The organism is Sphingomonas sp. Leaf38 (assembly GCF_001421825.1).
Lineage (GTDB): Bacteria > Pseudomonadota > Alphaproteobacteria > Sphingomonadales > Sphingomonadaceae > Sphingomonas.
Genome location: NZ_LMLD01000009.1, coordinates 1 through 53,946 on the forward strand (window position 1 = coordinate 1; position 53,946 = coordinate 53,946).

General features: G+C 65.1%; 53 protein-coding genes and 1 pseudogene. 20 read left to right on the plus strand and 34 right to left on the minus strand.

Translation table 11 applies throughout. The features are described from left to right. The coding region (locus tag ASE88_RS19330; protein WP_235527730.1) for a hypothetical protein at positions 1–199 on the plus strand (199 nt) is incomplete at its 5' end. A gap of 124 nt (positions 200–323) precedes the next feature. Here ASE88_RS19330 and ASE88_RS02415 read toward each other — a convergent pair. The 8 genes from ASE88_RS02415 to ASE88_RS02450 form a co-directional block, all read right to left on the minus strand. Next, positions 324–1,211, minus strand: coding sequence for a ComEC/Rec2 family competence protein (locus tag ASE88_RS02415; RefSeq protein ID WP_156356873.1), 888 nt, complete (start codon positions 1,209–1,211; stop codon positions 324–326). Between the two features lie 34 nt (positions 1,212–1,245). Next, a complete protein-coding gene (locus ASE88_RS02420; protein WP_056475023.1) occupies positions 1,246–1,860 on the minus strand; it encodes a hypothetical protein in 615 nt (204 codons plus the stop codon). Next, positions 1,860–4,133 (minus strand): ThiF family adenylyltransferase, encoded by a 2,274-nt coding sequence (locus tag ASE88_RS02425; protein WP_056475026.1) that lies wholly within the window; start codon positions 4,131–4,133, stop codon positions 1,860–1,862. Before ASE88_RS02425 ends, ASE88_RS02420 begins: the two co-directional genes overlap by 1 nt. Next, positions 4,126–5,259, minus strand: a complete 1,134-nt coding sequence (locus ASE88_RS19335) for a hypothetical protein (RefSeq protein ID WP_056475029.1) — start codon at positions 5,257–5,259, stop codon at positions 4,126–4,128. The genes ASE88_RS02425 and ASE88_RS19335 overlap by 8 nt, the downstream gene beginning before the upstream one ends. Positions 5,260–5,375: 116 nt before the next feature. Further along, positions 5,376–5,789, minus strand: a complete 414-nt coding sequence (locus ASE88_RS02435) for a hypothetical protein (protein WP_056475033.1) — start codon at positions 5,787–5,789, stop codon at positions 5,376–5,378. 46 nt (positions 5,790–5,835) lie between these two features. Beyond that, on the minus strand, positions 5,836–7,227 hold the full coding sequence (locus ASE88_RS02440; protein ID WP_056475036.1) for a UvrD-helicase domain-containing protein: 1,392 nt from the start codon (positions 7,225–7,227) through the stop codon (positions 5,836–5,838). Between the two features lie 4 nt (positions 7,228–7,231). Further along, positions 7,232–8,932, minus strand: a complete 1,701-nt coding sequence (locus ASE88_RS02445) for an ATP-dependent nuclease (protein WP_082466109.1) — start codon at positions 8,930–8,932, stop codon at positions 7,232–7,234. Beyond that, complete coding sequence (locus tag ASE88_RS02450) at positions 8,911–9,198, minus strand: hypothetical protein (RefSeq protein ID WP_156356875.1); 288 nt, start codon at positions 9,196–9,198, stop codon at positions 8,911–8,913. The genes ASE88_RS02445 and ASE88_RS02450 overlap by 22 nt, the downstream gene beginning before the upstream one ends. 24 nt (positions 9,199–9,222) lie before the next feature. On the opposite strand from ASE88_RS02450, the gene ASE88_RS02455 reads away from it, so the two are divergent. Genes ASE88_RS02455 through ASE88_RS02465 form a run of 3 tightly spaced genes read left to right on the plus strand, consistent with a single transcriptional unit; the run spans position 9,223 to position 10,258 of the window. Continuing rightward, the gene (locus ASE88_RS02455) at positions 9,223–9,624 is read left to right on the plus strand and encodes a DUF4113 domain-containing protein (protein ID WP_056475047.1); all 402 of its coding nucleotides are present in this window, start codon (positions 9,223–9,225) and stop codon (positions 9,622–9,624) included. Positions 9,625–9,665: 41 nt separating this feature from the next. Next, positions 9,666–10,004, plus strand: a complete 339-nt coding sequence (locus ASE88_RS18665; RefSeq protein ID WP_156356876.1) for a hypothetical protein — start codon at positions 9,666–9,668, stop codon at positions 10,002–10,004. Between the two features lie 44 nt (positions 10,005–10,048). Further along, entirely contained in the window at positions 10,049–10,258 is a 210-nt protein-coding gene (locus ASE88_RS02465; RefSeq protein WP_056475053.1) for a hypothetical protein, read from the plus strand. A gap of 257 nt (positions 10,259–10,515) precedes the next feature. Here ASE88_RS02465 and ASE88_RS02470 read toward each other — a convergent pair whose 3' ends face one another. From ASE88_RS02470 to ASE88_RS02495, 6 genes are read right to left on the minus strand one after another with little or no spacing between them, the layout of a single operon-like run. After that, positions 10,516–11,433, minus strand: a complete 918-nt coding sequence (locus ASE88_RS02470; RefSeq protein ID WP_056475057.1) for a cation diffusion facilitator family transporter — start codon at positions 11,431–11,433, stop codon at positions 10,516–10,518. Beyond that, a complete protein-coding gene (locus ASE88_RS02475) occupies positions 11,423–14,644 on the minus strand; it encodes an efflux RND transporter permease subunit (RefSeq protein ID WP_056475062.1) in 3,222 nt (1,073 codons plus the stop codon). Before ASE88_RS02475 ends, ASE88_RS02470 begins: the two co-directional genes overlap by 11 nt. Positions 14,645–14,647: 3 nt before the next feature. Then, positions 14,648–15,796 carry an efflux RND transporter periplasmic adaptor subunit gene (locus tag ASE88_RS02480; protein ID WP_056475065.1) on the minus strand — a complete coding sequence of 383 codons (1,149 nt, stop codon included), beginning with the start codon at positions 15,794–15,796 and terminating at the stop codon, positions 14,648–14,650. Next, positions 15,793–17,055 (minus strand): TolC family protein, encoded by a 1,263-nt coding sequence (locus ASE88_RS02485; RefSeq protein WP_056475069.1) that lies wholly within the window; start codon positions 17,053–17,055, stop codon positions 15,793–15,795. The genes ASE88_RS02480 and ASE88_RS02485 overlap by 4 nt, the downstream gene beginning before the upstream one ends. 57 nt (positions 17,056–17,112) lie before the next feature. Continuing rightward, positions 17,113–17,442 (minus strand): hypothetical protein, encoded by a 330-nt coding sequence (locus tag ASE88_RS02490; protein ID WP_156356877.1) that lies wholly within the window; start codon positions 17,440–17,442, stop codon positions 17,113–17,115. Between the two features lie 11 nt (positions 17,443–17,453). Continuing rightward, the gene (locus tag ASE88_RS02495; RefSeq protein ID WP_056475074.1) at positions 17,454–18,098 is read right to left on the minus strand and encodes a cation transporter; all 645 of its coding nucleotides are present in this window, start codon (positions 18,096–18,098) and stop codon (positions 17,454–17,456) included. Between the two features lie 68 nt (positions 18,099–18,166). On the opposite strand from ASE88_RS02495, the gene ASE88_RS02500 reads away from it, so the two are divergent. Then, a complete protein-coding gene (locus ASE88_RS02500) occupies positions 18,167–18,571 on the plus strand; it encodes a MerR family transcriptional regulator (RefSeq protein WP_056475076.1) in 405 nt (134 codons plus the stop codon). Continuing rightward, positions 18,571–19,398, plus strand: coding sequence for a DUF5677 domain-containing protein (locus ASE88_RS02505; RefSeq protein ID WP_156356878.1), 828 nt, complete (start codon positions 18,571–18,573; stop codon positions 19,396–19,398). The genes ASE88_RS02500 and ASE88_RS02505 overlap by 1 nt, the downstream gene beginning before the upstream one ends. A gap of 13 nt (positions 19,399–19,411) precedes the next feature. On the opposite strand, the gene arsH is transcribed toward ASE88_RS02505, so the two are convergent. The 4 genes and pseudogenes from arsH to ASE88_RS02525 all read right to left on the minus strand — a co-directional run bounded on the left by arsH (position 19,412) and on the right by ASE88_RS02525 (position 21,679). After that, the gene (arsH, locus tag ASE88_RS02510) at positions 19,412–20,152 is read right to left on the minus strand and encodes an arsenical resistance protein ArsH (protein ID WP_056475085.1); all 741 of its coding nucleotides are present in this window, start codon (positions 20,150–20,152) and stop codon (positions 19,412–19,414) included. Between the two features lie 29 nt (positions 20,153–20,181). Next, positions 20,182–20,505 (minus strand): YnfA family protein, encoded by a 324-nt coding sequence (locus ASE88_RS02515; RefSeq protein WP_056475088.1) that lies wholly within the window; start codon positions 20,503–20,505, stop codon positions 20,182–20,184. After that, a pseudogene (locus ASE88_RS02520) lies at positions 20,502–21,101 on the minus strand (ArsB/NhaD family transporter); the annotation flags it as partial. The gene ASE88_RS02515 and the pseudogene ASE88_RS02520, both read right to left, overlap by 4 nt. After that, complete coding sequence (locus tag ASE88_RS02525) at positions 21,083–21,679, minus strand: hypothetical protein (protein WP_056475091.1); 597 nt, start codon at positions 21,677–21,679, stop codon at positions 21,083–21,085. The pseudogene ASE88_RS02520 and the gene ASE88_RS02525, both read right to left, overlap by 19 nt. 564 nt (positions 21,680–22,243) lie before the next feature. On the opposite strand from ASE88_RS02525, the gene ASE88_RS02530 reads away from it, so the two are divergent. The 4 genes from ASE88_RS02530 (at position 22,244) to ASE88_RS02545 (ending at position 24,121) form a co-directional block, all read left to right on the plus strand. Then, on the plus strand, positions 22,244–22,447 hold the full coding sequence (locus tag ASE88_RS02530) for a hypothetical protein (RefSeq protein WP_056475094.1): 204 nt from the start codon (positions 22,244–22,246) through the stop codon (positions 22,445–22,447). A 182-nt stretch (positions 22,448–22,629) separates the two neighbouring features. Then, a complete protein-coding gene (locus tag ASE88_RS02535; RefSeq protein WP_156356879.1) occupies positions 22,630–22,977 on the plus strand; it encodes a hypothetical protein in 348 nt (115 codons plus the stop codon). An 87-nt stretch (positions 22,978–23,064) separates the two neighbouring features. After that, positions 23,065–23,325, plus strand: coding sequence for a hypothetical protein (locus ASE88_RS02540; protein WP_156356880.1), 261 nt, complete (start codon positions 23,065–23,067; stop codon positions 23,323–23,325). A 52-nt stretch (positions 23,326–23,377) separates the two neighbouring features. Further along, the gene (locus ASE88_RS02545; protein ID WP_056475105.1) at positions 23,378–24,121 is read left to right on the plus strand and encodes a dienelactone hydrolase family protein; all 744 of its coding nucleotides are present in this window, start codon (positions 23,378–23,380) and stop codon (positions 24,119–24,121) included. Between the two features lie 347 nt (positions 24,122–24,468). On the opposite strand, the gene ASE88_RS02550 is transcribed toward ASE88_RS02545, so the two are convergent. The 10 genes from ASE88_RS02550 to ASE88_RS02595 all read right to left on the minus strand — a co-directional run bounded on the left by ASE88_RS02550 (position 24,469) and on the right by ASE88_RS02595 (position 37,426). Next, entirely contained in the window at positions 24,469–25,497 is a 1,029-nt protein-coding gene (locus ASE88_RS02550; protein ID WP_056475108.1) for a c-type cytochrome, read from the minus strand. Further along, positions 25,494–26,114: a cytochrome c oxidase assembly protein gene (locus tag ASE88_RS02555; protein ID WP_056475113.1), complete on the minus strand. Its 621-nt coding sequence runs from the start codon at positions 26,112–26,114 to the stop codon at positions 25,494–25,496. Before ASE88_RS02555 ends, ASE88_RS02550 begins: the two co-directional genes overlap by 4 nt. Next, on the minus strand, positions 26,111–26,530 hold the full coding sequence (locus tag ASE88_RS02560; RefSeq protein ID WP_055875641.1) for a hypothetical protein: 420 nt from the start codon (positions 26,528–26,530) through the stop codon (positions 26,111–26,113). The genes ASE88_RS02555 and ASE88_RS02560 overlap by 4 nt, the downstream gene beginning before the upstream one ends. Further along, complete coding sequence (gene ctaD, locus ASE88_RS02565; RefSeq protein ID WP_056475116.1) at positions 26,527–29,073, minus strand: cytochrome c oxidase subunit I; 2,547 nt, start codon at positions 29,071–29,073, stop codon at positions 26,527–26,529. The genes ASE88_RS02560 and ctaD overlap by 4 nt, the downstream gene beginning before the upstream one ends. Further along, positions 29,070–29,990: a cytochrome c oxidase subunit II gene (locus ASE88_RS02570; RefSeq protein ID WP_321163392.1), complete on the minus strand. Its 921-nt coding sequence runs from the start codon at positions 29,988–29,990 to the stop codon at positions 29,070–29,072. The genes ctaD and ASE88_RS02570 overlap by 4 nt, the downstream gene beginning before the upstream one ends. A gap of 1,454 nt (positions 29,991–31,444) precedes the next feature. After that, positions 31,445–31,726 (minus strand): hypothetical protein, encoded by a 282-nt coding sequence (locus ASE88_RS02575; protein ID WP_156356881.1) that lies wholly within the window; start codon positions 31,724–31,726, stop codon positions 31,445–31,447. A gap of 583 nt (positions 31,727–32,309) precedes the next feature. Continuing rightward, positions 32,310–33,611, minus strand: a complete 1,302-nt coding sequence (locus tag ASE88_RS02580; RefSeq protein WP_235527840.1) for an MFS transporter — start codon at positions 33,609–33,611, stop codon at positions 32,310–32,312. A gap of 33 nt (positions 33,612–33,644) precedes the next feature. After that, positions 33,645–34,439, minus strand: a complete 795-nt coding sequence (locus ASE88_RS02585; RefSeq protein WP_056475129.1) for a 2-keto-4-pentenoate hydratase — start codon at positions 34,437–34,439, stop codon at positions 33,645–33,647. 72 nt (positions 34,440–34,511) lie between these two features. Beyond that, on the minus strand, positions 34,512–35,951 hold the full coding sequence (locus ASE88_RS02590; RefSeq protein WP_056475133.1) for a mannitol dehydrogenase family protein: 1,440 nt from the start codon (positions 35,949–35,951) through the stop codon (positions 34,512–34,514). Beyond that, positions 35,948–37,426: a UxaA family hydrolase gene (locus tag ASE88_RS02595; protein WP_056475135.1), complete on the minus strand. Its 1,479-nt coding sequence runs from the start codon at positions 37,424–37,426 to the stop codon at positions 35,948–35,950. The genes ASE88_RS02590 and ASE88_RS02595 overlap by 4 nt, the downstream gene beginning before the upstream one ends. A gap of 95 nt (positions 37,427–37,521) precedes the next feature. Here ASE88_RS02595 and ASE88_RS02600 point away from each other — a divergent pair, with 95 nt between their 5' ends. The 5 genes from ASE88_RS02600 to ASE88_RS02620 all read left to right on the plus strand — a co-directional run bounded on the left by ASE88_RS02600 (position 37,522) and on the right by ASE88_RS02620 (position 42,977). After that, entirely contained in the window at positions 37,522–38,559 is a 1,038-nt protein-coding gene (locus ASE88_RS02600) for a LacI family DNA-binding transcriptional regulator (protein WP_056476262.1), read from the plus strand. Between the two features lie 90 nt (positions 38,560–38,649). Then, positions 38,650–40,092, plus strand: coding sequence for a glucuronate isomerase (gene uxaC, locus ASE88_RS02605; protein WP_056475138.1), 1,443 nt, complete (start codon positions 38,650–38,652; stop codon positions 40,090–40,092). A 12-nt stretch (positions 40,093–40,104) separates the two neighbouring features. Next, the gene (gene kduI, locus ASE88_RS02610; protein ID WP_056475141.1) at positions 40,105–40,947 is read left to right on the plus strand and encodes a 5-dehydro-4-deoxy-D-glucuronate isomerase; all 843 of its coding nucleotides are present in this window, start codon (positions 40,105–40,107) and stop codon (positions 40,945–40,947) included. A gap of 122 nt (positions 40,948–41,069) precedes the next feature. Then, positions 41,070–41,825, plus strand: coding sequence for a 2-dehydro-3-deoxy-D-gluconate 5-dehydrogenase KduD (gene kduD / locus ASE88_RS02615; protein WP_056475143.1), 756 nt, complete (start codon positions 41,070–41,072; stop codon positions 41,823–41,825). Between the two features lie 144 nt (positions 41,826–41,969). Further along, on the plus strand, positions 41,970–42,977 hold the full coding sequence (locus ASE88_RS02620) for a sugar kinase (RefSeq protein ID WP_056475147.1): 1,008 nt from the start codon (positions 41,970–41,972) through the stop codon (positions 42,975–42,977). A gap of 681 nt (positions 42,978–43,658) precedes the next feature. Here the strand turns inward: ASE88_RS02620 and ASE88_RS18670 are convergent. Beyond that, positions 43,659–44,198 (minus strand): hypothetical protein, encoded by a 540-nt coding sequence (locus ASE88_RS18670; protein WP_156348198.1) that lies wholly within the window; start codon positions 44,196–44,198, stop codon positions 43,659–43,661. Between the two features lie 60 nt (positions 44,199–44,258). Continuing rightward, the gene (locus ASE88_RS02625) at positions 44,259–44,714 is read right to left on the minus strand and encodes a hypothetical protein (RefSeq protein ID WP_156356882.1); all 456 of its coding nucleotides are present in this window, start codon (positions 44,712–44,714) and stop codon (positions 44,259–44,261) included. Positions 44,715–44,938: 224 nt separating this feature from the next. On the opposite strand from ASE88_RS02625, the gene ASE88_RS02630 reads away from it, so the two are divergent. The 5 genes from ASE88_RS02630 (at position 44,939) to ASE88_RS02650 (ending at position 49,966) form a co-directional block, all read left to right on the plus strand. Further along, a complete protein-coding gene (locus ASE88_RS02630; RefSeq protein WP_056475151.1) occupies positions 44,939–46,177 on the plus strand; it encodes a S1C family serine protease in 1,239 nt (412 codons plus the stop codon). A 65-nt stretch (positions 46,178–46,242) separates the two neighbouring features. Beyond that, complete coding sequence (locus ASE88_RS02635; protein ID WP_055875680.1) at positions 46,243–46,920, plus strand: response regulator transcription factor; 678 nt, start codon at positions 46,243–46,245, stop codon at positions 46,918–46,920. Positions 46,921–46,946: 26 nt separating this feature from the next. Beyond that, entirely contained in the window at positions 46,947–48,269 is a 1,323-nt protein-coding gene (locus ASE88_RS02640; RefSeq protein WP_162233383.1) for a sensor histidine kinase, read from the plus strand. Between the two features lie 114 nt (positions 48,270–48,383). Then, entirely contained in the window at positions 48,384–49,115 is a 732-nt protein-coding gene (locus ASE88_RS02645) for a bacteriorhodopsin (RefSeq protein ID WP_200910130.1), read from the plus strand. After that, positions 49,112–49,966: a Brp/Blh family beta-carotene 15,15'-dioxygenase gene (locus ASE88_RS02650; RefSeq protein WP_055875690.1), complete on the plus strand. Its 855-nt coding sequence runs from the start codon at positions 49,112–49,114 to the stop codon at positions 49,964–49,966. The genes ASE88_RS02645 and ASE88_RS02650 overlap by 4 nt, the downstream gene beginning before the upstream one ends. Here ASE88_RS02650 and ASE88_RS02655 read toward each other — a convergent pair. The 4 genes from ASE88_RS02655 to ASE88_RS02670 form a co-directional block, all read right to left on the minus strand. Then, the gene (locus ASE88_RS02655) at positions 49,942–51,186 is read right to left on the minus strand and encodes a DUF2254 domain-containing protein (protein ID WP_056475160.1); all 1,245 of its coding nucleotides are present in this window, start codon (positions 51,184–51,186) and stop codon (positions 49,942–49,944) included. The genes ASE88_RS02650 and ASE88_RS02655 overlap by 25 nt on opposite strands. Before the next feature lie 31 nt (positions 51,187–51,217). Further along, positions 51,218–52,231, minus strand: coding sequence for an AI-2E family transporter (locus tag ASE88_RS02660; RefSeq protein ID WP_056475164.1), 1,014 nt, complete (start codon positions 52,229–52,231; stop codon positions 51,218–51,220). Then, entirely contained in the window at positions 52,228–53,163 is a 936-nt protein-coding gene (locus ASE88_RS02665; protein WP_056475167.1) for a YihY/virulence factor BrkB family protein, read from the minus strand. The genes ASE88_RS02660 and ASE88_RS02665 overlap by 4 nt, the downstream gene beginning before the upstream one ends. 422 nt (positions 53,164–53,585) lie before the next feature. Continuing rightward, complete coding sequence (locus tag ASE88_RS02670; protein ID WP_055875701.1) at positions 53,586–53,936, minus strand: response regulator; 351 nt, start codon at positions 53,934–53,936, stop codon at positions 53,586–53,588. Between the last annotated feature and the right edge of the window lie 10 nt (positions 53,937–53,946).

Consider the following 53,946-nt stretch of genomic DNA (forward strand, 5'->3'; position numbering starts at 1 on the left):
CCCGGTAGCTCGTCAGGCTCATAACCTGAAGGTCACAGGTTCAAATCCTGTCCCCGCAACCATTCCAAAAAGCCTGCAAGTCGAACGACTTAGCGGGCTTTTTCGTGTTCGCCTATCGAGCAAGTGGTCAAGCTGTGCTTCTGTAAAAAATGCGGGTTCATTGCATCGCAAGATCAATGGGTTAGCCTCCTGTCTGTAAAATACACGGCTGTCTTTGCGGGTCAGTGCCGGTGCCCGTTCTACCTCGGCCGCCTGTGTCCCACCCCCTGGCGCATTGTATCGCCTCAAAGGGTCGTCAAGGACGGACCAATATCGCTTCCATGTTACCATGTAGGCGATCCAGCGAGCATACCGGACAAAGCTGGCAGCTGATTCATCCGATCGCCCAGTACAAAGTACCTGCCGTCGGTGGTGACATCGATCGTGATGGTTCCGTCACGGCGTGTGGTCATGACCTTGCGGAGTGGACGGATGCCGAACAGCCCTGCGGGCTTGGTGTAGTCGGGGATGCCGGTCGTGCGGCTGGCGTACCAGTCACCTGTTTCCTGGGTGCCATGTTGCTTCCGCCCGTCAGAGAAGATGACGAGATCAGGCCGGCAGATGTCGAAGACCTCGGTGCAGCATCCGTTTTCACGCCCGTGGTGTGACGCGACGTAGACATTCACGTTCGCCCGCTTAGCGCGGAAGTGTGGGTTTTTCAGAAGCTGGCGCCAGCCGGCCCGTTCGAGGTCGCCACCGAACAGGATGGTGAAGGGGCCGAGGTGGACGAACGCGACCAGGCTGAGATTGTTGGTATCCATGAAGTCGGCGCCGTAGCGGTTCCAGAACACATGCCACCTGACACCGCCAAGATCATGTGACCACTCGCCCAGGAAGCCGGGACCGAAATGAGCAAGGATGCTCGTCGCCGTCGAGACGCCGTCCCTCATTCCACACTCCGCCTTCATAGCCCGGAGCGCATTGGCGTCGACGGTGGGGTTGCTGACGACGGCTCCGATTCCGCAGTTCTGCCATAGATGCGGCAGATCCTCGCAGTGATCCTCGTCGAGGTTCATCAGCATCAGCGTGTCGATGCGCTGACCGTGATATGTAACCGACGGATACCACGGGCGATCGCTACATAGCCCGCAGTCGAGCATCAGGCGATGTCCTGCTGGGCCGGTGGTGACCGAGCATCCGCCGTGGTCGACGTCATGAATCTCGATCTTCATCGATCGCATCCGCTGAAAGGCACGGTGCGATCGGTCATGCCGTTGCAACTTTGCGGGCAATGACGTTGCCGACCAGCCGAACTGCCGCATGACGCGCGGATGTGGCCACGATCAGGTATGCAACGAACAGCCCGGCCGAGAGCAGGAGGGTATGCCTAGGTGTGCCGTGTGTCCAGATCAGCAGCGCGGGGGTGATCAGCGCCAGGAGCGCGAGCAACACGGCGCAGTCGCGCAGGATCAGGAAGCGGCGGTGGTTGTCCGCGATCGCGGGATCGCTCTCAATTGCTTTCAGCCAGCGATACCAGAGGGCGTTCTGCTGGGTGGCGTTCATCGGCGCCGTTGGGATCAGGACTGCCAGATCGGTCGGATCGATCCGCGCGTCGGCCGGCGCAATTTCGGAGAAAGCACGGCAGCCAGGAAGACGATCCCGAAGCCGCCAGAAGACAAGCGCCTCCTTAATCGGGCGCGGGAAGACCTCCTGCAGAACCAGCATGGCGATGCCGGCGATTCCTGCCATGCCTGCATGTTCCAGCACCGTCTGGATCTGGGTGATCCTGTCGAGGCCCAGCAGCCCCGCAGCCGCGGCATAGGCCGCCACGATCGGGACGAGATATTTGGCGCTGATGCCGGACTTCAGGGAGTCTGCCATCAGGGAAGCCTCAGATGAGCCTGAATGTCTTGATCGGCGACAATGACCATGAGCGTCGGGCGCAGCTCCGGCGCATCGTTCTCCGCATGCTCCATCATGGCGCGATAGTCGCGACCGGACATGTCGGCCGAGCCGTCGGGGTGGCTATGCCATGTGCCGCATAGATACGTCCGACCGCGCGTGAGGCGCGTCAGCCGTCGTTCCGTCAAGGTGCCACCGGCCTCGCCCAGCTCAAGTCGGGTTTCGGTCGCCGCCGATCCCGGTGGCAGGGAAGAGGCATAGACGATGGTGATGACGCACCGGTTCGGATCCCATGCGCCATAGAGATACCCGCCGGTTTCCGCAGGTAGCGCGGCGGACCGCTCCCCGGTTATGCTGGCGATGGCCGCCGGCGAAATGCGGATCTGCCAGTCCTCGGCTGTCGCAGGGCGCAAGATCGTGAAGGGAGCCATCGGTATCCAGCGCGAGCCGGTTGGCCGCCGCCGCTGATCGAGCGGATTGAGCAGGATGCCGGCTTCGGTGCGGTCGCCCAGGATCGCGGTACAGGCGACCGACGCATGCTGTTCGACCGCATGCTTGGGCAGGTGCACGGTCATCGACGTGCAGCCGAAGCCGTAAAGCAGGGGATCCGGGCCAAGGGGATGACGATTCTCGAAGTTGAGCCATGCCGCCACGGCCGGTTCATTGGGCGCCATAGCTATCGTCGCCAGCATCATGTCCGACATCGTGGGCCCACCCGGCGGCGACACGAAAGTCATGCCGAGCTGCCCTTCATGGAACATCTCGCTGCGGATGATGGTCGCGTCCGTCGCGGTGCGAAGCTCGTCCATCCGAAGGCGCACGCGCTCGTCGGCCGTCGCGTCGATCACGAGCCGCCCGTCGATCCTCGCCTGAAGATCGACGATATCGATCGTGGTAATATCATCCCGGATCGCCTCCGCCTTGCCTTCGCCGTGCCAGATCGCGCCGGTCAGTCGCTTCGCATGCTCCGCCTTATTGGCGTAGATGTCGGCGCTCTGGGCCGAATGGCGTGCGAGGTTGTGCGGGTGGATGCGATCCTTATCCCACACCACGACATCGTCCATGCCGGATCGCATCAGGCTATCGTGGATCGAACTGCCGAGCGCGCCATGTCCAAGCAGCGCGACAGGCGGTAGGATGTCGACGCCTGCCACCCAGCGCATGAGCTTCGGACATGGTGGATAGTCGCCTACGATCGTCTCGATGCGCGTATCCGCGTCGAGGATCGTCTTGTCGAAGTCCTGGGATATGAGAAAGGCGCGCAACTCGAGACTGCGCGCCTTGGGATCGTCAGAATAGCCGAAGAAGGCGTCCATGATCGGTGCCGGTCGCCAGACGCCGATGACGACCACCATGGCCTTCCCGCCATGCGGAGGGCGGTGACAGCGGAAGTCGACACTCCTGTTCAGCAGACCGCCGACCGCGGTGTCGAAGGCGTGGTTGACGCCGATCGTCTTCATTCCCTCGAGCAGTTCGGCACCGGTTCGCCAGTCCTCGAACATGGGGTCGCGTTCCACCACGGACGGATCGCGCCACACGAATACCCAAGGGATCGCATGCCGTTCGTGATCGGTCTTGTTGTGATGTCCGATTGCCGGAAGCACGTCTTCTAGCGACAGAAACTGGGGAAAGACCGAGACCTGCTTGTGCTGGTCATCGTCGTAGCTGATCGCGACCCCCATTGCGCTACCGGCATCAGGGTTGGCGTAGGCGTGTTCCTGGAAGACGCGGGGGTTCATCTCGCCCATCCGCAGCTTCTGGCCGACGCCGAAAGGAACAGGCTCCCATCCGTCCATCATGAGCGTGCCGGTCTTCGCGTCACGCAGGAAGTCGCGCAGTCGGGTCATGACCGCCTCGATCCCGGCGCGTTCGTAGATCGGCTGGATACCGCCCAGCGCAAGACAGGGTGCAGCTTTGCTCCCCGGCGAACCCGAGCAAAGATGGCCGATACTGCGCGGAAAGCCTTCCCGGTCGCACAGCACGTTGTACGGCGCAGTACGTCCGAAAGCGCGGCCATCCCGGTAGACGAAATGGATGCGTTCGACGTCACGCACGTCCGCAGCGGGCGCCTCCACCGTCGGTTCGGTCGCGATCTCGAAGCTCAGGATTTCAGTATCGTCGACAGAGCGCAGGGCGATCGATGACGCGATCACGCCGGGGGACCTCGCGATGCAGGCGACTTCGAGTAGCTGCCCGAGGTCGAAATCTTTCACAACCTCGGCGTTGTTCGGTTCGTCATAACCGTCAACCATAGGAGCCGCCTCCGCCGACAGCCGCTCCGCCGCCGCCCAGACCGACCGCCGCCGAGACTTTGGCCGGAGCGAGGGTCGGCCCACCCATGGTGAGGTTGAAGACGATGTGAGCAGGAAGGTCCGACGCGCCGTTCCCGCCCGTACAGCGGAAGCGCCCTTCCACCGACCCGTTGATCTCTCCGCCGTTTGCAAGAATGCGAAGGTAGCGGCGCTTAGCGTGCCATGATGGTGGGGTGTCGCCGCCCCTGACCACGCGGCGACTGCTCGACACCACGTATCCGTTGCCGCGCTGCTCGCCGAGCGCCTTCAGCGCCTCGGTGGACTCGACGAATTCACCATCCGTGCAACCGCCGAACGGAACTCGGCCGATGGAGCGGCGCGAACAATGATGCGGCGCGAGCAGGATTTGCCACGCCAGATGGTGGGGATTCTTCCGGTGGATGTCCTTCTCGAGCCGTTCGAGAACTTCGACCGAGGTGTCGCCGCAGGTGAGGATCAGATTGTCGCCGCCATAGCGACGAACGGTCCACTGGATGACGAGGCTGGTCGGATTGGATGAGGTCGGCGTGCAGCCCTCGGGCGCCTTTGGGATGTCCCATTCCGCAGGAGTAGGGGCCAGCAGACGCCATTCGAAATCGGTCGCGATGGATCCGGTGGTGACCTTGCTGGTGTCCATCACCTTGAGCCGGTTGCCGTCGCGATAGCCGGCATCGGTGCTCTGAAGCACATATCGCCGCTTGATCTCCTCGGTCAAAGGCTTCGACTGGTCCGTGGTGTAGTGCGGGTTCAGGCCGTAGGGGCTGCACCAGATCTCATCGACGATGATCTTGGGATCGGAATCATCGGGATCGCTGTCCCAAGTCTCGGGCGACCCGCAATGGAAGATTTCAGAGAAGCCGCCGACATGATCCTTGTCGGGATGGGTGGATACGAACACGTCGAGGTGGTCGTTGCCACAGGCCTGACGGATATCTGACGCAAAGTCAGGGGCCTCGTCGTCTTCGTCGTCCTGAGCCCTGGCCGCGCGATAGTGGATGTCGATCATCACGACCTTGTCGTGCGCTTCGATCAGGATGCTGTCGCCACACCCCGACGCGAAGGTCGTAAGCCTGTAGTCGCCGCGCATGACGATAACTCCCTTTTGCTCCCGGGAACGAGGTGGGAACAAAGAAAGGCAGATTCAAGATATGGTAGGTGATTATTTAATCGTCCCCACATTTTGTTGTTCGCGTCTGTTTATCGTTACGCGGGCGAGGCTGGTTCGAGGCGCTCGAGCACGAACGTCCCCTCGCCCTGATCGAGTTCGACGACACACATCTTGAGGGTTGGATGCGGAAAGCATCGTGCGATCGACCGCGGGGATGCGTCTTTGTCTCGCGCCTGCGCCATGATGACGTGAACAACACCGCCGGCATGGTCGCGGGCATAGGCAAGATTGTCGATCAGTTCGACAAAACCCGGCCGCGATTTCCATTCGCCGGGGCGATCGGTCTTCCAGCTGCGATAGACGCGGCCCTTATCCTCGAAGCGGTCCTGCCACAGCGTGACCGACACGTCGGCGCCATCCTCGCTGCGTCCGGACCAGCTCCAGCGCGTGTTTCGCGGCGTGGTTCCGAAGAAGGAGAAGCACTCGGTGTGCGTATATTCTTTGGGCATTTCTCACCTCTTTCATCACAACGCGTTGGCCGCTTGCGCCACGGATTCAGACCAAACCGATCACTGGGTTCTTCGAGATTACCGTCACGGACCTCGATGCCCGGCTGAGCGCGACGTAGGCGTTGCAGGCGTTCATGGATCCAGCGTCGAGAATTATCACGCGCTCGGCCTCGAGCCCCTTGAGCAGCAGCGTGCTGCCGATGCCCAAGGCGGGAATATGCCGACCCTTGCTTCGCTTGGCCTCTCGCACCTCCAGCACCGATGCCTTCAGATCGCCGTCCTCGGCGGTGCGTCGCATCCCGTCCATCATTACGTTGAGAAGGTCCGGCCGATACACGAACCACCCCGGCGTCTTGTGCCAGCATTCAAGCATGCGGGCCAGGTTGCCGAACGTGGCGCCATGGCGGGCCATCAGGAAGATGCGCTCGGAGTCTTCGGCGGGTGCCTCTCTACCGGAAGCAAGATCGTTCAGCCGATCGACGAATGCCTTGTCGATGCCAGACATGACCGTGCGCGCGAAGCGCAGCACTTCAATGACGCGCTTGAGTTCCTTCTCACTACCAATCTTGTCCGCCGCTGCCGCCAGTTCAGGCATGTCTGCTCGCTCAACGACCTGAACGCCATCGTATGTTTTGGCGAATTCCACGCGCGATGCCGCATCCAGTGAGCTGCCGACGATCAGCGCGGTTGACGGCGCCAGACCCGCAAGCTCGGCCATAGCTTCCGCCTCGGCCGATTTCTGCTGTTCTTCGTCTACCGCTTTCTTCCAGACTAGATTGACCGGTGCGGTCGTTAGGTCGACCCCTTGACCGCGCTCGAGCCCGCCCCTGATGGACAGGATCCAGCGACCGAAATCCTCTTCGCCCTCTGCGATCCAGCGCCACGGATCGTCGAGCGTGGCGACGAGAGGGAAGGTGGTCAGCACTTCAGCGTCCCAGTCGGGCAGGGGACCCGCCCAGTCGAATATTCGCTGTAGCGGATCACCGAGGACGCAGCACGGTAGCCGATCGGCGAGCGCGACGACCAGCCGATGCTGGGGGCTGGTGCAGTCCTGATACTCGTCGACGATGACGCGCGAGTATGATGCCCGCAGTATCGCATCGAGGGCGCCGGACGACACCGCTCGGATCGCCGCCTCGCGCAGCGCAGGATACTGGATCGCGGACAGGTCGGGACGCAGGCCTGATAGCTCGGGATAGGACGACACGAGCTGAAGGCACCACCCGTCGAGCGTCGTTACCCGTGCCTTTGTCGTCGCGACCTTGGCTCGCCCCATACGCGAACGCAGCGCGCAGACACCGGCGTTAGTATGGGTCAGGACCAGTGCCGGCTTGCCGTCGTTTCGCGCGACGGCCCGCACGATGGATTCGGTCTTTCCGCAGCCGGCGGGGGCGACGATCGAACCACGACCGATCGCGAGAATGTCAGGTGCCGACATGAGCCTATGCCGCCGCCCATGTGCGCAGGTCGTCGATGATACCGGGCATCGTTCCGGTGCAACGATCAAGCGCAGGAGCCAGGACCTCGCGACCGACACGCTCGCCAAGAGTCACGTTCTTGAACCAGCCGCCCTTCTTGGCAGCCGCGCCCAGATGCCGCCTCTCGTCGAGTCCGAAGCCGATCAGCGTGCTGAACATATCGGCGTTCAGCGTCGCCGACTGGACGCGCAGATCGCTGTTGACCTTGTCCTTGCCGCATTCCTCCACCGCCACCTCGACGAGCTTCTCGATCTCATCGTCGGGGAGCGACAGGCATAGCGCCTGCTCGGTCGATAGCCCCTCATCCCAATGGAATTGCATGACACCGGCAGTCGCGAGTTTCCCGAGCTGGGCGGTAGTGAAGGGCTTGTCGCAGTCGCGTAGGAGGGCGGTCCGGTAACCAAGGTCGGCGAACGCACACGCGCGGTTGATCATGTTGTCGCCGTTTCCATCGGCGAACGCAGCCCCCATTGCGGCCAACGTCGGTTGCCCGGTTTCATCGCGATGCACGTCGAGGCCGCGCAGCAAACCGATTTCCGTCGGCCCCTCGCACACAATGACCTGGGGGGCGAGGAAGGCCTCGGCGCAGGCCCGCAGCGTCTTCTGGCTCTCCACCCCGCCGTCGGTACGGCTCATGACCACGCCGCCGGATCCGTCATCGGCTGCCCTCCACAGCTGTCCGGCGGATAGTTCCCGCACGACGACCGCCGAATGCGTGGTAAGGAAGACTTGTCGCATCGGCGCAGTTTCTTTGCTGCCTAGGATATGCAGCAGGCGGATGATGCGATGAGGTTCGAGGCCGTGCTCGACCTCGTCGACGAGAACGAAGGGGCTGGCTTCGCCCGCGGCTGCCTGCAGGCCGGCGATGAGAAGGCGGCTGCTGCCGACGCCGAGATTGCGCAGCGGTACGCCGTCCTTGTCATGCAGAGCTATGGTTCCGCCCGAGAAGCTGATCCCATGGGCGTCGAGTAGCGCGGTAGCTTCAAGCGCGCCGGATATGCCTGCCTTCTCCGCGACGGCATGTACGATGTCGAGCGCGTCCTGAACCTGCGTGAGTGCGGCCGTGCCGAATTCGGCGCGAGCCTTTCTTGCCGCGTCGGCAAGCGCGCCGCCAGCGCCGGACGGGATTTCAGCGAGCTTGTTCAGGATGGAACGGTTGCCCCATGCAAGATGATGGTTGGCATAAACGCCAAGCCTCGTGGGGGCGAGTTTCTTGCGCTCAGCGGGCGGCATCTCGCGCGTCGTGCCATCAGCATCTGCGCGATCGGAATACAGGCTCCACCGCGGTTCGAGATCCTGATCAATCGTAAGCCTGACGGTGATCACGTCTTCCAGGCCGGCACCTGGTTCGTCTGACAGCAGTCTCGTGGCTGCATTCCACCCGCGATGGATGATGCCGTAGCGGTCTATGTCGAGCAGCACGTCCGGCAGGTCGCCGATGGTGACACGCAGATCTATCTGCTTCGTCACGTCCAGCTGCCAGAAATCGGCATCTGAAAATGTGAGATTGCGGCGAGGTGCCAGCGCCAGTTCGATCGCATCTAGAAGCGTCGACTTCCCCGTATCGCCGGCACCAATAACTGCATTGAGGCCGGGCAGGGGTGCCCAGATGGCCTTCCGCACGCCTCGGAAGTTGGACACCTCTACCTGACGAATTGCCGCCATCGTTCCCCCCGACCCGTCGCCGATAGATCGGCTGTTTCATTTGACAGGTATCTGTACCGGACCTCCTCCTCAAGAGCTCCGGCTTGATCTTCCGCCGATTGGGCGTCGGCAGCAGGAGAGATGTCGAGCTGCTCGTCCGAACGCAGAATGTCGTAGATGATGTCGGTAAGGCTGGTGGCCGAGTTGCAGGGCGTGGCGGCGAGTGCGGTCGAGGTCATCGAGCCGCAACGGAGAGACATGGCGGTGACGCGCAGCTGCGGCAGCATGGGCTGGTAGCCGGTCAGCTGAGCGTGTTTTTCCACACCAACGGCTTCAAGACCGGCGCCGGCCAGTATCAGGGCGCCTGGCGCATGGCGCTGCACCCAATAACGGCGGGCTCGCTCGAACTGCTGGCGGCGGCGCGACGCGGCGTCGAGGCGGCTTGGCGTGACGGCTACGCGTACACCAAGGCGGGCATCATGCTCGACGACCTGATCGCCGCTGAACTAAGACCGCGGACCTTGTTCGAAGGCGATACGGACCGACGCGATCGGCTGATGACGGCGCTCGACGAGGTGAACGGGAAGTTCGGCAAGTTCACCGCCGTGCCGGCGGCGCAGGGGTTCAGGCGCGACTGGAAGATGCGGGCGGAGAACCGATCCCCGGCATGGACGACGCGCATCGACGAAGTGCCGCTTGTCCGAGCGGACTGATCGTACTGGTCGCGTTCAGGAAACCGTACTATTAGAGGGGCATGACGCTGCGTCGCATCATCCGCGCATCGGCGCTCCTCATGCTCGCCATGATGATGTTGGTACGCATGGGCCCGCTGTGCGAGTCGATGGCCATGGCAGCGACGCCGGCCTCCGGACACGTTGCCATGCCCGACTGCGACCGACCGGTGCCGGTCCGTCGAACCGAAGGGAAGGCGACCATCGGCGCATGTGCTGGCGCGTGCCTGGCAATCGAGGTGGATCGCCAATCCATCGTCGCCGAACCGATGTCTCGATCAGCCCGACCCGTGCCGGCGTCGTATGCTCAGCTGGAAGGTTTGTCCGGCGCTCCGTCTCCGCCTCCTCCGCGAACCGCGTGATCGATTGACGACATCGACGATCACGTAATTCAAGGAATGCCTATATGAAGACGATCAAGTTCATCGGTGCGGCCATCGCGCTCGCACTCGTCCCTGCAACCGCGTTCGCGGCAGCCGACTGCTGCGCCGACAAGACGTGCTGCAAAGACGGCGCGGACTGCTGCAAGGACGGCAAGGGCGACTGCTGCAAGGACATGAAGGGTGGCGACAATGCCGGCCACGACATGTCGGGCATGAAGATGCCATCCAAGTGATGCTGCCGGCGGAGGCTGGTGCCTCCGCCGCTCAGCCCTGAGCGTCCGGGACGGTACCGCCGTTAATACGCCAAGGCCTGTTCCGTCCCGGCAGTCTCAGACGAAGCGACGCCGCTCGGCCGCGGATGCCGTCTACCGTACGATTCAGCCCCCGCGCGATGTCACTGATCTCCTGACGGGCGGCGATGCGCCGGCGTAGATCGTCGTCATCCTCGTCCGACCAACGTCGGGGCGGCCTTCGTCCCGGCGGCGCGTCTTCAGACATGGACCTCATGCCCGTCTCCGCAGGGTTCGCCCGGCGCCTCGGTCTGCACAGTGACGTGCGAGATGTCGAAGCGCTGGTCCAGCATGGCCGTCACGCCGAGGCGAACGGGATCCGGATCGCAGCCCTGTCCCAGCGTCACGTGTACCGTGCAGCTGACGTCGTCGTTCGACATCGACCAGATGTGTAGGTCGTGGAGCCCGGCCACTCCCGGCACCGCCGCGATGGCGGAGCGAACCTCGGTCAGCCGCAGACTGGATGGAACGCCCTCGAGCAGCACGTTGGTGGTATCGCGAAGTAGGATCCAAGTGCGCGGCAGCACCCAGAGGCCGATCGCCACCGCAACCAGGGGATCGATCCAGGCCCAGCCTGTGAAGTGGATCGCCGCGGCGCCTGCGATGACTCCGATCGAGCCGATCATATCGGCCCAGACTTCGAGATACGCGCCCTTCACGTTGAAGCTCGCATCTTTGCCGGCGGTCAGCAGCCGCATTGATATGAGGTTCACGACCAGACCGATCGCCGCGACGATCATCATGCCCCAGGACTGGATCTCCTGTGGTTCGGTGAACCGCCGGATCGCCTCCACGAATACGTAGATCGCGATGCCGAACAGCAGCACCGCGTTGAAGGCGGCAGCGAGGATCTCGAAGCGTCGGTAGCCGAACGTCCGCTTCTCGTCCGGCGCCTTGCGTCCCAGTCTGATCGCCAGCAACGCGATCACCAGCGCCGCGACGTCGGTCATCATGTGGGCGGCGTCGGAAAGAAGGGCGAGGCTGTTGAAGACGATGCCGCCGATCACCTCCGCCACGAGATAGGTGGAGGTCAGGGCGAGTGCCCAGCCGAGCATCTTGGCGTTGGCTCCTGCCGTGTGATCGTGCGAGTGTCCGGCTTGGCCGTGGTCATGCGCCATGATGCGCCTCCTCGTATGTGGTTGCGGGTATCGTGTCGGCGCGCCGCCACCCACCGAAGCGGGCGTAGAGCGTCGGCAGGACGAACAGGGTCAGCAGCGTCGCCGAAATCAACCCGCCGATGACGACCGTTGCCAGCGGCTTCTGCACCTCCGCGCCCGCACCGTGGCCGAGCGCCATCGGCACGAAGCCGAGGCTGGCGACTAGCGCGGTCATGGCGACCGGCCGCAGACGGGCGAGTGCCCCATCATGGGCGGCTTGCACCCGGTCCATGCCGCGCGCCATCAGGTCGTGGATGGACGACACCATGACGAGGCCGTTGAGGACGGCTATGCCGGAGAGCGCGATGAAGCCGACGGCCGCCGAGACCGAGAACGGCATTCCCCGCAGCGTCAGCGCCAGCACGCCACCGACCAGCGCCAGCGGAACGCCGGTGAAGACGATCACCGCATCGCGCACTGAGCCAAGCGCCCCGTACAGCAGCAGCATGATGACCGCGAAGCAGACGGGAAGGACAAGCAACAGCCGGTCGCGTGCCGAGGCGAGGTTCTCGAACTGCCCGCCCCATTCGACATACGTGCCCGGGGGCATCTTCACCTTCGCGTCGATCGCGGCACGGGCGTCCGCCACCACGCCGGCGACGTCGCGATCGCGGACGTTCGCCTGAACGACCACGCGGCGCTTGCCGTTCTCGCGGCTGATCTGGTTCGGTCCGTCGACGACCGCGATGTCAGCGACCGTGGACAGCGGCACGAAGCCGCCGGCGGATGTCGGTACCGGCACCTGAGCCACCTCGGTCAGGTCCGACCGCGATGCCTCCGACAGGCGGATGACCACGGGGAAGCGGCGATCGCCCTCGAAGATCACACCGGCCTGGCGACCGCCGATAGCTGCCGCGACCGTGTCCTGCACGTCACCGGCAGTGACGCCGATCCGCGACATCGCCATGCGGTTGGGGCGGATGTCGAGCATCGGCAGCCCTTCGGTCTGCTCGACCCGTACGTCGACGGCACCGCGGGTCTTGCGCAGGATGTCGGCGATGCGGCCGGCGGCGGCGTTCATGCCGCCGAATTCGTCACCGAACACCTTCACGGCGATGTCGCCCCGGACGCCCGCGATCAGCTCGTTGAAGCGCATCTGGATCGGCTGGGTGATCTCGTAGGCGTTGCCGGGCAGCGTCGAGAGCCTCTTTTCCATCCGCTCCACCAATTCCTCCTTGCTCAGGCCGGGGTCGGGCCACTCGGCACGCGGCTTCAGGATGACGAAGGTATCGGTGGCGTTGGGCGGCATCGGGTCGGACGCGATTTCCGACGTCCCCGTGCGCGAGAAGGCGAAGCGCACCTCGGGCTGCCGGGCGAGCATCTTCTCGACCTGGAACTGCATCGCCTGGCTCTGGTCGACTGAGGTCCCGGGAATGCGGACGGCCTGGACGAGGATATTGCCCTCGTCGAGCTGCGGCAGGAACTCCTGCCCCAGCGTCGTGAACGCTATGCCGGCAAGTGCCAGTGCACCGATCGCGACGCCTAGCGTGACGCTCGGCCGCCCCATCGCCTTTCCGAGACCTGGTTCGTAGCGGCGACGGAGCCAGCCGATGATCCGGCTCTCCTTCTCGTCGACGGATCGGCTCAGCCAAATGGCGATCGCGGCGGGCACGAACGTCATCGACAGGATGAAGGCGAACACCAGCGCGATGATGACGGTCAGCGCCATCGGCTCGAACATCTTGCCCTCGACACCGGTGAAGGTGAGCAGTGGCGCATAGACTAGGATGATGATCGCCTGGCCGTAGACGGACGGGCGGATCATCTCGCGCGCCGACGCCGCGACCAGATCGAGGCGTTGCCGGATCGGCAGCGGCTCGGTGCGGCCGTGCTGGGCATCGCCGAGCCGCCGCAACGCGTTCTCGACGATGATGACGGCACCATCGACGATCAGGCCGAAGTCGAGTGCGCCGAGGCTCATCAGGTTGGCGGAGACACCGGCACGCAACATGCCTACGCTGGTCAGCAGCATCGTGATCGGGATCACGAGCGCCGCTATCAGCGCCGCGCGGAAGTTGCCGAGCAGCGCGAACAGCACGATAATCACGAGCAGAGCGCCCTCCGCGAGATTGCGGGCGACGGTGGCGATGGTGGAGTTGACCAGCTCGGTGCGGTTGAGCACCGGCTTGACCACTACGTCCACCGGCAGCGCGCGGCCAATTTCCTTCAGCCGTTCGCCGACGCCGGTGGACACGGTGCGGCTGTTCTCACCGATCCGCATGACCGCGGTGCCGACGACGACCTCGTGGCCGTTCTCGGATGCCGAGCCCATGCGCAGCGCCTGTCCGGTGCGGACCGTGGCGATCTGGCTGAGCAGGATCGGCACGCTCTCGCGCGTGGCCACCACCGTCCGCGCCAGTTCGTCGGCGTTGCGCACGCGGCCATCCGCCCGAACGGCAAGCCCTTCGCCGTTGCGGTTGACGACGCCAGCACCAGCGCTGGTGTTGTTGCGCTCCAGCGCGGTGGCGAGATCCTGCAGCGTGATCTTCATCGCCGCCATACGCTGAATGTCGGGGACGACCAGATACTGCTTGGTGTAGCCGCCGAGGCTGTCGACACCCGCGAGGCCTGCGCTGCTCTTCAGCTGCGGCGTGACGATCCAGTCCTGAACGGTGCGAAGGTAGGTTGCTTTGTCCGCGGGATCGACGAGATGGTCGCCCTCCGGCGTGATGTAGCTGCCGTCCTTCTGCAGGCCGGGCTCACCATTGCGATGGTTGACCTGGTCGAGCTCGCGGTATTCGACCGTCCACATGAAGATGTCGCCGAGCCCGGTTGCGATCGGGCCCATCTCCGGATTCACGTCCTCGGGCAGGCTTTCCTCCGCCGTGCGAAGCCGTTCGGCGACCTGCGCCCTCGCGAAGTAGATGTCGGTCTTCTCGTCGAAGACGGCGGTGATCTGAGCGAAGCCGTTGCGGCTGAGGGAACGCGTGTATTCGAGGCCGGGGATGCCGGCGAGTGCGGTCTCCACGGTGAAGGCGACCTGCTTCTCGATCTGGTCGGGCGAGAGCGCAGGCGCGACGACGTTGATCTGCACCTGGTTGTTGGTGATGTCGGGGACGGCGTCGATCGGCAGCCGCTGGATGGCGAACACCCCGGCGAGCGCCGCGGCCATGGTCAGCAGCAGGACGAGCCATCGCTTCTCGACGGCGAAGGTTACGATGCGGGCGAGCATGGCCTAGTCCTCGTCCTTCGCTTCGCTCTTGCCGAGTTCGGCCTTGAGCGTGAACGAGTTGGTGGATGCGATGCGCTCCTCACCGGTCAGGCCTGCGGTGACGCTGACCGAACCGCCGTTTGTCCGGCCGAGCGTGACGGGTGTAGCCTTGAAGCCCGACGGCGTGCGGACGAAGACATGCGGCTTGTCGCCGATCATCTGAACGGCGGCCGATGGCACGGCGACGCTGCGATCGCCGGTGGCGGGCAGCAGCACCGAAACGCCGACGTTCTCGCCGACCCGCCATGTGCCGCCGGCGTTGTCGATGGTGGCGATCACCGGCACGAGACGGGTGGTTTCGTCCAGGATCGGGGAAACGAAGGTCACGCGACCCTCCTGTCGACGCCCCGCCGACGTCACCTCGACGCGTGCGCCAGGCCTGACGCGGCCGGCATCCGCCGGCACTAGGGACATCGTCACGGACACCTTCGCAAGGTTCGCGACCCGGAAGATCTCGGCGTCCGCAGCGATCTGCTGGCCGAGTGTTGCTGACCGGGCGATCACCTGGCCGGCGATGGGCGAGCGGACCGTGATGCGGTTGAGGGCGCCGCCGCCGCCGCCGGTTGCCGACAGCTGCTGACGGGCGAGACGCAGCGCGATGTTCGCCTCCGTCGCGGCGGTCCGCGCCGCGACGAGGTCCTGTTCAGGCGAGACGCGCTCGGCGTACAGGCGTTGCTCGCGGCGCAGGTTCGATTGGGCCAGCGCGGAGCGAGCGCGGGCGGCTTCCACCTCGGCGTTCAGGCTTGCGGCTTCACGGCTTTCGATGATGGCGAGCGTATCGCCGCGCCGGACCGGCTGGCCGAGATTGCGCGTGAGCGAGACAAGGCGTCCCCCGATGGCAGCCGAGACCACCTGCACGCCCTGAGGATCACCCTCGATGGTGGCGGGAAGCTCGATGGCGCCGGCGACGCCGCCGACGGTTGGACGGGTGACCTCGATCCCTGCATCGGCGATCTGCTGGGCGGTGAGCTTGGCGGTCGTTGGATCGCCGGTGGCAGCCTGCTTGCTCTCGTTGGCCTCGCCGGCATTGTCGACCGGTGCCTCCGAGCCGCCGCAGCCGGCGATGGCGAGAGCAAGGACGGCCGGCATGGCGACCTTCAGTATGCGGTTCATCGTTGATCGTCCTTGGGGAGCGGTGCGGCGGCGGTCAGCCGTTCCAGGCGTGCCTGGGCATCGTGGTGGGCGGCCAGCGCGTCGATCGCGGCCGTCCGGGTTTCGAGCAGCGTGCGTTCGGCATCGAGCAGATCGAGCTGCCCGAACTTGCCTTCGCGGTAGCCGATCCGGGCGATCCGTGCCGCCTCGGTGGCGGCGGCGAGCGCCGGTCCGGTGGCGTTGCGCGCAGTGGTCGCGGCGTTGTCAGCATCGGCTCGAGCCGTCGCCACGTCCTGGTCGGCGTCGAGCATCGCGACCCGTCGCAGAGCATCCGACTGCTCGCGCTGCGCCTCGGCTACGGCGATGTTCGCGCGCCCGTTGTTGAAGACGTTGAGGGGGATGGAGATGCCGAATACTGCGGCGACGTCGTTGGTCTGCTCCAGCCGCCGTGCGCTTGCGCTGACCGTGAGGTCGGGCACCCTCTGGCTGCGCGCCAGACGCACCTGCGCGGTCGCCGTATCGAGGTCGGCACGCGCCGCTGCGACCGTGAGGGTTCCGGAGGTCGCGATGGGTCGCATCGCGCCAGTCGAAGGGACCGCGTCGAACCAGCTGCGATCGAGCTGTCCCACCGGCATGTCGAGCAGCCGGGCAAGATTGCCGGAGGCCGCTTCTGCCGAGCGCCGTGCCCGTTCAAGCGCCCCTTCAGCTGCAATGCGCGCGACGTCGGCGCGCTGCTCCTCGATCGGCGATGCACGGCCGGCCTGGACCCTTACGTGGGCGCCGCGCAGCACCTCGGCAGCTATACCGACCTGATCCTGTGCGATTGCCATCCGGCGCTGCGCGGCTGCGGCCGCATTGTAGGTCTGTGTGACCCTCAGTCGCAGGTCGGCGCTAGCGATCTCCGACTGGAGACCTGCGCGTCCGATCTGTGCTTCGGCGACGGCGATGCGCGCTCCGCGCTTGCCGCCGAGTTCGAGCGGCAGGGCGAGGCCGAGCGTCGTCTCCGACGATCGCAGTCCTTTATAGATGCCGGTGCCAGCGACGTTCTCAGCCTCGCCGACGATCGACGGGTTGGGGCGAAGACCGGCGACGCGGCGCTGGGCCTCGGCGGCACGGATGCCGGCCGCAGCCGCATCCTGAAACGGCGATGAGGCACCCGCTCGGTTGAGCGATTCGGCGAGCGTGAGGGCCGGCGACGAGGCCGCGGTCCCGTCGGTCTGGGCCTGCAGCGACGATGCGCAGGCGCCTGCGGCCAGGACGGCCGCGATGATGCGATACATGGAGTGCTCCTGACGATGGTGACCCGGACGCGCGTCGGCGCGCGCCCGATCGACGCGTCAGGCCTGGGGAGGTCGGAGGGCTGCTTCCGTGACGTGACCGCTCAACGTGCGACTGGGCGGTGCCAGCGGCATCGCCGATGTCGCGACGGCCGCGGTTATGGTCGTCCGGACCATCGGTGTGTTCACATGGTGCTCGTGGCAGCTCGCGTGGTGATGCGGGTAGCCTTTGTCCGCGTCCGCAGGAACTTCGTCGCCATCGCCCGGTGCGTGGGCGGCCATCTCGGTCCTGCTCATCTCGACGCCGCGTGCTTCCGCGGCATGAGCCATGCCGGCCCACGTCGTGAGGACCAGCATCAGGCACGCCAGGAAGGGCACGAGCTTGCGCATGCCGTTCCCTATCATTTCGCCGGTACCGTGTAACCCCGTCCATTCGGGACGAGTTCGGATCGCGCCTGCACGATGATCTGCACGCCGCCGCTGATGCCGAGAACGGCCATGACGCCCGCTACGATCAGGTCTGGCCAGGCGGTCCCGGTCCCGAACACGCCGACTGCGGCGAGCACCACTGCCACGTTGCCGATCGCGTCGTTGCGCGAGCAGATCCAGACCGAACGCATGTTCGCGTCACCGGTGCGATAGCGATATAGCATCAGCGCGACGCCCGCGTTCGCCACCAACGCAATCACGCCGACCACGCCCATGATCCCGGCCTGCGGCGTGCCCCCGTGCCAGACACTCCACAGAGCGGTTGCCAGCACGTAGACGCCGAGGATGGCGAGCGTGACTCCCTTCAGCAGCGCCGCCCTTGCGCGCCAGGCGAGGGCCATGCCGGTCACGCCGAGACTGATCGCGTAGTTGGCGCTGTCGCCGAGAAAGTCGAGTGCGTCCGCCTGCACCGCCTTCGATCCCCCGGCTACGCCGGCGACGATCTCGGCGGCGAACATCGCGCCGTTCACGCCGAGCGCGATCCAGAGCGCTCGCCTCCACCTGGGATCGGCGGAAGTCCCATTGCCGGATGATGCGCAGCAGCTGTTGCAGGCCATGGTCGTCGCCCTTCGTGTTCTTCGTGCGACGCCCTATATGCACCCTGTAGCTGCTACAGGGTCAAGACATGAATGCGTTGACGATCGGCAAGCTGGCGGAGGCGACCGGCACCAAGGTGGAGACCGTCCGCTACTATGAACGTGCGGGTCTGATCGCCCCACCGGCTCGGACATCGGGCAACTACCGTTCGTATCAGTCGGAGGATCTGGAGCGGCTGCGGTTCATCCGTCGCACGCGCGATCTCGGCTTCTCACTGGACGAGGTGCGCGCGCTGCTCGACATGGCGGTGCAGCGGGACCGGGACTGTGGTACTGTCGACGAGCTCGCCAACAGGCACCTGGGGGAGATCGACCGCAAGATCGCCGACCTTACAGCGCTTCGGCGCGAACTTGCCGGGGTCATCTCGAGCTGCGCCGGTGGCACGATGGCGGAGTGTCGCATCCTCGAGGCATTCGCCCCGGGTGGCCGCTGATGGATGCCGAGGCCATGTATGGCCCGGCTCGAGCAGCTTTCGGCAAGCTAGTATCAACGGCTGATATCGTTTCCGTTGGAGCTAGCGGGATATCCAGCCCAACGCCGCAGCACTACTGGGCATCAGTGCTTTTCACCCGGCTGGTGGTGACGGCCAAGAGCATCCAAGTCCTGACGCCGGCGCTTGGCCCGAACACGCACGTCGACTTCAGCGCGGTCGCGTCGATCGTTCGCAATCTGGCCGAATGCTACCTGTTCTTCTTCTTCCTCTGCATCGACGATGTGCCGCAGGACCAGAAGGACGCGCGCATCATCCTGCTCAATCTTCACGATGACGGATCAAGGGCGAAACTATTTGCCGAACTTGGCGAGGAGGAACTGGATGACGAGACACGTGCCCTCCGCATTGTCGTCAGGACCGACTTGGAGACGAAGTTCGCCGCAAATTCCTATCTTGCGGCGCTGCCGGAGAAGAGACAGCGCGAACTTTTAAGGGGTGAGAAAACCCCCTTCGTTCAGGACGACGTGATCGACCGAACGGACCTCGACAAGAAGAACTTCCGCTTCTTATACCGATTCCTGAGCAACCACACCCACACAGGCCCGGTCGCCTTCTACCGCATGGGCGAGCACGGTCGGGGGGCAGGTTACCGGAACGAGAAGGACACCTTCTATATGGCGTCCGCTCTGGAGTTCGCGGCGACCCTTCTGACCCCGGCGATACGTGACATGTCGGGTCTGTTTCCCGAGGCCGAGGAGAGAGGGCGTAAGGCGCGTTCGGCTGATATTAGAAAACCTGCGAGGGCAAATGTTCGCCGACGTAAATGACGGCGGCAGTAGATCATCGTGCGATGGCGATTGCGGAGTGGTCCATGGATGGATCGATCGGCACGCCGCGTTCCTTGCGTTCTGAATATCGGTCGACCAACTGGCCCGAGTGGGGTCGCAGAAGCACCGTGAACCGCACCAGCTCCTCCATCACGTCGACGATACGGTCGTAGTAGCTGGAGGCCCGCATGCGGTCGTCTTCGCCGAATTCCTTGTAGGCCATCGCCACCGACGACTGGTTCGGGATCGTGAACATGCGCATCCACCGGCCGAGCAAGCGCAGGGTATTGACGCTGTTGAACGACTGGGATCCTGCCGACACCTGCATCACAGCCAGCGTGCGCCCCTGCGTCGGTCGCATGCCGCCCATCGAAAGCGGCAGATGGTCGATCTGCGTCTTCATGACGCCGGTAATCTGCCCGTGCCGCTCGGGACTACACCATACGTGCCCCTCCGACCACATCGACAGCTCACGCAGTTCGTGCACCGCCGGGTGGTCGTCGCCGGCGACCTGGTCGGGCAGCGGCAGGTCGTGGGGGTCGAAGATGCGTGTCTCCGCGCCGAACAGCTGCAGCAGCCGTGCCGCCTCTTCAACGCAGAGGCGCGAGAACGAGCGCTCCCGGAGCGACCCGTAGAGCAGAAGGATGCGTGGCGGCGGCTGATCCGTCCCGAGACCAAGCGCCAGCTGATCGATGACGAAGGATCGGTCGAGTGCCGGGGTGTGCGTCGGGTCGGCAAGCGTGCGGAGAGGCATGAAGATAGCTCCAGGATAGGTGTTCGCCGTCAGGCTGTTCGCGGTGCAAGCAGGATCACGCAGGTGCCTACCAGGCACAGAGCAGCTCCACCGACGTCCCATCGGTCCGGTCGAACACCCTCGACGCTCCAGAGCCAGAGTAGCGAGGCGCAGATGTAGATGCCGCCATATGCAGCATACGCTCGACCTGCCGCGTCGCTGTCCACTCGGGTGAGCAGCCATGCGAACAGGATGAGCGATACGATGCCCGGGGCGAGCCAGATGGGTGACTTTCCCATCCGGAGCCACGCCCAGAAGGCGAAGCACCCGGCGATCTCGGCGACCGCGGCGGCGATGTAGACGATGGCGGTCATGCGATGGAGAGCCTCAGGGCAAGGGCGGCGAGCGTGATGAGCAGCACCGGCACGGTCAGCGTCATGCCGACCTTGAAATAGTAGCCCCAGCCGATCTTCACGCCCTTCTGGTCGAGCACGTGCAGCCACAGGAGCGTGGCCAGCGACCCGATAGGCGTCAGCTTGGGCCCAAGGTCGCAACCGATGACGTTGGCGTAGATCATGGCGTCCCTGACCGTACCAGTCGCGTGCGATGCGTCGATGGACAGTGCGCCCACCAGCACGGTCGGCATGTTGTTCATCACCGACGACAGTACGGCCGCGATGATTCCGGTGCCGAACGCCGCACCCCAGACGCCACCCTCGGCGGTCCTATCGAGCAGTGTCGAGAGGTGCGTGGTGAGGCCGGCGTTCCGCAGGCCGTAGACGACGAGATACATGCCGAGCGAGAAGATTACGACTTGCCATGGTGCGTCGCGGATCACCTTGCGCGTCTCGATGACTTTTCCTCGTCCGGCCACTGCAAGCAGCAGAATCGCCCCGACCGCGGCGACCGCGCTGACCGGTACGCCGAGTGGATCGAGCACGAAGAAGCCGATCAGCAGCAGGGCCAGAACCGGCCGCGCAACAGGTTCGCGGCGGGGGCGCGTTCGGGCAGCGTCTTGAGCAACCGCAGGGTCAGCCCGGGCTTGCCGAGATCGGCTGCGGCGCGCGCGGCGGCGAGCAGGAACGGCGCTCGTGTGTCAGCGGGCCGAGCGTTTAGCGCCGGCACCGCGCAATGGACCTGACCCAGCGCCGGTGCAGGCAGCCCGCCATGCGCCAACGCCAGCATTCGCCACGCACACGCTTCCGAATTGTCGGCCAGCGCGTCGTTGCTCAGCGAATCGACGGCGAGCGTCGCGCGATTAAGCATGGCCAAAGTCGCGCCGAGGGCGAGCCGGAACGCAGCGACCAGCATCAAATCGGGTTCGTCTTGCCGCATGACGTCGAGCGCACTGATCGCCTCCTGCGCGCGGCCCTGCGCGATCTGCGCGTTCGCATAGCCCCAGCGCGCCGCCTGCCGGTTTGCCAGGCCCGCGACGATCAGGCCCTCCCAACCGGGGCGGCTGGCGCTTTGCCAGCCCTGTGGCCTAGTCAGTAGCGGCAGTTCGGATAGCTGTGACGCGAAAGGCGACAGCGATTGTCTAGAGGCCACATGCGAGGTGTCGCCAGCCGACGATCTGCCCCCGGGCGTTTCGCCGGGGGCCCCCGCAAACGCTGGCGTGTGCGTGCGGGCCGCAGGGCCCGGCGACGGAGCGGGCGCCGATGCCGATGCCAGCATTAGGGCGACGATCGACGCAAACCGCACGGTCATCGTCCGGCCAGTAGACACGACGCCAGTGCGCCCCCTGCGGCGCCGGCGACGCAGCCGGCTAGGAACACCCCAGCCGACAGCAGTGTGCGCGACCTTGCTGGCGCGACTGCGTCAGGCGCGTCAGAATTGACGGTTCGTGCGGCTGCCTTAAGCGCGCGGCGCTGGGGTCGCGCGGTCGTTGCATCAGGCGCGATCATCACGGTACGGGCCGGTCTCTGGTCTCTGCTCATGGCGGTCCCGGAATATGGTCTATCTACTTTCTTATAGAGGGAAGACGGCTCGGGCTCGTGCCGAGCCGCTACGCTGCAGACTGCGCTATCCGTATAACCACGTGGCTCCGCGCATCGGCGGCCGTTCGCACTATAAAGTCTAAGATGACCAATACGTTGGACAAGGGCCTGTCGAATGACCGTTACCACCAACCATGCAGACTCGCTTCGGGCGATCGAAGCGCAGTTGGCGCTCTGCCTCGAACTGGCGGACGATCTGCAGGAGTACGTCGTGGGCGCCCAAATCTGCAGTGCGCACCAGACAACGTTGGCGCGGTTGAACGATCTTGCGCGCGACGTCTCGTCGCTCAAGGCGGTCAGGACGTGCTGCAGTAAGTGAGCGAGCGTGACGCGGAACCGGTTGGTCCGCCACGAAGGCGTGGCGAGCGCCACCGATGGGCGCGTCGATCGTGTATATCGTCTATTAATCGTAGGCCAGGCGCCGAGTAGCAGCCACTTGCCGGAGTCCGTCCCATCACCACTATACCCTTAAAGCTAGTACTCTTGCTCTCGTTAACCGCAGTGACCGCCGAACCCGTCGGCGCGCGCACCCAGACGGCGCATGAGCCACCGCAGGTCCTCACCATGAAACCGATCGTCGTGCCGATCGTCGCGTCCGATCGCCTCGACGGCGCGTTTCGCGTGACGGTCGTGCTGGCCGCCGCGGACGAAGGTGCGCTCGCCCGCCTAACGCAAAGGCTTCCCGAGTTGCGCGCAACCTCATTGGGCGAGGCGATCGAATTCTCGCGGCTTCACGCCTCGCCCCAGATGCCGGTGAACGCGGTGCAGTTGAGACACGAACTGGCCACGGCGTTGCATGACAGCGACGTCGCCTCTGTTCTGATCACGGAGGTCTCAGCGACCGCGTGACGTCGGCGTCTCAATCAATGCGGCTGGTCCCGCATGCAAGATGCTGGTCGCGCCTCCAAGGCATGCACTGATGCCGAAACGCAGACGTTGGCGTTCACTGCAGCCACCGCGACGTTCAAACGGGTGAAAGCCGAAAATTTCGCGGCGACGCCGAAGATCGATGCGCTCAGGAAAGCACTCACGGCTAGTCAGGAGACCTACAGGCGCGAGGTCGCGCGGCGCCTGCCGAACGGAAACGACTGTGCCAAAGCGGCGCGCATCAGAGGTGATGCTTGCGGGAATCGGCAGGTCGGATGTCGCCGCTCGCCCCGTGCCGTGATCCGCGTAGCGATGCGCAGCCAGGCCTGATAAGGACGCGACCCTGAAGTCTCTGGTCGGGCCTCATTGAGGGAATGCGCTTATGATCCTGCACAGCGACGAGACGCAGGATGTCGACGTTCCGCGCAGCGGCGCGATGCGCATGCACCTGTTCCGTCCCGCGGTCGAAGGACGCTTTCCGGGTATCCTGCTGTTCTCGGAAATCTATCAGGTCACCGCGCCGATCCGCCGGCTGGCGGCGATGATCGCGGGCAATGGCTACGTCGTCGCGGTGCCCGAGGTCTATCATGAGTATGAGCCCGCCGGCACCGTTCTCCCTTACGACCAGCCCGGCACCGACCGAGGTAATGCGTCGAAGATCGCCAAGACCGTCGTCGCCTATGATGCCGATGCGCAGGCAGGGCTGACCGCGGTGAACGCTCACCCGGCGTGCAACGGCAGACTGGGGACGTTCGGCGTGTGCCTTGGCGGCCATCTGGCGTATCGCGCAGCCCTCGATCCGCGCGTCTCCGCGGCGGCCTGCTTCTATCCGACCGACATTCATTCGGGTACGCTCGGAGAGGGGCGGTCAGACGACAGCCTTGAGCGCATGGCGGATCTCCAGGCCGAAACGCTTTTCGTTTGGGGGCGGCAGGATCCGCACGTCCCCTATACCGGGCGCGCCGTGATCCGCGCGCGGCTGGAGGAGGTTGGCGCATCGTATGAATGGCATGAGGTGAACGCGCAGCATGCCTACCTGCGCGACGAGGGGCCGCGCTACGACCCCGCGCTTTTCCTACAATCAATGGCGCTGACGTTCGACTTCTATCGCCGCACGCTGGGGTAATTCAGCGGGCGTGCGCTGGAGCCCGGATCATAAGCCCGATCAGCACACGCAGGATGCGGCGCGTTGCCGCGCCAAACGACCGCCGGGTCGACCCTTCGATCTGCTGACGCCGCTGCTGTGTAGACGGCGCAGGCAATAGACCAACGATCGTTGCGCCGGGTACGTGGCTGCAAATGTCTGGGATTATCTGCCAGCAACAAATAGTGTGATCTGTGGAAGAGGGCTCCTGGCCTTTAAGCAGCGCTAGGCGTTGTTAGGCCGACTTTCCTGCCGCGTGGCAGGACCGCGGGCACATTAGGCAGACAGGCGAGCGTGCCAAATCGCGACGGCATCGCGTCGCCAGCCGTTCAGTGACCCGCAAGATACTGCGCAACCGGGTCGATCATTTCCTCCGGGATGCGACGAGCGATCACCGGCATCGTGGACTGCGACTTTCGCGCATCGACCACCGTTTCGTCGCCGCGCCAGTTCCGCAGGCGTTGCGCGATGTAGCTGGCGCGCTGGCCGGCGAGCACTGGGTAGGGCTTGCCGGGCGCGTGGCAGCTTGCGCAGGCGGGAAGTTGGACCTTTGGCAGGCCTTCGCGGTCGATCCGTGCGGCCTCGACGCTGCCCGCGGGCTTGATCGCGCCGACTCCCGGCATCGCCGCAAAATGATCCGCCAGCCGCGCCATCTCGGCGGGCGTCAACGACGCCGCGGCGTTCGCCATCACCGCGCTCTGGCGCTTGCCAGTCGCATAGGCTTCGAGCGCCCCTCGGAGATAGGCGGGGCTCTGGCCGCCGAGCACCGGCATGTCGGGCTGGCCGCGGCCACGACCGTCAATGCCGTGACAGCCCGCGCAGGTCGCGATTCTGGCGTCGGTCGACCCCGGCACTTCGGTCAGCGCGCGGTAGGTCGCGGGCGACATCTCGGGCAGCAGGCGGACGAACGCGACCATCCGGCGGACCTCGTCGTCGCGGTCCTTCGCCGCCCAGCCGGGCATGCCGGTATATTTGACGCCGTGCTTGAGGATCCAGAAGATCTGTTTGTCGGTCCATTCGCGCGCATTGACCGCAAGATCGGGGGCAGGGGGCGTCGCCGCCTGCATCACCGGCAGCGGGCGGACGCCGGGCGCGCCGTGGCACGACGCGCAGCTCGCCTTGAACAGGCCGGCGGCGCTGACGAGCCCTGCGCGCGCCTTGGGATCGTCGGGCACGGTGAAGGCCGCATGCGTGCGCACCGAGTTGCGCATCGTCCAGTGGAGGAACCAGTCGGTGACCTTCCAATGCCCCGACGACGCGGCGATGTTGAACACGCCCGACCAGGCGAACAGCAGGCCGGCGAGCGCCAGCGCGACGATGGCGGCGATCGCGCGCGCCCAGGTGATCCGGATCGTCATGCCGCAGCGCTCCGTGTCTTCAACAAACCGCCGAGCATCGCGAGCCCGCCGAGGAAATAGCTCGCCGCGCCGACCATCAGCATGACGACGCCGCCGAGCTGCTGGTCCTCGAGCGGATCGAGGCCATGCGCGGCAGGGTGCATCGCCATCATCGCGTAGAGCGGCCGCGGGGCGAGGCCGATGAGTGCGCCAAGCAGCGTCATATGCATCGACGTCAGCAGCATCGCCGCGACCCCTGACGCGCGCCGGTCGGTAGCCCCGCCGGTTCGCGTGCCGAGCACCGCGCTCCACAGCAGCAGACCGGCGCCTAAAAAGCTCGCCTGCTCGATCAGCAGCGCCAGCGGCTGCATGTCGACGCGCAGCCGCAGTGCGGGGAGGTGCCAGAGCCACACGACGACCAGTTCGACCAGCGACATCGCCAGCGGCGTCACCACCGCCGGCCACCGCTCGGCCGGATCGAAGCGGCTGCCCGCGATACCGTAAGCGAGGAACGGCGCCGCCACCGCCACCGCGATCATGTGGCCGGCCATGTGCCCGACCATGCCGAGCGGCGCTGTGGCGAACGCCCAGCCGAGCGGGACCAGCACCGCGCCGAGCACCAGGCTCGCGCGTCTCATCGGCAATCGCCGAACATGATGACCGGCAGCGCGGTGAAGAGGACCGCGACGAAGCTCAGGCCCGCCAGCAACCGGGTCGACAGCGCGAGGAAGCGGAGCCGGTCGATCGCGGTCCCTTCGTCATGCGGCGCAGGGTCGCCCGGCGTCTGCGACTGGACGCGCGCGATATAGCCCGCCGCGACGATCCCCAGCAGCGCGACGATCGTCGCGATCAGGGTGGCCAGCGGAAATCCGTTCAGCGCCGTCCCCGGCGTCGGCGATTTCGCGCATGTCACCGCGACCCACAGATAGCAGAACATGAAATGCACAGCCCAGATCGTCGGCGGGACGATCAGCGTCCACAGCGTGACCTGCAGGTCGCGCGCCCAGTGCTTCCGGTTCGAACCGGTTTTGCGGTCAGGCTCGGGCGTCGTCATGCGACACCCGGGAACAGGCCGATCGTGCAGAACGTCACGATGCCCGTCAGCGCGAGGAAATGGTGGTAGACGGTGATGTTGCGCAGATCGGCGTCATAGACCGGCGTCATCTTCCCCGCGAGGCTGCGCGCGAGCGTATAGGCCTGCATGATCACGCCGATCGCTGCGTGCACCGCGGTCCAGATCGCCAGCGTCCAGACGATCGCCGGATAGACGTGCAGTTCGGGATCCATCCCCGAATACCAAGGCCCGGCTAGCCCGGCGAACAGGCTCGACAATGTCGCGACGATCCCGACGACCAGCAGCGCGCGGCCCGCCGCGACGTTGCCGCGGCGATGCACTTCGCGCGCGCCGACGGTGGCCGCCCAGCCGACCAGCGTCGCGGCCAGTGCGACCATCGGCCAGAACACGCCGGGTCCGTCCAGCCCAGCGCCCGTGGGCGGGAAATTGGTGTGGATCGTCCAGAAGAAGAAATAGCCGAACACCAGCCCCGAAAACGCGGTCGCATCCGCCATCATCGTGATGAACATCGCCCACCAGCCCGGCGCCGACGGCCCCGAGGTATAGAGCGGCACCTCGATACCGTGGCCGATATGCTTGGTCGGCTTTTCGGGGATCTCGGCTGTCCCGGTCCACAGCCACCACAGCACGCAGGCGAGCGTCGCGACGCCGCTGAGCGCGGACAGCAGGTACAGATGATAGGTCGTCAGGATGAACACGCCCGCCAGCGCGACCGCGGTCATCATCGGCTTCACGCTCGGCGTGCCGAGGCGGATCACCTGCAACGGCCGCGCATCGAGCACGGTGGTGATGATCGACTCGCGCCGCATCTCCTCCGCGTCGGGCAGGAAGAAGCGGCCCTCGTCGACCTTCTGGACGAAGTTCTTCTGGTCCCAGATCGGGTAGCGGCTCTCGATCAGCGGCACCGAACGGATGCCCCAATCCTCGTCATCAGGCAGCGCGAGCCATTCGAGCGTCCCTGCATTCCACGGATTGCGCGACGCCTTGGCGCGGCGCGGCGACAGCGCGAGGTCGATGCAGACGATCAGCACGCCGATCGCGAACATGTACGAGCCCGCGGTCGAGGCGAGGTTGAGCCCGCCGATCCCCAGTTCCTCAGGGTAGGTGAACACGCGGCGCGGCATGCCGAGCAGGCCCGAGAGATGCATCGGGAAGAAGGTCAGGTTCATGCCGACGAACATGATCCAGAACGCGATCCGCCCGAGCCGATCCGACAGCTTCTTGCCGGTGATCAGCGGCCAGTAATAATACAGCCCGGCGAACAGCGGCAGCAGCGTGCCGCCAATCAGCACGTAATGGAGATGCGCGACGATGAAATAGGTGTCGTGCGCCTGCCAGTCGAACGGCGCGACCGCGACCATCACGCCCGTCAGCCCGCCGATCACGAATACCGCGAGGCTGCCGGTCGCATAGAGCAACGGCGTCGATTTCTTGACGTTGCCCGCCCAAAGCGTCGCGATGAACACGAAGATCTGCACGCCGGTCGGGATCGCCACCGCTTCGGAGGCGGCGGCGAAGAAGGCGAGGCTGATCTTGGGCAGACCGGTCGTGAACATGTGGTGGACCCACAGCCCGAAGCTCAGAAACGCGGTGCCGACCGCGGCCAGCACGATCCACGGATAGCCCAGCAGATGCCGCTGCGCGAACGTCGGGATCAGCATCGCGAACAGCGCGATCGACGGCAGGAAGACGATATAGACTTCGGGGTGGCCGAAGATCCAGAACAGGTGCTGCCACAGCAGCGGGTCGCCGCCCTTTTCTGCGTTGAAGAACGGCCAGTCGAGCAGCCGCTCCATCTCGAACAGCACGTCGCCCGCGATCAGCGGCGGGAAGGCGAACAGGATCATCACCGCGACGACCAGGATATACCAGGCGTAGAGCGGCATGAGGTTGAGCCGCATCCCCGGCGGGCGGCATTTGAGCACGCCGACGATCAGCTCGACCGCCGCTGCGACCGACGATACCTCGATGAAGCTCAGGCCCAGCATCCAGATGTCGGCGCCAAGCCCGCTCAGATCGGTCCGCGTCGTCAGCGGCGGATACATGAACCAGCCGCCATCGGGCGCGGCGTCGAAGAAGATCGATCCCGACACGAAGACGCCGCCGATCAGGAAGCTCCAATAGCCGAACGACGACAGCCGCGGGAACGGCAGGTCGCGCGCGCCGAGCAGCTGCGGCAGCAGGATGATCGAGACCGCCTCGAACATCGGCACCGCGAACAGGAACATCATCATCGAGCCGTGCAGCGTGAACAGCTGGTTGAACGTGTTCGCGGTGACCAGATCGTTGTTCGGCACCGCCAGCTGCGTGCGCATGATCAGCGCGAGCACGCCCGCGAACAGCATGAAGCCGAACGCGGTCAGCGTGTACCACACGCCGATCCGGTTGTTGTTGACGTCGGTCCAGCGGAAGAACCAGCCCGAGGGCGGCTTCCACACTTCGCGCAAGCGATCCTCCTGACCTTTGCGAACCGCGGGATCGTTCTGGTCGGGGGCGACGTACGGGGTGCTCTCGGTGGTCATTTGAGCCCCTGGAGATAGCTGGCGATCTGGTCGGCCTCGGCGGCCGACATCTGCGGGAAGGCGGGCATGCGCACGCCGGGCTTGGTCTTGCCGGGGTCACGGACGAAGCCGGCGATATTAGCGTGTGTCATCGGCAGGATGCCGGCGGCGAGCGTCGGGCGCGACCCGAAATGCGTCAGGTCGGGGCCGATCTTCGCGACCGGGCCAACGCCACGGACGCCGTGACAGCCGCTGCAGCCATAGCTGGCGAACAGGCGCGAGCCGGGCGATGCGGTCGGCGTAGCAGGTCGCGCCTGGGCGGTGAGCCAGCGCTCGAACGCGGCAGGCTCCATCGCGACCACGTCGAACGCCATCAGCGCATGGCCGAGTCCGCAGAACTCCGCGCAGATGCCGCGATACGTCCCCGCCTTGGTCGCGCGGACGACGAGGCGGTTAGTGCGGCCGGGGATCATGTCCATCTTGCCCGCAAGGCCCGGCACCCAGAAGCTGTGGATGACGTCGGTGCTGCGCAGCGACAGTTCGACGGTGCGGCCGACCGGCAGGCGCAGTTCGTTGGCTGCCTCCACCACCGAGCCGCCGGGCGGCGCGTACCGGACGCGCCACCAGAATTGCTCCCCCTCGATCCCGATCCGTAGATCGTTGCTGTCTACTTCGCGCGGGCGCATCGCGGGCAGCGCGTAAAGGAGCAGACCGAGCAGCAGTATCGAAGGACCGATTCCACCCAGCCATAGCACGAGCTTCATGCCGCCCTTGTGCGTCAGGCGTCCCTCGGGCGCGCGCATCGCATGACGCATCATCAAGGCGAGCCCGCCCGCGAGGCCGAAGGCGCCAATAACTAGAACGATGGTGATCGAGAGGACCGTGTCCGCCTCTTCGCCGAACGGCGCGAGCGCCGACTGGTGCTGGTTGCACCCCACCAAGAATGGCAGACATCCCCCCACGGAAAGTAAATTAGCCTTCCGTATCATCATTTTGCAGCCCTTCGTATATCCGCGTCCTCTAGCCGGGCTGACAGCGGCGCGTAAACTCAAAATGACAGAAATTTCATGCGATCCTGTCAACCCGCGCCGGCATATTTTGACATGACCTGCACTCTGCTGGGAGCCGCGCTTTAGATTGGCAGAAAATACCCAAATCGACGCCGAACTCGCGCGCCAATTCCCGATGATAACGGCCTTGAGGTTCTCGGGGAATTGATTGTGACCGGGTCTCAGCGCGCAAGCCCAACGTCACGGAGTTTCCGTGCTGTATACGATTATCAAACACGACGGGGGTCGTCGTGAGGGGGAACTGCAGTCGCCAGGGCCTTGGCGCGGACCAGCGTCGGCGTCGGGATAGAGAAAGCGCGCGTCCTGCCATAGCTTGATATAGCGTGCTGCGACGGTGGGCTTGGCTGCGCCGGTCTGGTCGAACAGGTGCGTGGCACGAGCGTTAAGGTGGTTCAGTTCAACGACGACCTGGCGTTCCGCATAGGCTGGCGTCATAGTCCCGAGCGAGCGTTAGGGCTCGAGAGCGTACCAGTCCGCGCCGCCCCTGAAGCGTCCGAATCTGGGAGCGGAGAGGCGGTGTCGCGGAGACTTTCCAGTGCGGCGATCTGTTGATCCATCGTGGGATCTGGGAGCGCCCTCCGCGAAGCGTTGACCGTGCCGTCGAGCGACAGGCGGGGAAGGAGAATTCATGTTTCAGCGTCGGCGAGGATCGCGGCGGAGTCTGCGTCGATCTTGGCTTGATCCGGACGTGTCGCCTTCTACGCGCCGGACCTAGGGGTGACGCCTTAGGGGCTGCATCCTGTGCGGCCGAACGTGGACATTGCGACTGCGGGGTTGATCGCCAGACCGGCACGGAGCGAACTGGGGCGGCCCTCGGGTTACAAGGCGTATGGTGCGAAGGGGGCGAACAGACGGAGTGCTTCGTCTGCAGCGGTCGCCGCGGCTGCGGCGCGAGGGTGGCGTATAGACGGGGTGGTCTGGTCGTGCGCAGAGGCACGGACGAACATTGATCACGCCAGTCCCACGAATACTTCTCTGCGGTTGGGCGTCACCCCAGATACTTCCTTTCGTCCTTAGCGAGAACGAAGACTGTGACTCAAGGTAGGTGCGCTCCGTGGCTCCGCACGAACGGAATGGGCGTGGTCACGCTACCGAAGGAGCGGGCGTTAAGACATTGGGATAGCGTCATCGGGTGCGCATCACCGGGGCGTTGCCATGCGGTTGTCGGCTTGAGTGATCTCGGGCTCGTCATCGGTGAGCGCGACGCGGACGATCATTTTCGGAAGATCAACGTGGGTCGAGAGTGCATTTCTCCAAGTTGCAGTTTTGGGCTTGAGATCGAGCGGGGCGGCTTGCGGGGGGATGTGCGTGGTGGCGACGACCTAGCCCGTCGCATCTATTGACTCCGCACGGCCACCCGTCGCGTCTTTTGCGCCAACGCTGTGGACGGTGATCGCTACGCTATGCCCCTTCACGACCACGTGGTCCGTGCCGATGCCGATATCCGCACGCTGTTCCACCGGCGTGGCCGGCTCGACCAGCGCGAAGTCAATCACCGTCCTGCCGGGCCCGAACATCACTTCGGTGCTTGTGCCGCGTTCGAGCGTAATGGTCTGCGCAGACCTGATTGGTACGAGCGTCCTGCCGCCATGGATGCTGCTCAACGCCTCCACTGTCCAGCGTCCGACGGTGATGTTCCATGGGCGACATCGCAGCGCTCTTGGGTTGTTCGGTGGTGTTGTAGGCGATCACCCGAAACCTGGTGGGCGTCGCGCCGGGCAGCAGAAGCGCAACGCGTTCGGGCGCGCCTGGCTCGGCGAGGCGGTGCGGAAGATCTCGAACGGGGCTTCGCCAACGGGGGTGCGGGCAAGCCAGAAGAAAGCGAGCGTACCGCAATTCGCCCGGACATTACCGGGGGGCTTTCCAGGCGACATAGCGGTCGTCGGCCCAGCGCGCGCCGCCGCTGATGGCGCCATCCTGGGTGATGATGAGACCGCTACGAGGGTTGGGGCCGGGGTCGCCGGCGGCGCAGTTGGAGGACGGGCTCTTGTCGGCCGACGCACGGAACAGCAGCCCGGTCGAGTCCTGTGCGGCGACGGATTGTCAAGGCGATCGCCAATGCTAGTAGGGGCGCCGTCGTAAAATGATTCACGCTTCTCTTCTCGGGCGCAGAAATGCTTGCTCTCCCGCGACGGCAGGAGTCGAGGCGGGACTTCTGCCTTCGCGGGAGAACAAGGAAGGGCAAACTTAGTCCGCGTCCACTCTCGCCAACCTCGGCGACAGTACATGCACGACGGTGATCGCGAGGAGGTACGTGGTGCCGGCGACTGAGAAGATCAGCGTGTAGCTCCCCGTGGTCTGCAGGACGTAGCCGGTGAACTTGGCCATCATCATGCCGCCGATCGCGCCGACCGTGCCGCCGATCCCGACCACCGACCCCACCGCGCCGCGCGGGAACATGTCCGACGGGATCGTGTACAGGTTCGCCGAGAACGCCTGATGCGCCGCCGTCGCCAAGCCGACGATGCCGACCGCCACCCAGAGATTGCCGACATATTGCGCGAAGAAGATCGGCATCACCAGGAACGCGCAGACCAGCATCGTGATCTTCCGCGCGAAATTGGCGGAGTGGCCGCGCTTCATCAGCGTCGACGACGACCAGCCCCCCGCGACGCTGCCAAGATCGGACAGCAGATAGATCGCGACCAGCGGCGGGCCGAAGCTCTTGAGATCAAGATGGTATGTCTTGGCTAGAAAGTCCGGCGTCCAGAACAGGAACAGCCACCAGATCGGATCGATAAGGAATTTCCCCAGCGCATAGGCCCAGGTCTCGCGATAGCCGAGCAGCGTGAGCCAGCCGAGCGTCTTGGCCGGATCGGCCGGATCGCTTTCAATATGCGCCAGCTCCGCGGCCGACAGATTCGCCACTTCGCGCGGCCGCCGATAGATCGCGATCCACGCCACCAGCCAGACCACGCTGACCGCGCCGGTGATGATGAACGCCATCCGCCACCCGAACGCGATCGTGATGATCGGCACGATCAGCGGTGTGACGATCGCGCCGATGTTCGCGCCTGCGTTGAACACCCCGGTCGCGAACGCGCGTTCCTTGGCGGGAAACCACTCCGAGACAGCCTTGATGCCCGCGGGGAAATTGCCCGCCTCGCCGAGTCCGAGCACGACGCGCGCTGCGGAAAACTGGAACGCGTTGCCGGCGAACCCGCACAGCGTGTGGCCAAGCGTCCAGATCACGAACGCGACGGAGTAGCCGATCCGCGCGCCGAGCACGTCGACGATCCGGCCGAAGCTCAGATAGCCGATCGCATAAGCCGCCTGGAACCAGAAGATGACGTCGGCATAGGTCGTCTCGTTCCAGCCGAGCTCGCCGGAGATGGTCGGTTTCAGCACGCCGATCATCTGCCGGTCGACATAGTTGATCGCGGTCGCGACGAACAACAGGCTGCAGATCAACCAGCGATAGCGGCCGATCCTGCCGCCTATCCCGGCGTCACCGATCGCGCCGGGCGCGCCCACCTCCGGCATGTCCATGCTCGCCACAGGGTTCTCTCCTAAAAACAGCCTCTAGCGGGCCTTGATGGTGCAGTGGACGGCGAAGCGTCCGTCGAAGCGCGCCTCCACCCGGTCGCCGATTGCGACCGGGTGGACGCCGGTGACCGCGCCGGTCGAAACCCATTGTCCCGGCGACAATGCGATCCCGCGTGCGGCCAGATGTTCGAGCAGGTAGCGAACCGCGCCGAACGGTCCGTCGAGCATCGACGCGCTCGTCGCGGCACCGATCCGGACATCGTTGATCGACAGCTCCACCGGCCAGTCGTTGACGTCGCCCTCGCGCCACCCCTCGGCATCGGCGCCGACGACCAGCCCATTATTGTTGCCGAAATCGGACACGGTGACGGTCGGCCCGAGCGCGTTGATACCCGGGAACGGCGAGCTCGCGATCTCGATCCCGACATGCACCGCGTCGATCATCGCACGGGCTTCGTCGATCGTATAGGTCGACTTGGCAGGGTGGGGCGCGGTGCCGATCCTGAGCAGAAATTCGGCCTCTGCCGCGGCAAACCCTTGCGCGAACACCGGCATCGCAACCGGGTCGGCGCTGGCCATGACGATTTGATCGGCGAAGATGGGGCCGGTCAGCCGGTCGATCCCGTCGAGCGGCGGGTTGATCCGCCCGACCTTCCAGCCCGCCACGACGCCGTCCGCGAGCAGCAGTGCCGCGTCCTGCACGGCATAGCCCTCGTCGAGCGTGAGCGGCACGTCGCCGGGAAAATCGGGAACGACGCCACCGTCGCGGCGCGCGTCGACGAAGGTCTGCGCGATCCGTATCGTGTTGGTCGTGTCCGGCCGTGCCGCCAAGAACCCCTCCTGTACTATCGTACTATTTTTTCGAGCGTATGAGAAACCGGTGTCACTGACAAGCGGGGTTGCTCAGCCCGCGAATAACGAGCTCCAGTTTTCGTCGTGAGCATCGGTCGCGGCACGGCCGAGCGCGGTCATTAGCGCAGCGTCCTCAAGCACTTCGCGAGGAATGCCGAGGCCATCGTCGGTCAAGCGCGCGACGATATCCGCCGGGCTCCCCTCGGATGCGAGTATGGCCAGCCTGTCGCCGGCGGGGTCGACGATCGGCTGGCCACTGCGCGATCGGCGGATCAGGAACGCGGTCCAGGCGCCGAACGCCGCGACGATATGGGTGGGCATGCGTCCGGCGCGGCGGTTGGCGATCAATGTGTCGCCGAGGCGATAGGGCAGCTTCTGCGAGCCATCCTGCGCGATCTGGTCGAGCCGGTGGACGATCACCGGGTTACGAAAGCGTTGCAGGACGGCCGTGCGATACGCCTGGATGTCGAGCCCCTGGACGGGGGGCAGCATCGGGATGATGTCGCGGGCGATCATCGCGTCGACGAACGCGGCGAGTTCCGGGTCGCGCATCGCGTCGGCGACGCTGCTCGATCCGCGCAACAGGCCGGCATAAGCGAGCGTGGAATGCGCGCCGTTGAGGATCCGCAGCTTGGCCTTTTCATAGCCGCCGACGTCGGTGGTGATGGTCGCGCCGACGCTGGCGAGGTCGGGACCGAGCGGTCGCCCGATATCCTCGATGACCCATTGCGCGAATGATTCCCGCTGGACCGCGGCCCGATCCTCGACGCCCAGCGTCGCGGCAATGTCGGCGAGGAGCGCGGCGTCGCTTGCCGGGGTGATCGAATCGACCATCGTCGAGGGCACGCGGACCTCGCGCGCGATCCAATCCGCAAGCGACGCGTCGGTCCGTCCAGCAAAGGCGATCAGTGCGGCATGCAACTTGGCGCCGTTGCTCGCGAGATTGTCGCACGGCATCGGCACGAACGGGGTGGTCCCGGCGGCCCGGCGCGCGGCGAGTCCGGCGACGATCCAGCCAACGACGCTGCGCGGAACCGACGTTCCGGCAAGGTCGTGGACGATATCGGGATGGCCGATGTCGAGAGTGCCGTCGCCCGCAAGGCAATAGCCCTTCTCGGTCACGGTCGTCGTCACCAGCGCGACTGCCGGGTCGGCAAGCAGCGCGCGGGTCTCTGTCGCGTTCTCAGGCCCGAGGAAGCGACGGTGCGCGCCGATCACGCGCAGCGACGGATCGGCGTCGCGGATCGCAAGCGTGTAAAGCCCGTCCTGCTCCGCCAGCGCGTCGATCGTGCCGCGCGTCCGCATCGATACCGCCGCGATCCCCCAGCGCGGATCGTGCGTGAGCAGGTCGTCGACATAGGCCGCCTGATGCGCGCGGTGAAATGCGCCGGGGCCGAAATGGACGATGCCGACGCCGCCGGGTGGGCGCGCTTTGGCGCCTTGGACGGTGCCGGGGAGGGAAGAGACGCTGGTGAAAGACAGTCGGTTCACAGGGTTACGCCTCGTTTCCAGATCGCGATTTCGCGTTCGCCATTGCGCTCTGCGGCGGTTTCGGCCCCCGATGCGACCTGCATGATGCGCGAAAGCAGCGCAGCTTCGGTCGCCGAAAAACCGTCGTCCAGCACGACGCTGGCGTCGAAATCGATCCAGCCGGGCTTGCGCGTGGCGAGATCCGCGTTGGACGCAATCTTGATCGTCGGCACGGGAAAGCCGAGTGGCGTGCCGCGGCCGGTCGTGAACAGGATCGCGGTCGCGCCCGCCGCCGCCAGCGCGGTCGACGAGACGGCGTCGTTGCCCGGCGCCTCCAACAGCGTGAGACCGTCGCTCCTGACCCGCGCGCCATAGTCGATCACGTCGGCTACTGCGGCACGACCCGCCTTCTGGACGGCGCCGAGCGATTTTTCCTCGAGCGTGGTGATGCCGCCGACGACGTTGCCGGGCGACGGGTTCTCCGACACCGTCTCGCCGTGATCGAGAAAGTAGCGTTTGAAATCGTTCACGACGGCGACGATCCGGTCGAACACGGGTTCGCTCGCGGCACGGTTCATCAGCATCTGTTCGGCGCCGAAGACCTCGGGGATTTCGGTCATGAGGACGCGGCCGCCCGCCGAGGTGACGCGGTCGCTCATCCGGCCGACGAGCGGGTTGGCGGTGAGGCCCGACAGGCCATCCGACCCCCCGCATTTGACGCCGAGGACGAGCTTGTCGATGCCGACCGTCTGGCGCGACGCCTTCGCCAGCGCGGCGAGTTCGGCCACCAGCGCGCAGCCTTCGGCGATCTCGTCGCCGCTGACCTGCGTCGTCAAGGTGCGGATCATCGCGTGGCGTGACTCCGGGATCGTGGCGAGCAACGCCCTGATCTGGTTCTCCTCGCAGCCGAGCCCGACGATCAGCACCCCGCCGGCATTGGGATGGCAGGCAAGGCTCGCCATGATCGTGCGCGTCCCCTCGAGATCCGGGCCGAGCTGCGAGCAGCCATGTGGATGGGTGAAGGCGTGGACGCCGTCGACGCTATCGCCGACCAGCGCCGCGGCCCTGGCGGCGATCCGCTCGGCGGTGCGCGCGACGCAGCCGACGGTCGACAGGATCCAGATCTCGTTGCGCGTGCCGACGCTGCCATCGGCGCGGACATAGCCGTCGAACGTCGCGGCCGATGCGTCGGGGGCAGACGCGGCGCCGACCGGGGCGAACCGATAGGCGAGCGTAGCGTCGAGGCCGGTTTTGAGATTGTGCGAATGGACGTGCCCGCCGGGGGCAATCGGCTGCGTCGCGATGCCGATCGGAAAGCCGTATTTCAGCACTGGCTCGCCCGCCGCAATCGGTGCCAGCGCGACCTTGTGGCCGCGCCCGATATCGCCGCTCAGGACCAATGCGTCTGCGCCTATCGTCACGACTTCGCCCGCCTGCGCATCGTGCAGCAGCGTCGCCACGCCGTCGCGCGGATCGACCCTCAGAGCCTTGGCCATCGCATCCCTTATGTATCGGCAACCGGTGTCAGCGTTATGCGGTGGCGATGGCTTTTCCGCAAGACGGCTTGGTCCGGTCGGGCTATGTCCTTGCGATGCAGAAGACCGGTCAACCGACGATCAACGACGTTGCCCGGATCGCCGGGGTCTCCAAGAAGACGGTAAGCCGGGTGATCAACCGGTCGCCGTTGCTCAACGACGATACGCGCAAGCGGGTCGAGGACGTCATCGGCGCGCTGGGCTATATCCCCAACCCGCAGGCACGCGCGCTGGCGCTGGGCCGCAATTTCCTGATCGGGCTGGTCCACGACAACCCGAATGCGCAGACCGTGCTCAACGTGCAGCAGGGTATGTTGGAGGCGTTGCGCGGAACCGAATTCGAGATGGTGGTGCGGCCGCTCGATCGCGGCTCCGCGACGATGCTCGACGATCTCCGGCACTTTCTGGAGCGGCAGCGACTGTTCGGCGTGCTGCTGATGCCGCCGGTCAGCGAGAATGATTCGGTCGCCAAATTGTGCGACTCGATCGGCTGCCGCTATGTCCGGATGGGTTCGGCCGTGCTCGACGATACCAAGCACATGGTCGCGTCGAACGACCGCGAGGCGGTGCGGACCGCGACCGAATATCTGATCGGGCAGGGGCATCGCCGGATCGGACTGGTCGCAGGACCGCACGGATTCCGCTCGGCGCGCGAGCGGCGTCTGGGGTTCGAGGATGCCCTGGCTGCGGCGAGGATCGCCTTGCCGCGCAGCATGATCGCGGACGGCAATTACACATTCGAGTCAGGACTGGTCGCGGCGGAACGATTGCTCGACGTCATGCCGCGACCGACCGCGATCTTCTCGTCGAACGACGAGATGGCAGCGGGGATCATCCATGCCGCGCGGCAACGCGGCCTCGATGTTCCGCGCGACCTGTCGATCATCGGGTTCGACGATACGCCGATCGCCGCGCATGTCTGGCCACCGCTGACGACAGTGCGCTGGCCGATCGCGTCGATGGCGCGATCGGCCGCGTTGAAGTTGATCGCGGGGGTCTATGATGGCAGCGACCTGGTCGAGGAGCCGTCGCTGTTCCTGTCGACGCTGATCCGGCGTGCGTCGGTGGCGCCGCCAAGCGACATCCAGGCATAGCGTCAGGCGCGGAATCGCCGGTTGCACGAAGCCCTGACACCGGTTACCGGATTGTCGGACTATCGCGCGAAGCGGCAAGGAGGATGGACGATGGCAAGGGCTCTGGAACTGCATCCGGACCGCCTTTTCCCGGCGGAACCGGCGACGCGCGCGATTGCGCGGGCGTTGTACGCCGAGGTCGCTACGCTGCCGATCATCAGCCCGCACGGGCATACCGATCCGAGCTGGTTTGCCGACAACGCCAACTGGACCGACGCAACCTCGCTGCTGCTCGCGCCCGACCATTATCTCTACCGGATGCTCTACAGTCAGGGCGTCGACCTGGATGCGCTGGCGATCCCGCGGCGGAGCGGCGTGCCCGCGACCGATCCGCGGGCGGCATGGACGCTGTTCGCGGCGCATTACACGCTGTTCCGGGGGACGCCGTCACGGCTGTGGCTCGATCATGTGTTTGCCGAGGTGTTCGGGATTGACGTCGCGCTCGAGACATCGACCGCGGACCGGTATTTCGACCTCATCGGCGAGAAGCTGGCCTCCGACGCGTTCCGGCCTCGGGCATTGTTCGACCGGTTCGGGATCGCGTTTCTCGCGACCACCGAGGGCGCGCACGACGATCTCGCCGCGCATCGCCGGATCCGCCAATCGGGCTGGGACGGGCGCGTGGTGACGACCTATCGCCCGGATGGCGTGATCGACGTCGAGCACGAGGCGTTTACGCCGGCAATGGCGCGCTTTGCCGAACTGACCGGCGAGGACGTGTATGACTGGAACGGTTATCTCGCGGCGCACCGCAAGCGCCGTGCCGACTTTCGCGCGGCAGGCGCGACCGCGACCGATCACGGGCACCCGACCGCCGCGACCGCGAACCTGTCGAGCGTCGAGGCCGAGGCGCTGTTCGCAAAGGTCACGCGCGGCGACTGGACGCCGGCCGACGCCGAGCTGTTCCGCGCGCAGATGCTGACCGAAATGGCGGCGATGTCGGTCGATGACGGGATGGTGATGCAGATCCATCCCGGCTCGTCGCGCAACCACAATGCCGGGCTGTTCGCGAGCCATGGCCGCGACAAGGGCGCCGACATCCCGACGCGGACCGATTACGTGCAGGCGCTCAAACCGCTGCTCGACCGGTTCGGGACCAGCACGCGGCTGTCGATCATCCTCTTCACGCTCGACGAAAGTGCGTACGCGCGCGAGCTGGCGCCGCTCGCCGGGCATTATCCGTGCCTCAAGCTCGGACCGTCCTGGTGGTTCCACGACAGTCCCGAGGGGATGCGCCGGTTTCGCCAGATGACGACCGAGACGGCCGGTTTTTACAACACCGTCGGCTTCAACGACGACACGCGCGCGTTCCTGTCGATCCCCGCACGCCATGATGTCGCGCGACGGATCGACTGCGGGGTGCTGGCGCAACTGGTGGCCGAGCACCGCCTAGCCGACTGGGAAGCGGCCGATCTTGCCCATGAGTTGACGAGCGGGCTCGTCCGTCGCGCCTACCGGATCGACGAACTCCTTTCCGCCGCCAACGAGGCCTGACCGGAGCTTATCATGTTCGAACGCACCTATTACGCCACGCACCCCGACATGATGGAGTGCGTCTCCAACGACGAGCTGCGCGATCGGTACCTGATCCGGGACCTGTTCCGCGACGGCGAATGCGTGCTCAACTACACGCATGCCGAGCGCTTCGTGATCGGTGGCGTTGCGGTCGGCAGCGGTAGCGTGAAGCTGCCCGACCAGACCGAGCCGGCATCCGCCGCGGGACATCCGTTCCTCGAGCGCCGCGAACTCGCGGTCGTCAACGTCGGCAAGGCCAGCGGCACCGTCATCGTCGACGGCGAGACGTTCACGCTCGGCAACAAGGACTGCCTGTACGTGACGATGGGCGCGAAGGACGTGCAGTTCTCGGGCGACGGTGCGCGCTTCTATCTGGCGTCGTGCCCGGCGCACAAGGCGTTCACGACGCGCATGATCTCGGTCGGCGATGCGACCACGCTGGAGCGCGGGTCGCTCGAGGAGGCGAACGCGCGGACGATCTACCAGATGGTCATTCCCGGCATCTGCGACAGCGCGCAGCTGGTCATGGGTCTCACCGTATTGAAGCCCGGTTCGGTGTGGAACACGATGCCGCCGCACATTCACGAGCGTCGCAGCGAAATCTATTTCTACTTCGAGCTCGACGATCTCGAGAAGGACCGCGTGTTCCATTACATGGGGGAGGGCGAGGCGACCCGGCACATCGTGATGGCGAACGAGGAAGCGGTGATCAGCCCGCCCTGGTCGATCCACATGGGCTCGGGCACCAAGGCCTATGCGTTCATCTGGGCGATGGCGGGCGAGAACCAGGATTATACCGACATGACCGTGCTGGACATCTGCCAGCTGGCGTAAAGCGCCCCTCCCGTTCACGCTAGGGGTCGGGGGTGGGCCCGCGCTTACCGCCTCCGATTTGCTTGAGGAAAGTGCGAACCCACCCCGGCCCCTCCCGCATGCGGGAGGGGAGGAGTCGTTGAATGACAAACCCCTTCGATCTTACCGGCAAGGTCGCCGTCGTCACCGGCGCGAACACCGGAATCGGGCAGGCGATCGCGGTGGCGCTGGCCGCGGCGGGCGCGGACGTCGCGTGCGTCGGGCGCACGCCCGCCGACGACACCGTCGCGCAGATCCGCGCGCTCGGCCGCCGGGCGGAGATCGTCTCGGCCGACCTGTCGACGATCGAGCCCGTGCAGCGCGTCGTCGACGAGACGATCGGCGCACTCGGCGGTCTAGACATCCTCATCAACAACGCCGGCATCATCCGCCGGGCCGATGCGGTCGATGTCACCGAGGCAGACTGGGACGCGGTGATCGACACCAACCTGAAGTCCGTGTTCTTCCTCTGCCAGGCGGCGGGGCGACACATGATCGCAAATGGCGGGGGCAAGATCATCAACATCGCGTCGATGCTGACGTTCCAAGGCGGCATTCGCGTACCGAGCTACACCGCCTCCAAATCGGGGATTGGTGGCCTCACCAAGCTGTTGGCGAACGAATGGGCGAGCAAGGGGATCAACGTCAACGCGATCGCGCCGGGCTACATCGCCACGAACAACACCGCCGCGTTGCAGGCGGACGAGGCGCGCAACGCGTCGATCCTGGGTCGCATCCCGGCGGGCAAATGGGGCGACGCCTCCGACCTCGGCGGGGCGGCGGTATTCCTGTCGTCGGCCGCGGCGGACTATGTCCAGGGTCATATCCTGGCGGTCGATGGCGGCTGGCTGGCACGCTGAACATCTTTCCCGGTAAGGGGGGATGGGCATAGGCTGCAGGAGCTGGGGGACTGCCACGAGTGACCGGTCGTGGAGAACGGCCCCCCCGCATGCCAAGGCGGCGATCCACTCCCCGGACCGGGGAGACTTAGATGAAGGGGTGATATGAGCAAGTTTCTGGCGTTCGGCGAGATCATGCTGCGGTTGTCGCCACCGGGGCGCGAGCTGCTGCTCCAGACGCCCAAGCTCGATGTCTGGGTAGCCGGCGCCGAGGCCAACGTCGTCACGCAGCTCGCGCGGCTCGGCCACGATGTCGGCATGGCGACGATGGTTCCCGACAACGACCTGGGGCGCGCCGCGATCACCACGTTGCGGGGACACGGGGTCGACACGTCGATGGTGACACTCGGCGGTGAACGGATGGGGCTGTATTTCGTCACTTCCGGCGCCGGCTTGCGAGCGACCGAAGTGATCTACGACCGTGCCTGGTCGTCGTTCGCCGAAGCACCGGTGAGCGCCTGGGACTGGAACAGGCTGCTGTCCGGCGTCGATCGCTTCCACTTGTCCGGTATCACCCCGGCGTTGGGCCCCGTGCCGGCGCAAGCCGCGCTCGCTGCCGTCGAGGCCGCGACCGAGCGCGGCATTCCGGTGTCGTTTGACGGAAACTGGCGGGGGAAATTATGGGAGCGTTGGGATGCCGATCCGCGTGCGATCCTGGCCAAGCTCGTCGCGCATGCCGACCTGATGTTCGGCAATCACCGCGATATCGCGCTGCTGCTCGGACGCGATTTCTGCGGCGACGCGGAGGATCGGCGACGCGAGGCGGCGGTGGCGGCATTCGAGGCGTTTCCGCGGTTGCAGACGATCGCGTCGACCGCGCGGCATGTCGAGCATGTCGACCTCCACCGGTTGTCGGCGCGCATCGATACGCGTTCGGAGCACGTCCAGACCGACGAGGTCGTGCTGGCCGGGATCGTCGACCGGATCGGCGGCGGCGATGCGTTTGCGGCGGGCGTGCTGCACGGGCTGCGCACCGGCGCGGACATCGGCGAGGTTGCGCGGATCGGCCTCGCGCTCGCAGCGCTGAAGCATTCGCTACCGGGGGACGCCAGCCTGTTCCGGCAGGCGGATATCGATGCGTATCTCGCTGGTGGTCTCGACGTCCGCCGCTGACGGCTGGACGTGACGCTCGGCGCCGGGGGCGGGCGCTACACCACCGTTTGCGGGCGCCGCGGTGCAATGCGCTGCCGGCGCGTTCGTCGGGGTGCCCCTCGTCCCGGGGAGCGGCGGCGTCATGGCGTTCAAGGGCGTCACTACGGTCGCGCCAAGCGGTTTCGCGCGTCCGAACCTATCCCGCGCGCCAGCTTGCCGGTATCCGCCTTGGCGTTCAGTGCGGTATGTCCGCAGTCAGGACCGTACGGGCCGCAATCCGAGGACTGCCTGTTCCGCAACATCTCGACCCTCGCCGCCGACCCGCGCGCGAAGAAGGCTGCCTTTTTGCAGCCTCTGGTGTTCAGATGACCATTGCGCCGCGGCTAGCTGCATTCGATCTCAAGAAAATCCATCAGCAAGATGCGACTTGCGCAGACCGTAGCCCGGCCGACGAAATACGCGTTCGCGCCCCCAAGACTATGAGACACTGGATTTCTGAAGCCGATAAGGGACGATTTGCATCGAAGCCAATTCGCGGAGAATTCATCGGTCCGCGCAACGCAGAAACAAGGCTACATGTCGTCCCAAGCCAAAACGCTATCGTCGTGAAACCCGCTGCGGCGGTTACGATTACGTGGCAGTTTCGAATACCTCGTGGATCGGAAAGCTGATATCATAGATACGCAATCGATTAGAATAGCGTTATCTGACCGGGCTATATACCAGCCTGTAATGAATGGGTTTGGATAGCTGGGGACCAGTTATGGTCGTCTCTGCCACCAACTCTCGACCGATGCTGTGGTACACGGTGGTCCGTTCGCTATCGGCCCAGACGGCGGTCGGCTCATTCCTGGCCGCCCGGTACGTTAGAGAAACAGTTTCGCCGTTCGCTTTTGCCGATACATTGAAAACCTGACCATCCAAAAGCTTCCACCTAATCGGCTCTCCACGTGTCGAAACGACGATCGTTGGTTTGTCATCGTCCTTAATCGAGAATCGATCTGGCGAACTATAGACCCTAAATCCGTCCGAAGGCGTGTTGGACTTGCGCAGTCTGGCGCCGGCAAGCCCGCGCGTAGCGATAGGAACGTCGGCAATACCGCTCGTGATTGCTTTGGAGACGTTGTCGCTCTGTCCACGGTCGAGAACGTAGATGCCTGAAAGTACACCCTGCGCTAAGCTCGCCGAGCCAGAGGTCAGGATGGCAGCGCCGATCGCTGTCGACAAAGCCCGATGACGCATTCCGCTTTCCTCGAATATTGCAGCTTACCATGAAGCGTGTAGTGGGCATTCGCAGAGACGTCACCGCCGTTCCAAATTTCGGACGGACATCTGCCTTCCATCAGACCACGGCATGCCCGAAACCGGATTTAAAGCCGGGCGGCCGCCTTCTGGCGTGATTTCGACGATATCGAACTGCCGCCCGCCGTCTGCTGGTGTCCGGACAAATCTGAAGGTGGCCGGGAAGCGATCGGGAAAGAAGACGCCGTTGATGCTGAGATAGGTGGTTACGATCGCCTTTTGCAGCGACACCGGTTCGAACCCGATATCCGTCCTGTCGGCACCGCCCGTCTGGCATCTTGCCTTACCATCGAGGCCCATCGAACGAACCTTGCCGCCCCGATCGCGATCGGTTCGCATGCCGTATCCGCGCACGCTGAACCGGGTCTGGTAGGTAGCGGCACCGCCGGCATGCGTTCCTCGCTCGATGCAGCCTTGCGGGTTGTCCCACGCAACACCCCCTGTCGCGCGATCCAACGATCGTTTCGGCTTTTGGGCGGCACCCCGGCGTGCGGGCGGCCGCCTTCGCCTGATGTGGTCGGTCGATACCGAGCACGCGGCGCCTGAGCGCAAGGGCGGCGGTGTGGCAACGGGCAAGCCGGCGGCCCCGGAAGATTACAGCGATGTAATGTTCGCAACAGGCGGCGCTCATCGTCCGGCTCCAAAAGGGAGCATATGCTAACAGGACAAGGACAAAGACCGTGATACGCAACCGTCGACTGACCGTACGCCCGCTGATCGCTGCCGTCGCGCTGGGAACCACGGCCCTTGTCGGTGTCGCAGGCGGGGCGATCGCCGCGGATGACGGTCGCACCAGCATCGCCGAGCGGTTCACGGCACCCGGGCCCGCTGCCGTTGCGTCGACAGGGGTGCATGCCTCGCTATCGGACATGGTCGACGCCGTTGGACCAAGCGTCGTCCAGATACAGGTCAAGCCCGCGTTCGCGCAGGAGCAGCAATTCGAGCCGACGCAGTTCGGATTGGATGACAGCGAACTGGCCGATCGACTGGGTCAGCTGTTCGGATTCGGCATGCAGGATCGCGGTGGGCAACTCGAGGCGCCGCAACAGCAAGGTCCGCAGCGGGGCCCGCAGCGGGGCCCGCAGCGGGGATCGCTTGGCTCGGGGTTCATCGTCGATGCCTCCGGGATCGTCATCACGAATAACCATGTCGTCAACGGTGCCGACCGCGTTACCGTCCAGATGTCGGACGGTCGCGAATTCTCCGGTCGCGTGCTGGGTCGTGACCCCAAGATCGATGTCGCCGTGGTCAAGATCGACGGGCAGGGTAAGTTCACCCCGATCAAATGGGGCGACAGCGACCATATCCGCGTCGGGGACAGTGTGTTTGCCGTTGGCAGTCCGTTCGGCCTTGGCAATACCGTTACGTCCGGCATCGTTTCCGCCCGCGGCCGCGAGATCGGGGCGGGGCCGTACGACGATTTCCTGCAGGTCGATGCTGCGATCAACAGCGGCAACTCGGGTGGCCCGCTGTTCGACAGCGCGGGCCGGGTCGTCGGCGTAAACACCGCGATCTTCTCGCCGACCGGCGGCAATGTTGGGATCGGCTTTGCGATACCTGCTGCCATGGCGCGGAAGGTCGCGCTGCAGATTGCGCAAACCGGCCATGTGTCGCGTGGCAGGATCGGCGTCTCGTTGCAGGACCTGACACCGGAGATCGCCAGCGCGATGGGTTCGAACGCCACCCAGGGCGCGTTGATCGCCGAGGTCGAAGAGGGCGGAACAGCGGCGCTGTCCGGGCTGCAACGCGGCGACGTCGTTCGGCGCTTCGGATCCAGGCCGGTCGATAACGGGCGCGACCTTGCCCGCGCCGTAGCGGAGGCCAGGATCGGTTCGATCGTTCCGACACAGGTGCTGCGTGACGGCCGCCAGGTTTCCCTGAACCTGCGCATCGCAGGCGAAGCGACAGGCCAGTCCTGAGGCCATGGAACCGGGGGGCGGTACACGCGTCCGCTCCCTGACACATCGAATGGGACGATCCGATCTTGAAGCTGCTCCTGATCGAAGACGACGCACAGACCGCAGACTATGTCCGCCGCGGGCTGGTGGAGCTTGGCCACGTGTCCGATCATGCGGGTACCGGCATCGATGGCCTCACCGCCGCAATCGTCGGCCGATATGACGCGATCATTCTTGACCGGAACCTGCCCGAGCTCGATGGACTGTCGGTGCTGAAGGCATTGCGTGCAAAAGGCGATCGGACGCCGGTACTGCTTCTATCGGCGCTGGGGCAGGTGGACGACAGGATCGCGGGGCTTCAGGCCGGTAGCGACGATTATCTGGCCAAGCCCTTCTCGTTTGGCGAACTCGTTGCACGGCTGGAGGCGATAGTCCGTCGACACAGCGACACCGACCCGATGCAAGGTACCCGCCAGACAGGCTCGTTGACGCTCGACCTGCTCGGCCGCACGGCCACACGCAACGGCAGGCGTATCGACCTGCTCAACAAGGAGTATCAGCTGCTCGACTATCTGACCCGCCATGCCGGGCAGGTGGTGACACGCACGATGCTGATCGAGGCGATCTGGGATTATAATTTCGATCCGGGGACGAACGTCGTCGACGTCCATGTCAGCCGCCTGCGCGCCAAGATCGACGGTCCGCAGGACGTTCCGATGATCCGAACCGTCCGAGGCTCGGGCTATCGGCTGGACGCTGTCTGACGATGCGCTGGCCGTCGACAGCCGCGTTGCGCGGCGCCCTCTGGATCACGCTGATTGCGCTGATCGCGACCGGGATCGCCCTGAGCGTGCAATATGTCCAGACGGTACGTCTGCTCGACGCGCGCGCACAGGCGGCGGTCGACGACGAGACGGCAGGGCTTATCGAGCGCTATCAAAGCGAGGGGCCATTTGCCGTGGCACAGGCTGTGTCGCGTGCGGTCGGGCGCCCGCGCGTTACGGACTTCATCTATCTCATGACCGACGGTTCGGGACAGCCGGTCGCGGGAAACCTGGCAAAATGGCCCGGCGAGATCGACCGTACCGGGTATCGTACGTTCGATACGCAGGTGGGGACGACGCGGGGCACGGTGATCGAGCGACAGGTCGCCGCGCGTGCGGTGCTTCTCGGCAACGACTATCGCCTGCTCGTCGGCAGCCTTTCGGACGATCGCCGCCTGCTGCGCGACCGTTATATCTCCGCACTGGCCTGGTCGCTGACGGCGACTGGCGTGATCGGCCTGCTCTTCGGCTTCTGGTATAGCCGGCGCGGGCTCGCCTTTCTCGACGCTGCGAGCACCGCGGGCGATCGTTTTCGGGCCGGGCATCTGGACGAGCGCCTGCCCGTGACGGGGCGCGGTGATGAATATGACCGACTGGCAGCGACGCTGAACCACAGTTTCGCGGAGATCGAACGCCTGGTGGATTCGCTGCGAACCGCGACCGATGCGCTTGCTCACGATCTGAAGACGCCGCTGACGCGGATCCGGTCCCGGCTCGAGCTTGCGGCCCTTGGCGGGGATCGAAACGATGTGACAGCGGATATGCGCGGCGATCTCGATGCCCTGCTCCGGACGATCGACGATACGCTACGACTGGCCCGCGCGGAGACGACGATGGCCAGCGAGTTCGTTCCGGTCGATCTGGCGGCGATCGTGATCGAGGCCGTGGAATTGTTCGAACCCCTGGCAGACGATCATGGTCTGAAGGTTAGGATCGAAACCACGCCGGTGACGGTAGGCGGGGTGCGTTCGCTGTTGGGGCAGATCGTCGCCAATCTGCTCGACAATGCAATCAAGTACACACCGCCCGGCGGCGCGATCCGGGTAACGCTTGCGCGCGGGCTCGATGGGGTCACGCTCGTCGTGGCGGATACGGGACCGGGTATACCCGTCGACCAGCGCGAGCATGCCATGACGCGGTTCGTCCGGCTCGACACCAGCCGTCATTCCGAAGGCAGCGGCCTTGGTCTCAGCATCGCGCGGGTCGCCGCCTGCGTTCATGGCGCCACGCTGACGCTGAGCGACAATGCGCCAGGGCTTCGTGCGGCTGTACACTTCCCGAAGGCGTAAGCCTCAATCCGCCGTGATGCGGCCAAACATGACAGGTTTATGAACTTATTGCGAGCCAGGACCCAAAACATCCGAGCGATGTTAGGGGTTTAAGGTCGGCGTCGGGTCGTCCTCATGATAGGGGGATGCCACGTGGATCAAACCGCTTTTCTGATTGGCTTCAGCGTGATGTCAGTCGCATCGCTGGCACTATATGCGACGGGCAAGAAGACGCAGCCGTCGGGTCATCATACGCTCCTGCATGCCAGCGTACCGTTCATCGCGGCAACCGCTTATCTCGCAATGGCCTTCGGGATCGGCACGCTGATCAACGGCGACGGCTCGGCGACCTATCTGGCACGCTATGTCGACTGGTCGGTGACGACGCCTATATTGTTGTCCGGGCTGGTGCTGCTGGCGTTTCACGAGGACGCAAAGACGGGTGAAGTCGGCGGATATCTGACATCGGTCATCGTCCTCGATATCCTGATGATCGTCACGGGCCTGATATCGTCGCTGGCCGCCCAGTCGGCGGCGAAATGGATCTGGTACGGATGGTCCTGCGTCGCGTTTCTCGGTGTCCTGTATCTGCTCTGGGGGCCATTGCGGTCACAGGCGCTCAGCCGCGGCGCCGCGTTGGGCACCGCGTACACCAAGACCCTCATGTTCCTGACCGTCATCTGGTTCCTCTATCCGATCGTCTTCCTGATCGGGCCGGAAGGTCTGAAGCTGATCACCGATCCCGCTTCGGTCTGGGCGTTCCTGATCATGGATGTCGTCGCCAAGGTCGTCTACGCGTTCTACGCGGCGGCCAACCTCGACAAGGCGTTGACGCAGCATGCCAGCGAACGCGGCTACCGGGCATGACACGATACGCCCCGGCCCTAGGCTGGGGCTTCCTTTCAGGGGCGGCCCTGATCGTCTCGTTCTGCGCGCTCACCGTACAGCTTGCGTTCGCGTCTTTCTGTGTCGGCGTTGTCGGCATGGTGCACGGCGCCAGCGATCTCGAAATCGTCGCGTATCGTCGGCGCCCGGCCTTCCTGGCACTGTACGTCTCTGCGCTACTGGTCTGTCTCTGGTGGTGGATCGTCGATCCCGCGATCGCACTCCCCGCATTCCTGCTGGCATCCGCAGTCCATTTCGGCCTCGAGGATGCCCCGGCCAGCCGGTCGTTTGAAAGGATGGCCCGCGGTATAAGCCTCGTGGCCACGCCTGCGGTGCTGCATGTGACAAGCCTCTCCCGCATTCTCGGCTTTGCCGGCGTTCCAGAATCCAGTTTGCCGACTATGGTCGGCAGTTTGGCTGTTGCTGGTGGCATAGCCGCCGGATGCCTCGCGATCATCGGCGTGGCGCGTCACGATCGACGTCTCCTGGCTGGAACGACGGCACTTCTGGTTCTACCCCCGCTCATCGGGTTTTCGGTCGGGTTCCTGGTGCTGCACGCGGTGCCACAGACGGAAGAGCGTCGTGACCGCCTGCAATGCGTCACTATCACCGCGTATCTCCGTGCCATCGCGCCAGTCCTGATTGCGGCCGTGATGCTGGTGGGGATCGTGGGCGGTCTGCTGCTGCGATGGGACCCCTCCGGTGTCCGTTCGCTGTTTGCCGGCATCGCGGCACTGGCGATGCCGCATCTGCTGGTGACGCCGTATTTCGAAGCGGCCGCCCGGCGAGCAGGCATCATGCCCCAGCCTCAAGCATGCCAGAGCTTTCTGTAGGCGGTATCGAATGCCGTCAGGTCGTCAGGATCGCTGATGGTGGTCGTCACCCGCTTTGCGTGGCGGTGCGCCCAGCGTTCGATCGCGACTTGTGCGTCAGGCAGGTTCGCGTGCAGCGCCGCCAGCGTGGCGGTCAGTCGGAGCGATACTTCGATCTCCTGAACGCCTTCGCGCAGGATCGGCCCGAACGCGTCGGTCAGCATATCGTCAATCGTCGGTCTGCCAATGTGAACCGGATGGGGTTTGCCTTCGTCATCGACACTGACTGCGCCTGGTCGGAGCGTCAGGAACACACGGAGCAAGGCGTTGAGGACCTCGATCCCCGTACCCGGATCGTTGGTCGCCGGGGCCAGCGCACGGCTCGCGATCTCGGACAATGCGATCAAGCCCAGTCGCGGGTCCTGATCGAACGAGCGATGTCGCTCGATCGTGAAGGTCTTGCCCAGCGCGATAAGCACGGCGTCGTTCGCCTCCCCCTTGACCTGTAGGAGCGTCCGCGCAGGGTGCATCATCGCGCCGGGAAGGGCGTCGACATAGACCGTCAGGCCGTGGCGCTCGGCAAGGGTGCCGAGCGCGACGACGTCGATATGGGTGATGTAGCCGGTCTGCGGCGCGTTCAGCGCCACGGCGTCGGCCGGGATCGCGACAGGAGCCCGCCCGCCCAGATAGGGACGCGCGGCGAAATCCTGCATTGCCTCGGTCGCGGCCTCCTCGACGCGGTCGATCACGTCGGCCATTCGTCCGAAAGCGGTGATATGCCCGATCCAGCGCAACAACGTGCCGACCACCAGGAGGATGATGAACGCCGTCGCTGCGAACAGGATGATCCGGCCGTCATGGCCGTAGGCGCTGGTGTTCAGCCCGACGATACCCACCATCGAGAAGACGAACGCGCCGAGGAAGGTCGAGAGCGCGTTCTGCGAGGTCGGGTCGCTGACCATCAGCTGGGTCGCGCGCGGTGTCGCGAGTTGCGTCGCCGAGGAATACGCGCTGACCATCGCGGTCAGGGAAAAGGTCGTGACCGCCAGCATGCTGGAGGCCATGATCTGCAGGATCGTACCGACCGATTGCTGCCCGATATCGGCATCGAACGTGTAGGGTAGATACGGCGTGACGAGCCCGGCGACGATCGCCAGCGCGACGCTGAGCAGGCTGATCATCGCCGCGCGGAACCAGATCTGCCGGACGATCCGTCTGAGGATCCATGACCATTGCCTCATGCTGCGTCCCTCGAGCGGTTGTCCCCGCTCATCATGCCGACAACAGCTTGGCGATCCAGCGGCTGCGATCGAACTGGCCGCAGATCATGACGATCGCCGCGGTCAGCGGCACTGCGATCAGCGCGCCGGCGATACCCCATACCCAGCTCCAGAACGTCATCGCGACGATGATCGCCAGCGGTGACAGCGACAGCTGCTTGCCCTGCAGGATCGGGTAGACGACGTTGCTGATCGTCATCTGCAGAACCACGAACCCTGCGAATACCAGCAGGGGCATCTGCCACCCGCCGAACTGGATGAACGCGAAGAGCACGGGCGGGACGATACCGACGATGTTGCCGATGACGGGGACGAAGTTAAGCAGGAAGTTGAGGATTCCCCACACCAGCACGAGCTCGAGCCCCGTCATCCACGACCATAGGGACGATGCGACGCCGGTCAGGATGCTGGTCGCGAGCGTGGTGCCGAGATAGCGGCGGATCTGGCCGGAAATCTTCTCGCCGACCTCGAGCATGTCGCGTCGGGCGCCACCCTCGAACATCTCGTACAGCTTGCGCCGCAGCCGGGGCACTTCGGGCAGGCCGAGCATCACGACGATGCCGATGAAGCCGACATAGGTGACGAAGGCGTAGACGCCGCTCGCCAGCATCTGGACCAGCATCGTGATCCGCTGCCGGTTGATCGTCCCGGCGATCGGCACGCCGCGGTCCGCCGCCCAGCTGGCGAGGTGGTTGTATCCGCGCTCGAGACCCGTCCATTGCGACGCGACCGCGCCGATCACCTGACCGACCGAGAGGTACACTGCGGCGGCGAATGCGCCCAGGATGACGACCAGCGACAGGAGAGTCAGCGTGTAGGCAATCCAGGAGGACATGAACCGTGCCAGCCAGCGTTTCAGCGGCCAGAGCGCGGCGACGATGATCGCGGCAAAGGCGATCGGCATGATGACCGCAAAGCCGATGCGCAGTGCGGCGATCAGCAGGATCGCGGTGATGATGCCGAGCAGGCGGTTGCGATAGCGGTCCTGCACGGGGATGTCGGTCATTCGGCACGTTCCCTTATGTGTTCGCCGGCATGGCGCATGGCTTCGGCATTGAGCCGCGCACCCAGCAGCAGGGCCCAGGCCGACACCATCAGCCAGAGCATCAGCACCACGACCGCGGACAACGAGCCATAGGTGTCGTCGAAGCGCGCGAACCGCGCGACATAGGCGCGAAACATCATCGTCGCGGCCAGCCACAAGGCGACGCCGGCGATCGTGCCGGGCAGGGCGCTGCGCCACGGGATCGCCTCCGACGCCGGGGCATAGCGATAGAGCATGATCAGGCCGCCACCGGCGCCGAGCGTCAACGATCCGAACAGCGTGATCGCCGACGCCAGCCGGGCCCCCGGCAGTCCATCGGGAACATAGCTCTGCAGGAAGGCTAGGACGGACAGTGAGACAAGCGCGGTGAGCACCAGCGCGGCGCAGCCCAGCACGACGAGCGTCGACACCAAGTGGCGACGTAGCCCGCTCCGCTCGCGTTCGATCCGATACGCCAGGTTGATGCCGTGAAGCAGCGACCGTCCCGCACGACGCGCACTGAACAGCGCAATGCCAAGCGACACGATCAGCGTGACGATCCCGCCGCGACCGCTGGCAAGCCCGCGGTTCAGATTCGCGGCCACCAAATGCTGCGCGCTGACCGGCAGGATGGCGACGATCCTGTCCATATTGTTGGCGACCGCGGCCGGCGGAACCACCATGCCGTAAACGCCTGCAATGACACCGGCGAGCGGGATCATCGCGAGAAAGGCGGCAAACGCAATCGAACTCGCTGCGATGCCGAAATCGTCACGCAGCGCGCTGCGGACGGTTCGGGCCGATAACACAGCCCACAGCCCGACCAGACCAAGCGCTCGGGTAGACATCTTGAACCGCAGCAGGCGAACACCGGCACGAAGCGCTTGGCGACCCTTCAAGTCCGTAGCCATCATGGATCAGTGTTTCCGGTAGATGGGCAAGCCGTGAAGGATCGGCAGGATAAGTCGGTCACGGTCGGCTCCCCGTTGCTCCGGCATAGCGTTCGAGGTGGGGTATGAATCTGCATTGCGTATCCACCTTATCGCAGCTGCCGTCATGTTTGACGTATCGTTCCGGTTGCTGCGTCAGGTCTGCACCACCCTGACGGTCCCATTGGTGGGATCGACCGGATCCGTCACAAAAGACCCGGCATCCCGGTTTGCGACAAGCCATGCGACGTGCGCGACAAGCTCCGCCACGATGGTTGATCTTCTTTACCAGACAAGCAGTTAGCCCTCGTGGCGGGTTCAGTCACCCCGGCAACTCGACCAGGTGCCCGGTCTCACCGGCGAGGCCGTTGGCGCGACTGCTTCGCTGACCGTCGGCGATCGCCGATTCAGGCGGGGGCCAGGCTTTGGAACGCCGCGACAAGAGCCTGTTCGTTGATCGGTTTGTCGAGAATCATCATCGATGGGCGACGGACGTGGCATGCCTCGCGCGTGCCGGTCACGAAGATCACGGGCAGGGGCCCATGCTCCAGGATGATGGCCTCCACCGCGGCGGGGCCGGTACCCGCTGCGAGATTGACGTCGGACATGATGATCGAGGGAGGCCGCAATCTGGCGGCATCGATTGCCTCATCTTGCGAGGCAGCCTGATCGAAGGATGTGCCGCCAGCCCGTTCGATCAGCTGGATGATGTGATCGGCGATGAGGAAATCATCCTCGATGACGAGCACATGGCACATATGACAGATC

Bases quoted from the DNA above. Each gene is read 5' to 3' on its own strand.
- ASE88_RS02415 (WP_156356873.1), bottom strand. From the start codon at position 1,211: ATGAAGATCGAGATTCATGACGTCGACCACGGCGGATGCTCGGTCACC.
- ASE88_RS02420 (WP_056475023.1), bottom strand. From the start codon at position 1,860: ATGGCAGACTCCCTGAAGTCCGGCATCAGCGCCAAATATCTCGTCCCG.
- ASE88_RS02425 (WP_056475026.1), bottom strand. From the start codon at position 4,133: ATGGTTGACGGTTATGACGAACCGAACAACGCCGAGGTTGTGAAAGAT.
- ASE88_RS19335 (WP_056475029.1), bottom strand. From the start codon at position 5,259: ATGCGCGGCGACTACAGGCTTACGACCTTCGCGTCGGGGTGTGGCGAC.
- ASE88_RS02435 (WP_056475033.1), bottom strand. From the start codon at position 5,789: ATGCCCAAAGAATATACGCACACCGAGTGCTTCTCCTTCTTCGGAACC.
- ASE88_RS02440 (WP_056475036.1), bottom strand. From the start codon at position 7,227: ATGTCGGCACCTGACATTCTCGCGATCGGTCGTGGTTCGATCGTCGCC.
- ASE88_RS02445 (WP_082466109.1), bottom strand. From the start codon at position 8,932: ATGGCGGCAATTCGTCAGGTAGAGGTGTCCAACTTCCGAGGCGTGCGG.
- ASE88_RS02450 (WP_156356875.1), bottom strand. From the start codon at position 9,198: ATGCTGCCGCAGCTGCGCGTCACCGCCATGTCTCTCCGTTGCGGCTCG.
- ASE88_RS18665 (WP_156356876.1), top strand. From the start codon at position 9,666: ATGACGCTGCGTCGCATCATCCGCGCATCGGCGCTCCTCATGCTCGCC.
- ASE88_RS02465 (WP_056475053.1), top strand. From the start codon at position 10,049: ATGAAGACGATCAAGTTCATCGGTGCGGCCATCGCGCTCGCACTCGTC.
- ASE88_RS02470 (WP_056475057.1), bottom strand. From the start codon at position 11,433: ATGGCGCATGACCACGGCCAAGCCGGACACTCGCACGATCACACGGCA.
- ASE88_RS02475 (WP_056475062.1), bottom strand. From the start codon at position 14,644: ATGCTCGCCCGCATCGTAACCTTCGCCGTCGAGAAGCGATGGCTCGTC.
- ASE88_RS02480 (WP_056475065.1), bottom strand. From the start codon at position 15,796: ATGAACCGCATACTGAAGGTCGCCATGCCGGCCGTCCTTGCTCTCGCC.
- ASE88_RS02485 (WP_056475069.1), bottom strand. From the start codon at position 17,055: ATGTATCGCATCATCGCGGCCGTCCTGGCCGCAGGCGCCTGCGCATCG.
- ASE88_RS02490 (WP_156356877.1), bottom strand. From the start codon at position 17,442: ATGCGCAAGCTCGTGCCCTTCCTGGCGTGCCTGATGCTGGTCCTCACG.
- ASE88_RS02495 (WP_056475074.1), bottom strand. From the start codon at position 18,098: ATGGCCTGCAACAGCTGCTGCGCATCATCCGGCAATGGGACTTCCGCC.
- ASE88_RS02500 (WP_056475076.1), top strand. From the start codon at position 18,167: ATGAATGCGTTGACGATCGGCAAGCTGGCGGAGGCGACCGGCACCAAG.
- ASE88_RS02505 (WP_156356878.1), top strand. From the start codon at position 18,571: ATGGATGCCGAGGCCATGTATGGCCCGGCTCGAGCAGCTTTCGGCAAG.
- arsH (WP_056475085.1), bottom strand. From the start codon at position 20,152: ATGCCTCTCCGCACGCTTGCCGACCCGACGCACACCCCGGCACTCGAC.
- ASE88_RS02515 (WP_056475088.1), bottom strand. From the start codon at position 20,505: ATGACCGCCATCGTCTACATCGCCGCCGCGGTCGCCGAGATCGCCGGG.
- ASE88_RS02530 (WP_056475094.1), top strand. From the start codon at position 22,244: ATGACCGTTACCACCAACCATGCAGACTCGCTTCGGGCGATCGAAGCG.
- ASE88_RS02545 (WP_056475105.1), top strand. From the start codon at position 23,378: ATGATCCTGCACAGCGACGAGACGCAGGATGTCGACGTTCCGCGCAGC.
- ASE88_RS02550 (WP_056475108.1), bottom strand. From the start codon at position 25,497: ATGACGATCCGGATCACCTGGGCGCGCGCGATCGCCGCCATCGTCGCG.
- ASE88_RS02555 (WP_056475113.1), bottom strand. From the start codon at position 26,114: ATGAGACGCGCGAGCCTGGTGCTCGGCGCGGTGCTGGTCCCGCTCGGC.
- ASE88_RS02560 (WP_055875641.1), bottom strand. From the start codon at position 26,530: ATGACGACGCCCGAGCCTGACCGCAAAACCGGTTCGAACCGGAAGCAC.
- ctaD (WP_056475116.1), bottom strand. From the start codon at position 29,073: ATGACCACCGAGAGCACCCCGTACGTCGCCCCCGACCAGAACGATCCC.
- ASE88_RS02580 (WP_235527840.1), bottom strand. From the start codon at position 33,611: ATGGACATGCCGGAGGTGGGCGCGCCCGGCGCGATCGGTGACGCCGGG.
- ASE88_RS02595 (WP_056475135.1), bottom strand. From the start codon at position 37,426: ATGGCCAAGGCTCTGAGGGTCGATCCGCGCGACGGCGTGGCGACGCTG.
- ASE88_RS02600 (WP_056476262.1), top strand. From the start codon at position 37,522: ATGCAGAAGACCGGTCAACCGACGATCAACGACGTTGCCCGGATCGCC.
- uxaC (WP_056475138.1), top strand. From the start codon at position 38,650: ATGGCAAGGGCTCTGGAACTGCATCCGGACCGCCTTTTCCCGGCGGAA.
- kduI (WP_056475141.1), top strand. From the start codon at position 40,105: ATGTTCGAACGCACCTATTACGCCACGCACCCCGACATGATGGAGTGC.
- kduD (WP_056475143.1), top strand. From the start codon at position 41,070: ATGACAAACCCCTTCGATCTTACCGGCAAGGTCGCCGTCGTCACCGGC.
- ASE88_RS02620 (WP_056475147.1), top strand. From the start codon at position 41,970: ATGAGCAAGTTTCTGGCGTTCGGCGAGATCATGCTGCGGTTGTCGCCA.
- ASE88_RS18670 (WP_156348198.1), bottom strand. From the start codon at position 44,198: ATGCGTCATCGGGCTTTGTCGACAGCGATCGGCGCTGCCATCCTGACC.
- ASE88_RS02645 (WP_200910130.1), top strand. From the start codon at position 48,384: ATGATAGGGGGATGCCACGTGGATCAAACCGCTTTTCTGATTGGCTTC.
- ASE88_RS02650 (WP_055875690.1), top strand. From the start codon at position 49,112: ATGACACGATACGCCCCGGCCCTAGGCTGGGGCTTCCTTTCAGGGGCG.
- ASE88_RS02655 (WP_056475160.1), bottom strand. From the start codon at position 51,186: ATGAGGCAATGGTCATGGATCCTCAGACGGATCGTCCGGCAGATCTGG.
- ASE88_RS02660 (WP_056475164.1), bottom strand. From the start codon at position 52,231: ATGACCGACATCCCCGTGCAGGACCGCTATCGCAACCGCCTGCTCGGC.
- ASE88_RS02665 (WP_056475167.1), bottom strand. From the start codon at position 53,163: ATGATGGCTACGGACTTGAAGGGTCGCCAAGCGCTTCGTGCCGGTGTT.
- ASE88_RS02670 (WP_055875701.1), bottom strand. From the start codon at position 53,936: ATGTGCCATGTGCTCGTCATCGAGGATGATTTCCTCATCGCCGATCAC.